The 43,556-nt window shown below is 67.5% G+C and carries 36 protein-coding genes; 29 read left to right on the top strand and 7 right to left on the bottom strand.

Annotation, left to right across the window (positions count from 1 at the left end; translation table 11 throughout):
* Positions 1-226: 226 nt before the first annotated feature.
* Complete coding sequence (locus DWQ67_RS13440) at positions 227-1,177, bottom strand: hypothetical protein (protein ID WP_147433705.1); 951 nt, start codon at positions 1,175-1,177, stop codon at positions 227-229.
* Positions 1,178-1,625: 448 nt separating this feature from the next.
* Here DWQ67_RS13440 and DWQ67_RS13435 point away from each other — a divergent pair, with 448 nt between their 5' ends.
* From DWQ67_RS13435 to DWQ67_RS13405, 7 genes are all read left to right on the top strand, one after another.
* The gene (locus DWQ67_RS13435) at positions 1,626-2,906 is read left to right on the top strand and encodes an acyl-CoA dehydrogenase family protein (RefSeq protein ID WP_121486127.1); all 1,281 of its coding nucleotides are present in this window, start codon (positions 1,626-1,628) and stop codon (positions 2,904-2,906) included.
* 354 nt (positions 2,907-3,260) lie between these two features.
* On the top strand, positions 3,261-4,391 hold the full coding sequence (locus tag DWQ67_RS13430) for an ABC transporter substrate-binding protein (protein ID WP_121486126.1): 1,131 nt from the start codon (positions 3,261-3,263) through the stop codon (positions 4,389-4,391).
* Between the two features lie 190 nt (positions 4,392-4,581).
* Entirely contained in the window at positions 4,582-5,430 is an 849-nt protein-coding gene (locus DWQ67_RS13425; RefSeq protein WP_121486125.1) for an ABC transporter permease, read from the top strand.
* Complete coding sequence (locus tag DWQ67_RS13420) at positions 5,427-6,455, top strand: ABC transporter permease (RefSeq protein ID WP_233556105.1); 1,029 nt, start codon at positions 5,427-5,429, stop codon at positions 6,453-6,455. Before DWQ67_RS13425 ends, DWQ67_RS13420 begins: the two co-directional genes overlap by 4 nt.
* On the top strand, positions 6,445-7,638 hold the full coding sequence (locus DWQ67_RS13415; RefSeq protein ID WP_121486124.1) for an ABC transporter ATP-binding protein: 1,194 nt from the start codon (positions 6,445-6,447) through the stop codon (positions 7,636-7,638). Before DWQ67_RS13420 ends, DWQ67_RS13415 begins: the two co-directional genes overlap by 11 nt.
* A 136-nt stretch (positions 7,639-7,774) precedes the next feature.
* Positions 7,775-9,421 carry an HNH endonuclease signature motif containing protein gene (locus DWQ67_RS13410; protein WP_147433704.1) on the top strand — a complete coding sequence of 549 codons (1,647 nt, stop codon included), beginning with the start codon at positions 7,775-7,777 and terminating at the stop codon, positions 9,419-9,421.
* A 79-nt stretch (positions 9,422-9,500) separates the two neighbouring features.
* Positions 9,501-10,277: a copper homeostasis protein CutC gene (locus DWQ67_RS13405; protein ID WP_121486129.1), complete on the top strand. Its 777-nt coding sequence runs from the start codon at positions 9,501-9,503 to the stop codon at positions 10,275-10,277.
* A 40-nt stretch (positions 10,278-10,317) separates the two neighbouring features.
* Here the strand turns inward: DWQ67_RS13405 and DWQ67_RS13400 are convergent, their stop codons facing one another.
* Positions 10,318-11,196, bottom strand: a complete 879-nt coding sequence (locus DWQ67_RS13400) for a trimeric intracellular cation channel family protein (protein ID WP_121486122.1) — start codon at positions 11,194-11,196, stop codon at positions 10,318-10,320.
* A 242-nt stretch (positions 11,197-11,438) separates the two neighbouring features.
* The gene (locus tag DWQ67_RS13395) at positions 11,439-12,332 is read right to left on the bottom strand and encodes a MerR family transcriptional regulator (RefSeq protein WP_121486121.1); all 894 of its coding nucleotides are present in this window, start codon (positions 12,330-12,332) and stop codon (positions 11,439-11,441) included.
* A gap of 288 nt (positions 12,333-12,620) precedes the next feature.
* Here DWQ67_RS13395 and DWQ67_RS13390 point away from each other — a divergent pair, with 288 nt between their 5' ends.
* From DWQ67_RS13390 to DWQ67_RS13340, 11 genes are all read left to right on the top strand, one after another.
* The gene (locus DWQ67_RS13390; RefSeq protein ID WP_121486120.1) at positions 12,621-13,013 is read left to right on the top strand and encodes a hypothetical protein; all 393 of its coding nucleotides are present in this window, start codon (positions 12,621-12,623) and stop codon (positions 13,011-13,013) included.
* 255 nt (positions 13,014-13,268) lie between these two features.
* Positions 13,269-14,687 (top strand): RNA polymerase sigma factor, encoded by a 1,419-nt coding sequence (locus tag DWQ67_RS13385; protein ID WP_158595463.1) that lies wholly within the window; start codon positions 13,269-13,271, stop codon positions 14,685-14,687.
* Positions 14,688-14,818: 131 nt separating this feature from the next.
* Positions 14,819-15,418, top strand: coding sequence for an alternate-type signal peptide domain-containing protein (locus tag DWQ67_RS13380; protein WP_121486118.1), 600 nt, complete (start codon positions 14,819-14,821; stop codon positions 15,416-15,418).
* 84 nt (positions 15,419-15,502) lie between these two features.
* A complete protein-coding gene (locus tag DWQ67_RS13375; RefSeq protein ID WP_121486117.1) occupies positions 15,503-16,093 on the top strand; it encodes a hypothetical protein in 591 nt (196 codons plus the stop codon).
* Between the two features lie 2 nt (positions 16,094-16,095).
* Positions 16,096-17,514 (top strand): RICIN domain-containing protein, encoded by a 1,419-nt coding sequence (locus DWQ67_RS13370; RefSeq protein ID WP_121486116.1) that lies wholly within the window; start codon positions 16,096-16,098, stop codon positions 17,512-17,514.
* 77 nt (positions 17,515-17,591) lie between these two features.
* Complete coding sequence (locus DWQ67_RS13365) at positions 17,592-18,299, top strand: hypothetical protein (RefSeq protein ID WP_121486115.1); 708 nt, start codon at positions 17,592-17,594, stop codon at positions 18,297-18,299.
* On the top strand, positions 18,296-18,928 hold the full coding sequence (locus DWQ67_RS13360) for a signal peptidase I (protein WP_121486114.1): 633 nt from the start codon (positions 18,296-18,298) through the stop codon (positions 18,926-18,928). Before DWQ67_RS13365 ends, DWQ67_RS13360 begins: the two co-directional genes overlap by 4 nt.
* Positions 18,929-18,937: 9 nt before the next feature.
* The gene (locus tag DWQ67_RS13355; protein WP_121486113.1) at positions 18,938-19,258 is read left to right on the top strand and encodes a putative quinol monooxygenase; all 321 of its coding nucleotides are present in this window, start codon (positions 18,938-18,940) and stop codon (positions 19,256-19,258) included.
* 15 nt (positions 19,259-19,273) lie between these two features.
* A complete protein-coding gene (locus DWQ67_RS14370; RefSeq protein ID WP_121486112.1) occupies positions 19,274-19,633 on the top strand; it encodes an oxygenase MpaB family protein in 360 nt (119 codons plus the stop codon).
* A gap of 933 nt (positions 19,634-20,566) precedes the next feature.
* Entirely contained in the window at positions 20,567-21,346 is a 780-nt protein-coding gene (locus tag DWQ67_RS14365) for an Imm1 family immunity protein (protein WP_121486111.1), read from the top strand.
* 348 nt (positions 21,347-21,694) lie between these two features.
* The gene (locus DWQ67_RS13340) at positions 21,695-22,108 is read left to right on the top strand and encodes an MmcQ/YjbR family DNA-binding protein (protein ID WP_121486110.1); all 414 of its coding nucleotides are present in this window, start codon (positions 21,695-21,697) and stop codon (positions 22,106-22,108) included.
* Between the two features lie 16 nt (positions 22,109-22,124).
* On the opposite strand, the gene DWQ67_RS13335 is transcribed toward DWQ67_RS13340, so the two are convergent.
* Positions 22,125-23,585 (bottom strand): amino acid permease, encoded by a 1,461-nt coding sequence (locus DWQ67_RS13335; protein WP_121486109.1) that lies wholly within the window; start codon positions 23,583-23,585, stop codon positions 22,125-22,127.
* 84 nt (positions 23,586-23,669) lie between these two features.
* Between DWQ67_RS13335 and DWQ67_RS13330 the strand changes: the two genes are divergently transcribed.
* The 4 genes from DWQ67_RS13330 to hutH all read left to right on the top strand — a co-directional run bounded on the left by DWQ67_RS13330 (position 23,670) and on the right by hutH (position 30,048).
* Positions 23,670-24,446: an IclR family transcriptional regulator gene (locus DWQ67_RS13330; protein WP_121486108.1), complete on the top strand. Its 777-nt coding sequence runs from the start codon at positions 23,670-23,672 to the stop codon at positions 24,444-24,446.
* Positions 24,447-25,391: 945 nt separating this feature from the next.
* Positions 25,392-27,152: a urocanate hydratase gene (locus tag DWQ67_RS13325; protein ID WP_121486107.1), complete on the top strand. Its 1,761-nt coding sequence runs from the start codon at positions 25,392-25,394 to the stop codon at positions 27,150-27,152.
* Positions 27,149-28,435 carry an amidohydrolase family protein gene (locus DWQ67_RS13320; RefSeq protein ID WP_121486106.1) on the top strand — a complete coding sequence of 429 codons (1,287 nt, stop codon included), beginning with the start codon at positions 27,149-27,151 and terminating at the stop codon, positions 28,433-28,435. The genes DWQ67_RS13325 and DWQ67_RS13320 overlap by 4 nt, the downstream gene beginning before the upstream one ends.
* A 65-nt stretch (positions 28,436-28,500) precedes the next feature.
* Positions 28,501-30,048, top strand: a complete 1,548-nt coding sequence (gene hutH, locus DWQ67_RS13315; RefSeq protein WP_121486105.1) for a histidine ammonia-lyase — start codon at positions 28,501-28,503, stop codon at positions 30,046-30,048.
* Between the two features lie 10 nt (positions 30,049-30,058).
* Here the strand turns inward: hutH and hutG are convergent, their stop codons facing one another.
* Positions 30,059-31,087, bottom strand: a complete 1,029-nt coding sequence (gene hutG, locus DWQ67_RS13310) for a formimidoylglutamase (RefSeq protein WP_121486104.1) — start codon at positions 31,085-31,087, stop codon at positions 30,059-30,061.
* Between the two features lie 157 nt (positions 31,088-31,244).
* Here hutG and DWQ67_RS13660 point away from each other — a divergent pair, with 157 nt between their 5' ends.
* Both DWQ67_RS13660 and DWQ67_RS13305 read left to right on the top strand, forming a co-directional pair.
* A complete protein-coding gene (locus DWQ67_RS13660; RefSeq protein ID WP_147433703.1) occupies positions 31,245-31,955 on the top strand; it encodes a hypothetical protein in 711 nt (236 codons plus the stop codon).
* Positions 31,956-32,160: 205 nt separating this feature from the next.
* The gene (locus tag DWQ67_RS13305; protein ID WP_121486103.1) at positions 32,161-33,048 is read left to right on the top strand and encodes a phosphotransferase; all 888 of its coding nucleotides are present in this window, start codon (positions 32,161-32,163) and stop codon (positions 33,046-33,048) included.
* Here the strand turns inward: DWQ67_RS13305 and DWQ67_RS13300 are convergent.
* Complete coding sequence (locus DWQ67_RS13300) at positions 33,045-33,452, bottom strand: VOC family protein (RefSeq protein WP_121486102.1); 408 nt, start codon at positions 33,450-33,452, stop codon at positions 33,045-33,047. The two genes, DWQ67_RS13305 and DWQ67_RS13300, sit on opposite strands and share 4 nt — an antisense overlap.
* Positions 33,453-33,648: 196 nt before the next feature.
* Entirely contained in the window at positions 33,649-34,722 is a 1,074-nt protein-coding gene (locus tag DWQ67_RS13295; RefSeq protein ID WP_121486101.1) for a hypothetical protein, read from the bottom strand.
* A gap of 509 nt (positions 34,723-35,231) precedes the next feature.
* Here DWQ67_RS13295 and kdpA point away from each other — a divergent pair.
* The 5 genes from kdpA (at position 35,232) to DWQ67_RS13265 (ending at position 43,335) form a co-directional block, all read left to right on the top strand.
* A complete protein-coding gene (kdpA, locus tag DWQ67_RS13285) occupies positions 35,232-36,905 on the top strand; it encodes a potassium-transporting ATPase subunit KdpA (RefSeq protein WP_407645826.1) in 1,674 nt (557 codons plus the stop codon).
* Position 36,906: 1 nt separating this feature from the next.
* On the top strand, positions 36,907-39,273 hold the full coding sequence (gene kdpB / locus DWQ67_RS13280) for a potassium-transporting ATPase subunit KdpB (protein ID WP_121486098.1): 2,367 nt from the start codon (positions 36,907-36,909) through the stop codon (positions 39,271-39,273).
* A gap of 80 nt (positions 39,274-39,353) precedes the next feature.
* Positions 39,354-39,986, top strand: coding sequence for a potassium-transporting ATPase subunit KdpC (gene kdpC, locus DWQ67_RS13275; RefSeq protein WP_121486097.1), 633 nt, complete (start codon positions 39,354-39,356; stop codon positions 39,984-39,986).
* Complete coding sequence (locus DWQ67_RS13270) at positions 39,983-42,619, top strand: ATP-binding protein (RefSeq protein WP_121486096.1); 2,637 nt, start codon at positions 39,983-39,985, stop codon at positions 42,617-42,619. Before kdpC ends, DWQ67_RS13270 begins: the two co-directional genes overlap by 4 nt.
* Entirely contained in the window at positions 42,616-43,335 is a 720-nt protein-coding gene (locus tag DWQ67_RS13265) for a response regulator (RefSeq protein ID WP_121486095.1), read from the top strand. The genes DWQ67_RS13270 and DWQ67_RS13265 overlap by 4 nt, the downstream gene beginning before the upstream one ends.
* Positions 43,336-43,556 lie beyond the last annotated feature (221 nt).

Here is a 43,556-nt window from a genome sequence, read left to right as displayed (position 1 = left end):
TGCAGGGTGTTCAGGGAGTACCCGCCGTCGTTTAGGATCGCCAGCGGATCCAGCGGATCCAGCTGTGCCAGCGCCACAGAGGTGACCACGAAGATGGCGAGCCTGAGGGCCAGCTCGCGGCGGGCCATCGGTTGCGCGGGCGCGTTACTGGTGTTGCTCATGGGAGTCTCCTGGTGCGATCAGTCGCCGGAAGACCTTTATATCATTTCCATGGATTAAAAGGAGGCTAGGCACCCGCTGACGACGCGCCGTTGGGCGCTGCTTGCGGATTTTCCGGCTTCGCGGTGCGGCCCCAGAGCCAGGCGAGGAACCCCACCAGCAGCGACGGCAGCAGGAGCAGGGCTTGCATCGGAAAGGGAAGGCTCCAGGCGAGTCCGCCGACGCTCGCGGCGGAGCCCGCTCCGCTCACGGCGAGCGCGCCCAGCGCGATGGTGCGGCCGGGGGCGCTTCCCCGTCCCAGAGTCGCGACGCCGGCCGCCAAGATCACCCAGGCCAGGATGCGTAGGAACATGCCCAGGTAGTCCGGCACCAGAGTGGCGCTGGCAGATTCTTGGAGGGTGGGGCGACCCAGCACGTCCAGCGTTGCCGCGATCTGAAAAATCACTCCGGCCACGGACACTGTCAGGGCGGCGCAGGCACCGGCGGCCCAGGGACCCATCCGGCGACGCAACGCCGGCCAGAGCACGGCAAAGACGGCGACGGCGGTGCCGAGTCCGTTGATGAAGGCCACCAACCACCCCAACGACTGGTCACCGAGCATGGTGAGCACCGCCCCCGACTCATCCCATCGGCGCGCGCCGGTGGGCAGCGCCAGCAGGCAGGCAAACACCGCGACGGCACCGATGAGCGCCAAGGCGACATAGCGGCCCCCATGAACCCGTTCGCCGGGCACCCGCAGGTTCAGCCGATACGGCACCAGCCACGCGAGCAGCGATGCCAGGAAGAGGGGCATGAGGTTGCCCACCGACCAGAAGAGCCCAAAGAGCGTGGGGCCGATGTTGGAGCCATCTGGGGAGAGCGCCTGGCTCAGAGAGAACCACACGGAGGGGAGCGCCAGCTGCGCCACGAAAAGGCCCAGGGTGTGCACCACGATGAAGAGCAGCACTCTGAGCCAGATCATCGGGTTCCGGGATGCTGTGCCCGACGCGGGGCTGGCTGTGAAGGGGGCCGAGCTCATGATTCCTCCAGGGGTGGAAGGCGACATGCCTGGTCACGCATCCTACGGTGCAATGCGCGCGGCCGGACGGTGGCGTTGGTTCCAATTCCGTTGCCCTTTTGATGCGGTGCGGAGGTGGTCACCAAGGGGCGACCCCGGCGAGGCGACGCCGCGTGGCAAAGCCGACCCGGCGGCGTCGGGCAACGCATCAAGACCTTCTGTGACGCGCCGCGCTGTACCCTCGGCGCCTTTCTGCGTCACGATGGGGGTGCGGGCCTTGGCTCGCACCCATCCAGAGCGACCGAGAGACCTGGCTCCGCGACGTCGCAGCAACCATCACCGCCTTGAGCGGGAGGGTGCTTCCGCCAGGACCGATGGAACTCACGTTCACCCTCGGTCCGGACCGCACACGCGGCTGGGCCGGCGTGCGCTCACTGTCCTTTCGTCGGTGCGACGAACCAGGAGCGGCATGAGCGTCACCCCCACACGCGGAACCCGCGGGCCTTCCCGCACCAAGCCCATCAGCTACGAGGAAGCCTCGCTGCGCTTCTCTCCCGCGCTGGCGCTCATCGCAGCCGGATCCTTGGAACGCGAGCTGCATCGCGAACTGCCCTTCGAGGCGGTGGATACCTTGGACGAACTGGGCTTTGGCGCGCTGCGCGTCCCCACTGAGTACGGCGGGGCGGGGGCCACCGTAGAGACCCTGGTGCGGATCCTGATCGACGTCGCCGAGGCGGACTCCAACGTGGCGCAGCTCTACCGATCCCACCTGGGATTTGTTGAGTCGCTGCGCTTCCAGCGGGCCGAACGCCAGGACTACTGGTACCCGCGGGTGGTCGCGGGAGAGACGGTGGGCAACGCCTCCACCGAGCGGGGCGGCAACGCGTTGGGGAGCCTGAACACGACCTTGCGGCAAGGGGGCGGCGGCTGGGAGGTCAGCGGCACCAAGTTCTACTCCACCGGCACCATCTTTAGCGATCACACCCGCGTGTCCGCGGCGCATCCGGACGGGCCAGGGCGGCGCTTTGCCGTGGTGCCCACGGACGCCGCCGGTGTCAGCATTGAGGACGACTGGGACGGCTTTGGCCAGCGGCTCACCGGCACAGGAACCACCACCTTTGACCGGGTTCGGGTGCCCCCTGAGGCGTTGTTTGAGTGCGCGGAGAACTCTCCGGAGTCCGTCCACGAGTCCGCCTTCTTCCAGTTGGTACTCCTGGCCGTCCTGGCGGGGATTGCCCGCGCGGCGCGGCGCGACGCAGTGGCGACCATCGCGGTGCGCAAGCGCACCTTCAACACCGGATCCGGGGTGCCCTTCCGAGAGGATCCGCTGATTCAGGAGGCGGTGGGGCGGCTCTCCGCCAAGGCCTTTGGTGCCGAGGCCGCGGTGCTTGCCGCCGCTCGGGCGCTGGATGAGGCGCTGGCAGCGCTGGCCCTGGCCGGAGCGGATCAGCACGACTTTCAGGGCCAGCCGCCGTATGAGCTGATCCTCGGGGAGATTGCGGTGGAGCAGGCCCAGGTGCTGGTGCCGGAGCTGGCGCTTGGCGCGGCCCAGCAGCTCTTTGAGACCGTGGGCGCCTCCGCGACAAGCACGTCAAAGGGACTGGATCGGCACTGGCGCAACGCCCAAACCATCGCCACGCACAACCCTCTGAGCTTCCGGGCGAGGTCCGTCGGGGATTTTCACTTGAATGGAACGCTTCCGGAGGCGTTGACGGCGATTGGTGACGCCGCGCCGCGGGGCCGGCGATGATTTTTTTGAGATGAATGTAGCCATGGGGTGACTGCCTTGGGCGGGGATGTTTGACCCGTCCGGCCTAGCCGAGACGCTCAGCCTCACGTTGTCATGGTTGGATAAACCGGCCATTTTGTTGGGATGTCACTGGAGTGGGTAATTCGTCGATCCTGTGGCGCTTGATAGGCCATCAAATCGGCGAAAACCCCTTGCCGAAAATCCGTTCACCTGCCCGTCACCTGGGTGAGGTCGATCCGTAGTTTTGCGGTATTAGACCAGGGGTGACGGACACGATGCGCTCGATCTCTTGAGGATCACCATCGAAGGCCCTACCCCCGGGCGGTCCCTCTTGCCGATGGAAGGAAATCCCCAGTGAAGCGTCGTTCTCTCCTTGCCACAGCCGCGGTTATCGCGCTGGCAGGTTCCCTCACCGCCTGTGGATCAGGCGATTCTGACACCGCGGGCGGCGGCTCCGGATCAACGGATGCCAAGACCGCAACCAGCGCCGAGTCCTTTGGCGGCATGGACAAGCTCGTGGAGGCCGCCAAGGCCGAAAAGGAGCTCAACGTCGTGGCGCTGCCGGACGACTGGGCCAACTACGGCGCCATCAAGAAGGGCTTCGAGGAAAAGTACGGAATCACCATCAATTCCGACATCCCCGACGCCTCCTCCGCAGAGGAAATCAAGGCCGCCAAGGACCAGGCCGGAACGGAGACTGCGCCGGACGTCTTTGACCTCGGCGCTGCGGTTGCCCTGGCCAACACCGACCAGTTTGCCGCCTACAAGGTGGCGACCTGGGGAGACATCCCGGACGCAAACAAGGAGTCCACCGGCCTCTGGGTCAACGACTACACGGGCATCATGTCCGTGGGCTACGACTCCTCCAAGGTCCCCGAGCCCAAGAAGCTGGAAGACCTGCTCGGCGCGGACTACAAGGGCAAGGTCGCCATCAACGGCGACCCGACCCAGGCCGGCGCAGCCTTCGCGGCCGTGGGCTCCATCTCCACCCTGAACGGCGGCAGCCCGGACGACTTTGGCCCCGGCATCGACTGGGTCAAGAAGCTCAAGGATGCGGGCAACTTCCTCACGGTGGACCCGACCCCGGGCACCATCGCCTCCGGCGAGACCCCGGTCGTCCTCGACTGGTCCTACAACAACGTCGCCGCGGCCGCCAAGTCCCCCAACTTCAAGACCGCGGTGTTGCCGGGCAAGGCGTACGTCTCCTTCTACAACCAGGCCGTCAACAAGGATGCCCCGCACCCCGCGGCCGCACGCCTGTGGCAGGAATACATCTTCTCCGACGAGGGTCAGAAGTTGCTGCTGGAGGGCAACGCCGTCCCCGTGCGCGTGGATGCCCTGAAGAAGTCCGGCGCCGTGGATGAGGCCGCGCTGAACAAGGCCACCTTCGGCACCACCTCCAAAGACTGGGTCTCCGCGAACGTCGAGCAGACCGACAAGGCCAACAAGCTCCTCACCGAGCGCTGGCCAGAAATCTCCAAGTGATCAGTTGAGGGCGGCGGGCCGGTTCACGGCCCGCCGCCCTCGGCTGTGCCGCGCGGCGCGCTACTGCGCGCGGCGCCGCCAAGATCACTGCCCGACGCCGTGTGGTGGGCTGCAGCACGCAACGCCACCACACGCCGTCGGGCACCTGGCATTCCCCCCACCCTCCCCGCCCCCGGAGTAGTTGAGGCTCATGAGACGAATTAGTTCGGCACTCGGCTTGATGCCGTTTGCCGTATACATCCTGTTATTCCTGGCGCTGCCCACCCTGCTGGCCGTCGCCAGCGGCTTCACGAACAAGGCCGGGCGCTTCACCCTGGAGAACTTCTCCGTCTACCAAAACCCCGTGGTGTGGCAGACATTCTGGTCCTCCACCTGGTTGAGCCTGCTCACCGCCGTGCTCGGCGCCGTCATCGGCGCGCTGGCGTGCTGGGCCCTGACCGGAGTGAAGAAAGACGGCTGGATCCGGCGAATGATGGACGCCGCCAGCTCCGTCCTGGCGCAATTCGGCGGCGTCATGCTCGCCTTCGCGTTCATGGTCAGCATCGGCATGCAGGCCTTCATCACCGTGTTCCTGCGGGACAAGATGGGCGTGGACCTCTACGCAAACGGCAACTGGCTCTACACGGTGCCCGGTCTGGTGCTGCCCTACCTGTACTTCCAGGTCCCGCTGATGATCATCACCTTCCTGCCCGCCATGGAGGGGCTGCGTCCCCAGTGGGCGGAGGCCGCGGCCACGCTGGGAGGGACCCGCAGGACCTACTGGACCAAGGTCGGGTTCCCGGTCCTGGCGCCGTCCTTCCTCGGCGCGCTACTGCTGCTGTTCGCCAACGCCTTCAGCTCCTACGCCACCGCCGCCGCCCTCATCTCCCAGGGCTCACAGATTGTGCCCCTGCAGGTGCGCGCCGCACTGATCGGCGAGACCGGGGCATCCAACGCCAACTCCGCCGGCGTCCTGGCGCTTGGCATGGTGGTGGTCATGGCGATCGTCATGGTCGTCTACTCACTGCTCATGAAGAAGGCCGCGAGGTGGCAGCGATGAGCCGCAACCTCTCCGTGGGAACCGCCCCGCGCCCCTGGCTGCGCCGCCTGATCCTGGCGCTCGTCACCGTGCTCTTCCTCTTCCCGCTCCTTGGCATGCTGGAATTCACGCTGCGGCAAACGGGCGGCGGGTACGGCCTGGAGCACTGGCAGGCGCTCTTTGACCCTGAGAACGCGCGCAAGTACCGCGCCATGTTCCGCGGGCTCGGTAACTCCTTGCTGCTGGCGCTGCTTGTCCTGGTCATTGTGTTGGTGCTGATCTTCCCCACCATCGTGCTGGTGCACCTGAAGTTCCCCCGCCTACAACGCGGCCTTGACCTGCTCACCATCCTGCCCATCGCGATCCCCGCGATCGTCATGGTGGTCGGCTTTGCGCCCGTGTACCGCTGGATCGGCAAGAACATCTCCTCCGAGACCTGGCCCCTCTTCCTGGCCTACGGCGTGCTGGTGCTGCCCTTTGCCTACCGCGCCATCGCGACGGACCTGAACGGCGTGGACGCACGGACCCTCTCCGAGGCGGCCAGGTCTCTCGGGGCCAACTGGTTCACCGTGCTGCTGCGGGTCATTGCCCCCAACGTGCGCCGCGGGCTCCTCAACGCCTCCCTGCTGACCATCGCGATTGTGCTGGGCGAATTCACCGTGTCCTCGCTGCTGAGCCGGCGCACGTTCCAGGTGGGGCTGCTCCAGCTCAACCAAACCGACCCCTTCGGGGCCGTGGCCATGTCCCTGCTCTCGCTCATCGTGATCTTTGCCCTGCTGGTGCTGGTGGGCGTGCTCACCGGCAAGCCGCGCAAGGTGCGCGGCGGTCGGGGTGCTGGCGGTGCTGGCGGCGTTGGCGGGGCTGGCGGGGCGCAGGTAGCTGTGTCGCCAGTGGCTCCCGCACTTCCCGGCGTGCCCGTTGGCGCCGCTGTTCCTGACTCCGGTCCTCATGCTGGTCCCGGTCCCGCGTCCTTGCCCGAAACTCCCCATCCCGGTGGCGCGGCCGCCGGCCCCGCTTCCCCGAAGGAGGGCCCCCATGCCCGCTGACGCCACCACCACAAACCACGCCGCCGGCGGAGTGAAGCCCACCCGCGGTGGCGACCACGCGTCGTCGGGCACTGAGGGCCTTGGCGCCGCAGTGAGCCTCGTAGAGGTCGTGAAAAAGTACGGCAGCACCACGGTGCTGCACGGCGTGACCCTTGAACTGCAGCCTGGGGAACTGGTCTGCCTGCTGGGCCCCTCCGGCTGCGGCAAAACCACCGCGCTGCGATGCCTGGCGGGGCTGGAGGAGGTGTCAGGCGGCGCCGTGCTCATCGGCGGCGAAGACGTCTCTGCCGTGCCGGTCAACAAGCGCGACATTGGCATGGTGTTCCAGGCCTACTCACTCTTTCCGCACCTGACCGTCGCCAAAAACGTGGCCTTTGGGCTGGAACGCCGCGGCGTGCCCCGCGCCGCTCGGGACACCCGCGTGGAGGACTCGCTGCGAGTCGTAGGCCTGGAGGGGTTCGAAGATCGCTTCCCGCACCAGCTCTCCGGCGGCCAGCAACAGCGCGTGGCACTGGCCCGCGCACTCGTCACCCGACCCAAGGCGCTCCTCCTCGACGAGCCGCTCTCCGCGCTGGATGCCAAGGTGCGCGTGAGGCTGCGCGAACAGATCCGCGCCATCGTCACCGAACTCGGCATCACCACCGTGTTCGTGACACACGACCAGGAGGAAGCCCTGGCCATCTCCGACCGCGTCGCCGTCATGAACGGCGGGCGCATTGAACAACTGGGCACGCCCGAAGAGCTCTACCGCAAGCCCGCGACGCCGTTCGTGGCGAACTTCGTGGGCCTCTCCAACCGGCTGCGCGGAGTGGTTCAGGCAGACGGCGTGCTGGTGCACGGCCGGGTGCTGCCCGTGGGGTCCCTCGACGGGGCCTCTGTGGGGGACGAGGTCATGGCGTTTGTGCGGCCGGAGCATGTGAGGGTGGAGCGGGTTGGTGGTGCTGGTGCCGGTTCCGGTGGCGCTGGTGGCGCGCTCGCGGGCGACGGCCACGGCATGCCGGGCACCGTGGTGTCTTCCGGGTTCCTGGGGTCGTTGCGGCGAACCGTGGTGAAGCTCGAGGTGGACGCGGCGGGAGGATCCGAGGAAATTGCGGTGCAGCACGGCGCCGATGATGACTACGAGCCCGGTGAAGCTGTGATCCTGACGGTGGCGCCGGAGCCGGTAGCACTACAGAAGGTGTGAGGGAGCCCGGCCTGTGGATGATGCGATTCTTGAGCGTGTCGTCCACAGGCCGGAGCATTTCTGGACACGGCGCCCATGAGTGCCGTCATGCTGAGGGGAGTCGCGAGGGCGGCACGAATCGGCCAGGGGGTGCACGGTGGAACGTCAAGCAAGCGGGGGCATGGACCCGGAACGCGCAGTGCCGGACCGAGTGGCGCTTGACTCCGCCCTTGCGACGACCAGGGCCGTCTTGGCCCCCGGCGCGGTGGCATGGGAGCACCTCTCGGATGAAGAACTGGCCGGTTGGCTTGGCACCATCGCGGACCTCTCGCGGGCCGTGGTGGGGCTGCAGGTGGAGATGGCCGCCGCCTTGCTTGCGCGCAGCTCAGGCCCCAGCGGGATGGTGGATTCCAGCGGACGCCCGGCCCGTGATCCCTTTGAATCATTCGACATGCGTATGGGGTTCCGCACACCCAAGGGCCAGCTCATGCAGCTCTTTGGCCTGCGCGCTTTCCAGGCTGAGACGCTCCTGAAGTTGGCCTCGGCCACCCGCGCGCTTGCCGCGGATGCCGAGCATCCTGCGCGGCCAGCAGCGCGGCCGGCCCTGGCTGCGGCGCTGCAACGCGGGGAGTTGTCCTCAGAACAGGCCTGGGTGGTGCACCAGGAATTGCCTGAGGAGGAGCCGACCGAGGCGCCCACCGGGATCTTGGCGCACAGCGAGGCGGCCCTGGTGGCGCAGGCGACGGGCGGGCGGGTGGATCTCACGCAACGCGCACCGGGCGAGCCAGAGCCGGTGTATGACAGGGACGTGTGGGGTGGGCGCCGTCTCGAGGTGCATCACTTGCGAGATCAGGCCAAGGACTGGGCCGTCGCCATGAGGCCGGAACGGGTGGAGCCGGACTATGCCACGCAGGTCCGGGCCCGCTCCCTGCGCCTCAGCCACGCCAAGGGCGGCGGATACGACATCTCAGGGTTCGCTCCCGAAACAGAGGGCGCAGCGTTGCTGAGCCTCTTGGACGCATACACCAGCCCACGCCGCCGGCCGGGAGGCCCGGAGTCTCCGGATGACGTCCAGACGGCTCCGGGGGCTCCGGTTGGCCCGGCTGCGCAGGATGAAATCAGAAGCCGGGAGCAAATCAGCTTCGACGTGCTGCACATGATTTTTGACCACCATGCACGCGGGGTGGACTCTCCCACCAACCACGGCGCCGCCCCCACACTCGTCATTACTTTGAGCGCCGAGGCGTTGGCGCGCCATCAGGCCGCCGAGCCCGCGCCCCTCGTGACGGGTGCGACGGGACCGGTGGGGCCGGCGGGGCCGGCGGGTCCGCAATGGGCCGATGCGCTCTCCGCGCTGGATGATCGCTTTGCGAGGGTCTCACGCAGTAACCGGGTGATCCCCGTGGGCGAGGCACTCACGCTGCTCTGCAATGACAACGTGCAGTACCTGGTCACAGGCGATGGCGGGGAGCCCTTGGAGTTGGGACGTAAACGCCGGCACTTCTCGCCGCATCAACGCAAGGCCCTCATCGTCCGGGACCGGCACTGCCGCGCACCGGGGTGTACGGCGCCACCGGATTGGTGCGAGGCCCACCATGTGGTGCCCTGGGCAGAGGGCGGCCCCACGGACTTGGATCACGGCATCCTCCTGTGCAATTTTCATCATCACGAGGTGCACCGAGGGCATCTGCTGGTGGAGCCGGTGCCCGTGCCCAGCGGACCGCGCGGCGGACCACCGCGAACACCGTGGCGCGTGATTTCCACGCACACCGCGGACTACGCGCCCCTCTCGTTTGCGGCATAGGGGAGTCCTCTCAGCGGAGTTCGGCTGAGAGATGTGAGGTGCTCTGGTCCGGCCAGGCCCCATCCAGGACACTGGTGTGATGACCTCCCGGAAACAGCGTGATCCCGTCCTGCTAGAAATCGCCGTGCAGGATGTTGCTGGCGCCATTGCGGCCGTGCGCAGCGGCGCGGATCGGCTGGAGCTCTGCGTCGCCCTGGCCTCAACCGGGGGCCTCACCCCATCGATCGGTTTGGTGAAAGCGGTCTGTGCGGCTGTGGCTCTTGAGGCGGCCCACGAGCCGGTGGGTGTGTGCGTTCTGGTACGGCCCAGCGAGGGCGGCTTTGTGTACGACGAGGCCGCGGTGGCCGTGATGGAAGCGGACCTCGAGGCCCTGGCAGGGATACCCGGGGTTGAAGCAGTCGTCCTGGGTGCCCTCACCCGAGCAGGCCGCGTAGATCTTGACGTGATGCGGCGGATGATGGCTGCCGCAGGCCGGCTTCCCGTCGTGTTTCACCGGGCCATCGACGTCGCGAGCTCACCCGAGGAGTTGCTGGACGCGGTGATCTCCCTGGGCTGCGTGCGGGTGTTGAGCAGTGGCGGGGCGCCGGTCTCAGGGGACGGGCTGCACGTCTTGCGCCGCATGGTGGAGGTGGCTGCCGGGCGCATCCAGATCATGGCCGGAGGAGGCCTGACACTAGAGGCGATCCCGGAGCTGGTCGCGGCGGGCGTGGACTCAATCCACCTGTCCGCGAAGGCCTTCCGTCAGGGTGACCCCGCGGGGCCAGGCGGTGGCCACACCGAGGTGATGTTTACCGATGGTGACGTGGTCGCGCTGGCCAGGGACGCGCTGCGGCTGTCCGGGCGGATGTCCCCGTGACAGGCGGGCTGCGTACTTCGCTGCGCCCCTCACCGTGCCGTCAGCCCCGACGCTGACGTGAGCCGCCGCGACCGCGGATACGCATGAGCCGCGCGGGCGTGAGCCGCTGACGTTGGGACCCTAACCGTTCCACGGCTTCGTTGTGCTCCGCAGTGCCAGGCGCCGTGGCTGCTGCTGCCTCGGTGGCCGTCGCTGCCGTCGCTGCTGTCGCGGGGCCAAGCCCTTGCTCGGCAAGGCCGCGAGGTGAGCCGCGCCGGCGCAAGAGGGTGGGGAGTCGTCGCGGCGACCAGTCCTCCAACCACTGGGCCGGGCCAGGGAGTCGCCAACCAAAACGGCGCGCCAAGACGGTGAGCACTGCCACAGAGACGATCGAGGCCCCCATGCCCCAGGTGGTCAGCCCTACGTGCCAGAAGATGGTCATCTCCGCCGCACCGATCAGAGCTCCTGTGGCGTAGAGCGTATTGCCTCCGAACACTGCCGGAATCCGGCCCACGAGCAGGTCCCGAATCATGCCGCCGCCCACGGCGGTGACCAGCCCAATGAGCATCGCCGGAAGCCACGTCAGCCCCGCGCTGAGGGCCTTGGCAGTTCCAGTGGCGGCCCAGCACCCCAAGGAGAGTGCGTCGGCAACGGTCAGGATCCTCTGAGTCCACCGCCCACGGATGGGGACAAAGTACGCAACCGCAGCGCCGGCCAGAGCAAAGACCAGGTACAGCGGGTTGGTCAGAGCCACAGGCTGCCCCACGTTGAGCAGAGTGTCGCGCAGAAGCCCGCCACCCAGGGCAGTGATGATCGCCAGGAAAACGAAGCCGACGGCGTCGAGCTTGAGGCTGCGCGCCACCACGCCACCCAGGATGGCGTTCGCGATGACGCCCGTGAGGTCAACGGTGTCGAAAACAACGCGTGGATCGAGGTTCAAGCTGACTCCTGGGCAACGGGCAACGGGCAACGGGCAACGGACGACGGGCAAAGGCCACTGATACGGATACGGCTACGGGGCTGGGTGCACTGAAGGGGTGGTGCTCTCGCGCGGGAAGCGCCCCGCCCTGCGGTCTCTGGTGGTGCGCTCGCTCGTTTCCGGCCGGCACCGCCTGGTCCTCGCAACATCATCCCCTGACCTTGGGCAAATCGCCCCCAGATGTGTTCCCCAGCGTCGCCGGCTCAGTTCTCCCCGAAGTAAGCCCGCAAGGCGGTACGAATAAATGAGGTGCCCGGCATCCCACCAAAGGTTGCTACAAACCGGTGATCGGAGACGTACAAATCGGCCAGGCCAAGCACATAGCTGCGCAGGGTCTGTTCGGCCGCCGCGATCGCCTCTGCTTCGGCAGTCGTGGCTTGAGCGCCGGCCCCCTCGGATTCCAGGGATTCTCCGGCAGCCCCGGTCTCCCCGGCACTAGCAGCGTCCCAGCTCTCCCTGGCCGCACGGGCCTCTTGTGCCGCTTGAGCGGCAGGAGTGCCCGGCACCGAGGTGAGCCATCTGATGTGGCGGGCTGCTAACGCCTGAGCTTCCTCCCCGCGCGGGTCGGCTCCCGCCGTCACCGCTTGCCCCCAGGCCTGGCTGAGCTCCGCAACCTCCCGCTGCCAATCGTGGCGTTCAGTGGAGTCCAGCCCCGCCCACCAGTTGTGGGAAGCGTGCGCGGCTGCCGGCCCCCAGCGCCGGCTTACCTCCGCCGAGTGTTGTTCGTGGTCAAATCCCTCAAACATCTCATTCATGCTGAGTCCCCTCTTTTCTCGCAGAGCAGTGATGGTTGTTTCCACTGCCCTGATTTGTGTTGCTAGTCGTAAACGTTCGGCGCGCAGCGACGCCACATGCTCAACGAGGGCCACCTCGTGATCTGTCTCCCGGTCCAGAACCGAGCGAATGCGTTCCAGGGGCAGGCCCACTTCCCGCAGGAGCAGGAGTCGTTGCAGGCGCAACAATGCGGATTCGTCGTACCTGCGCTCGCCGCCGGTGCCTGTGGAGCTGGGGTGAAGAAGGCCCAGCCGGTCGTAGTGTCTCAGCGCGCGGCTCGTGACCCCGGTGCTCCGGACCACCTCGCGCATCGGATACTCCATGTATGCCCCCTTTCGTTTGCCGGAGCCCTCGCATGGCAACCCCGCCCCCAGGCATCCCACGACCCGCCCCGGCTCGCCTCATTGCACCCGGTGAACAACAGAATATGAGTTGACCCAACGTCAACCGCAACCCCGCAGAGCCCGCCGCTCAAACCCAGCATCCTCCCACCCGTGCCACCGTCTCTACCCCAGGGCTGAGATGGCGCGGCGAGACCAACCATGACCTCCCTCCCAAACTCATCCCTTGGATGGATGAAAAGGGGAGGCCACTCGGGAAGGGTGGAAACCATGGACGCGACACTGGCAGCACAGGGCACGGCGCGGCCTCCGGCATTCGCAGCAGTACACCCGCTCGGGGCACTTTCGATCGTGATGGCGGCGGTCGCCCTGGCGGTCACTGTGGCCACAGCAGCGGCTATTGCGGGCGCAAATGTTCAGGCTCAGCTCCTTTACGGTCGCGGTCTTTTTGAGCTGCCCAGTGAGCAGTGGCCGCCCAGCGCCGGCGTGTACGTCGCGCTGGGATTGGTCAGTTGCAGCGTGGGCCTGCTGGCCCTTGGCAGCGGGTTGTACGCAGCCCTGCGCAAGGGGTGCCGCTGGGCCGGCGGCACCGCGGTGCTCGTCGCCTTGGCGATCGCGCCGCTCGCGATTGCCGTGTACTTGCTCTCTGGCGGGACGGCCTGAGCCCACGCCCCTGGGCCCACACCCTCCGAACCCACTCCTGCTGAGGCGGCCCGCCGGCCCGCGACCCCGCGGCCCGCCGGCCCGCCGGCCCGGCGCACAGGCTCCGGTGTAGCGCCCGCTCTATTCATGGCCCAGGTTGCTGGGTAAAGTTCTGTTCGATTGTTCAAGCGGATGTACCCATGCAGAGCGTGGGGTGCGCAGGGGCCACATGGGGCGGCCCGAACAGTCAGAACAAAACCGGGGGAAGAGCGAGATATGCAGCACGGCGGATTGACGGTGGCGCGCGCATCCACTGAGGCGGTCTCTGACCGGGAGTTGCTTCGCGCTGTCCGGGCGGGTGACCTTGAGGTCTTCGAGGTGCTGTGGAATCGCTATCACGGCCAGTTGTTGGGTTATGCGGCCAAGCGCCTGCCCATCCAGCAGGCTGAGGATTCGCTCAGTAGCGTCATGGAGGGCACGCTGCGCGCGCTGATTGCGGGGAAGGGCCCTGAGCAGTTTTTCCGGGCTTATGTTTTTCAGTCGCTGCGCCGCGAGATTGGTCGCCAACGCGCGGAAGCTGAGCAGAGCCAGCCCGTGGAACACGAGCAGCTGGACCTGGTGGCGCCGGTGCGCCATGAGCCGCAGCGCCTGGAAGTGGGCATGCTGGTGGAGGCCATCTTGGGCTCCTTTTCCGCGTCAGATCGGCTCCTCCTCACGCTGAACCTTGAGGAGGGGCGCCGCATCGCTGAGATTGCGAGTTCCCTGGGGCTTGCTCCAGAAAGCGCTTCTCAGCGGCTGTATCGGGCCAAGAATGAGTTCAAGTCTCGCTGGTTTGCGGCGCATCTTGATCTCGCTGATGCCCCGGAGCTCTGTCGGCTCACTCTGGCGGACGCCCCCTATGCGATGGGCCGCCGGCGCAAGCCGGGTCGGGCCAAGAAATTCTGGTCGCACGTGGATGGCTGCGCTTTCTGTGCGTCTCGCGTTCGGGAGGCGCAGGGCGCGGCGGATCGTTTGGTGGTGTTGTTCCCTGCGGCGTTTGCGGCCTTCGCTTGGGCCGAGCCCGGTGCCCTGGTTGTCCAGGCGCTCCAGCCCACGGGGCAGTCGTTAAACCCCGCAGGCTTGGCCGCGCTCTCCGACAAGGTGGCGGCCGCGCCGACGGGGGCCAAGGTGGGCGTCGGTGTGGGCGTCGTTGCGCTCGGTGTGGGCGGCAGTCTCCTGATGGGTGGTCTGCTGGCGCCGCCCCTTTCTCCGACGGCCGCGTCGCTCGCTCCGCCCTTGAGTTCGGCTCCCACGCGCGGCAACACGGCGGAGCCAGCGATTCCGAGCGTCGCCGCGCCGACTCGGTCACCGGAGCCAACAACGGACGACGCCGTGGCGTCACCGACGCGCTCTGAGGCCGGCAGCCAGTCAGCGGCCCGGACCCCGCTGGCAACCAGGTCGGTACCGGCCACCAGGCCTGCTCCGGCGACCAGGACCCCGCAGGCAAGCAAGCCGGCGCCGGTAACCACGCCATCCTCGACCCCCAAGAGCGCGGTCCCGACCGACGTCCCGGCGCCTTCTACCAGCGCGCCGGTTACCGTCCCGCCGACTCAGTCCAGCCAAGCGTCTACGCCAGCCCCGAAGCCCGCGCCGGCTCCGCCCACCGGGCGCAAGCAGTGCAGCTGGGCGGATGGCATCTCCTGCTATCACCACTAAGCTGTGCTTCCAAAAAACTGAAATATATGTCTTAATGGAGTCTTCGACCCCCCGGCAAATATCAGGACCCCGCAAGCCTCCCCCTGGCCAGCGATTCAGCCCTGCCTTGCCCCCCTGAGACAGGACCCCCCATGAAGAAGAGCACCAAGGGCGCTATTGCCGCCACCGCCGCAGTCGCGCTGCTACTGGGCACCGGCGGCTCGCTTGCGCTGTGGAACGACTCCGTGAATGTCGGCACCCCCACCACCATCACAGCCGGTGACCTGCGCCTGGCGCAGAAGACCGCCCCCACCTGGACCATCCAGCACACCTCGGGTGCGGACACGGCCGTTGCGGACATCGCAGCAGTACGGCTGGTTCCGGGCGACAAGCTGGTCTACACCGGCACGTACTCCGTGACCGCCCAGGGCCAGAATCTGGTCTTCAAGGCGGACGTGGCTGACGGTTCCATCGCCGCGGCAACCCCCGGCAAGGCGGAGGATGTGGCCCTCGCCGGTCGCATCGCCCAGACCGCGGCTTACAACATCAATGGGGCAGCCGGGCAGACTGCCACGATCAAGCACAAGAGCAACACGGCCGGCACGTATGACGTGCAGATCGCGGTGACCCTTGACTGGCCGCTTGGCGCTGCTGGCTCCCCGGCCCAGGACAACCCCGCCAAGAAGGGTGCGGTGAACCTGTCGCAGTTTGCCATCAGCGCCACCCAGGTGGACGGCACCAGCACTCCTTGATCGCCAGCGGCGGCGTCGAGCCCCTTGGCGCCGCTCATCGGGACGCGGGTTCGCCCCGCGTCCCGAGGGCTGGGAGGGAGTGAGATGTCCGGCCGACATGCCGCCAAGAAGATCAGCGGCGACCGAAAGTACCGCCAAGACCGCAGGCGTTTGAGGCGCCTCATCGTGGGCACGGCGCTCGTTGCGGCGTGCACGGTCGTGGGCATTTCCGCGGCGGGAGGGAGCTATGCGCTCCTGAACGCTGGCACGCGCCTGCCCGGCGCCACGGTCCAAGCCGGTTCCATGGACCTGCGGGTCAACGGGGCGGGTACGGCGGGCCTCGGCTCTGTCAGCCTCACTCCCGGCACGTCGCGCGCGGTGGCGTTCCAGGTCAGCAACCTGGGCGACGTTGCGGCGACGTTGGGTGCCTCGATGTCGGCAGCCAGCTCACAGGCCATCAACGACTACACCTTTGCGCGCCTCACGCCGGTGGCCTCCGCCGGGGCGTGCACCACGGGTCTGGGTGGAACGCGGGCAAAGATCGATGGCTACACGGCGGCGAACCTGGATGCTCTGGCCGCGGGCCAGAGCAAGTTCTACTGCGTCGAGTTCTCCCTTGACCCGGCCACCCCTGCCTCGCAGTCCGGCCAGGGAGTTTCCGTCACGATCAAACTCACCACCCAACAGAAGCCGTGAGCATGCCTTCCCCAACCCCCCGTCAGAGCCCCGGTTCTTGGGGACGCCGCGCCCTGAGCCGCCGTACCTTGGGCAGGCGCCGCCGCAGCCTGACCGGACTAGTTGTGGGGTTGTTGCTGGGCTCGGCGGTCTTTGGGGGCGGCACGGCATGGGCGTATTGGTCCGCGTCCGCCAACGCGACGGCGCAGGTCACCACGCCCGTCGTGAAGATCACGCAGAGTAATTTCCCCGCGATCTTCGGCAGTGACTTCATCAACACGCACTCCTCGCTCAGCAAGACGGGCTCCTTCACCATCAAGAATGAGAGCACCGCGGCCGGCACCGCCTCTCTCTCCATTTCCGCTCCGGGCGGCCTGGCGACCAAGCTCCCGCTGGTCATCTGGCCGGTGGCTGCGGCCACTGTGTGTGAGCCGACTACGCAGCCCGGCGCCGGCGCCGTGTCGGCCAACTGGTCCGCACTGAGCCTGAATCTTCCGGGAACTCTGGCCGCCAACGCGAGCCAAAAGTTCTGTGTGCGCACGGCCGTGGCCGACCGCTCCACGCTCGCGAGCACTCAAGGAACGCTGACGGCTGAGGCAACGCTGACGGCCAAGCTCGACGTCGCTGGTTGGGTTGCGACGGACACGAGCCCCACCGCGACGCAAAGGACCGCGGACATCTTTCCCGCGGCGAACGACTACCGCCCGGTGGGCGTCTCTGATTGGTTCACACTCTCCACCCGGTCCGTGAACGAGGCCGGCAGTGGACAGTGCCTCGATGTTGCCGGGTCTGCGACCGGCAACGGGACCGCCGCGCTCTCCTATAACTGCTCGCAAAATGATAATCAGGCGTGGCAAATCCGCCCGGTCTCAGGTTCCAGCCCCCAGACGGTCACGCTTCGTCCCATGCATGCGCACGGTCGCAATCTTGACGTGAGCGCCGCCGGGGCCATGAATATCCAGACGGCAAGCGCGGCGGGGACGCAGCACTGGATGGTGCAGAAGGCCACCGGTGGCACCTACCAGCTCGTGTCGGCTTCAACCGGGAAGTGCGTGCAGCTCGGCTCCCTGAACGTCGGTAACACTGTGGACTGCACGGCGGCCGGGACCAAGATCTTCCTCAACCGGCTCAAGCTCACCGCGACCAAGGTCGGTAACAGTCTGGATCTCACCCTCCCCATCAAGAACATCACCACCCCCTTGGTGGTGCAGCACCAAGCCATCTTGGGCTGGACCACAACGGAGACGCTGCACCCCGGCCCGGGCACGGCCAGCTTCACTCTGCGCAGTGGCTCCTACCTCGTCACTGTGGGCGATATCAACATGCGCATCGTCATGACCACGGGGACCAGCCCCGCCGCAGAGGACGTCGCATTCACCTTCGTGATCAACCGGTCCGGCCTCCTCGGCGGCCCGTTGAGCATGGTCTCGGGGGACGGCTGATGCCCCGCCCCCACAGCCAGCCCCGCCGTCAGCCCCGCCGTCACAGCCGCTGGCCCGCCCGGTTGGTGTGGACCTGCGTGCTGACCGCAGCCATGGGCGCCGTCATTGCGCTCGGCGGCGCCCCGGCGGCGCAGGCCACCCCGGGCAAGGGCCTGGAGGTCTCAGAGGACGGAAAGAACTTTCAGCGCGCCATCGGCACGGAGCTCTTTTCCGGTCTGGGCCGGGTGGTCCCAGGCGATTCCGGCACGGACCGCGTGTGGATTCGCAACGGCTCAGCGCAGGTGGGCAAGCTTCGCCTGGAGCTCACCGATGGCTGGACCGACTCGGCCGCCTTGGCCGGCGCCACCCGGCTGAGCATCAACGTCGATGGACGCAGCGTCAACACGTCACTTGGCGATCCCCTGGTCAAGGGCACCTGCGCCGTCGTCTCGCCGTCGCTCACCATCAAGCCGGGTCAGACCCTGCGTTTTGACGCCTCGATCGCCATCGATCGGACCCTTGGCGCGCGGGATGGTCGCGACGGCGCGCGCAAGTCGATGGGTTTCCAGGTCCGCGCCGCGGCGCTGGATGCGGCGGCAGCGCAAGACAAGACGCCGCCTTGCGGCGCAGCCATCATTCCCTGGGACCCGTCCGGCGGCACCCCGACGGCGGTCGCCTCGGGGCAGCCGGGTGGCTCTCTGGTCAACACCGGAGCCGACGTCGCGGGGTGGGTCCTGCTGGGCGGCGGACTGAGCGCTGTGGGCCTGTTGCTCGCGGCCCGGCGCCGCCGCGGGGAGCACGCATGAGCGCGGCTTCCGGCCCCGAAAGCGGCGCCGTCACCCCTCCGTCCCCGCGCCGCGGCCCGGTGGCAACGGCGTTGCGGGTCCTGGCCACCGGCGTCGTGCTGGCAGTGCTCTGCCTCGCGGTGGTGGTGGGAGCCGCGGCCATCGTGATTCCTGCCGTGACCGGCTCCACCGCTCTGACCATTCAGACCGGGTCCATGGAGCCCGCCTACCCGCCGGGCACCATGGTCGTGATCCGGCCAACGCCGCCGGAGGAACTGGCCCCGGGCGACGTCGTGACGTATCAACTGCGCAGTGGCGAGGCCGCGGTGGTGACCCACCGCATCACGCAGCAGCTGCGCGCGGCGGACGGCAAGCTGCTCTTCATCACGCAGGGTGATCACAACCCGGTGGCGGATCCGGCGCCGGTGCAGCCCGTCCAGGTGCGCGGCAAGCTGTGGTACGCGCTGCCGTGGATCGGGTGGGTTGCCACGTATGTCACCGGGCCGTGGCGCGCTGTGGTGGTGCCGGTCGCGGTGGGGGCGTTGTTCGCCTACGCGGCGTGGATGTTCGTGAGCGCTGCGCGCGACCGCCGCCGGGGCCAAGGCCGGGGCAGGCACGCCGAGGATGCCCGGCCACGCAAAAGTCCCTAAGCTGGGTGCATGATCTTCATTGTTGTGAAATACCAGGTCAAGCCAGAATCCGCGGAGAACTTCATCGACGCGACGGCAGCCTTCACCGAGGCCACGCGCGCCGAGCCCGGCAACATCTTCTTTGAGTGGTCACGATCCGTGGAGGACCCCCACGAATTTGTGCTCGTGGAGGCCTTTGCAGACGATGCGGCCGCCGACCACGTGAACTCACAGCATTTTAAGGACGGCCTGGAGAGCATGCGCCCGCTGCTGGCGCGCACGCCCCGCATCGTCTCGCGGACGGTGGAGGGCCAGGGCTGGGACCTGATGGGCGAGCTGACGATCGACTGATCGGCCAACCCACTCATGGCCTGGGACCCGCTCACCCGCCTACGCTCCAGCCTGCACGCCACCGATCGCCGCCGGGATCCGCGCCTTGCTGGTCCAGGCCCTGCACCCCGGCGCGCTGGCGGGGACACCGTCGCGACCAAACGCGCATGCGAGCACGTGCGGAAAATGCACGTCCCTGTGCTGGGGGACCACGAGGGTGCGGACGGGGCGTGCACCTATGACAGCGCCAACAGTCCGCACCGGGATCTGTGGGTGCATGGTGCGTGTGCAGATGCCTTCCTTGCCGCGCTTGAGCTCTTCTCTGGGCCGCTTCCGCTTCCGCTTCCGCTGCCCCGGCCGCGTATGTGTGGGAGTGGTCGGTGGCCGGGGACCTGATGGGCGTGCAGGATCCGCCACAGTCAAGGCAAGCGCTCGACGCCGCTGGGGGCCCTCGCTTTCGGCCGGGTATGGGCTGCTCCTTCGCGGTGTGGTGGATACGCGGCGGTGGTGGGCTCAGGCTGGGACGGGAACCCCTACGCCTACGCAGGCAACAACCCGTTAGCCTTCACCGACCCCGATGGTCTAGCACACTGCCCGAGAAAGACCTCAGAGCCTACGGCGCATCCGCTCGGAACGGCTTATCCCAGAATTGGGAATAGGCGGTAGCAGGAAAGGCAGCCGCTAAGGAGGCTATGCTGCAAACCCAACAGGGCCAGTGGTGATACGCATCATGCGTAGACTTATTCGTCGCGGAGAACAGTGTTTGGCAGAATCTGAAGCCAAAAGACTTTAAACACAGTTTGGAAGGAATCTGGCTGTTCATGCTGGTTCTAACGGAGTCGCCGGCGCTGCTGGTGGCTCGGTAGACTAGATGCGGGAAGTCGTTCAAAAAGGAGAATCATTCACCTGGTGTGGACTCGCCCCAGGAACCGTGGGTGGTGGCGAGCACAAGTGCGGGGATTGGTGGGGGCTTGCGACGGGCCACCTAAATGACACAGAAACTGATTGGAATGATCTATTGACGCGGTCGACAATCGCTGGCGTTGCAAGCACCGGTATTTCATCGATACCTAAGTTCGGCACGCCAACTAGTGGGGCGTCGACGACGCCCCTGGCGTCTCAAAGATTAGAAGTCGGCAAATACCTGAGTTCGGACGTAATGTCATTCCTTAATACGGGGGCGACGGCGGTCGGTACCAATTATGCCATTGACTATGCCATTGACGCGTGGCCGCTGAGCGGAGAAAACGATTGAGAAAATGGAGCAATAAAGAACGAGACACGTTTGACTTTGGCCATGTTTTCTATATATGCGTCACACTGTCATTTATGGTCTTTCAAGTTTTTGTAGTTATAAGCAAATCGTCCAGCTGGTCAGGGCGCGCCATCGACGCGGCATTAAGTTTAAGTACATTTCTTACGCTTACCGCTCTATTTTGGTTCCTCTTCTTTAGATTCAACCAACCGCTCGCCATGCGATTATCAATCCTGTCGGCTCTAGTCGTGATATTCGGAACAATTTCCGTACAAGACTTCTTTCCGAATCAAGGAGGGAGTCTAATATCAGCTTTCCTCATTGGAAGTGAGGCTGGGATGGCATACCGCATCAGGAAAGTGGGACCAGAGTCCGCGGGGCCATTTAGTGTGTTAGACATTGCAGACGGTGTTCTGGCGAAAGTTATCGACGAAGTCGAAATGATTCTAGAAGAGAATAAACGACAATCATTCGCGATCAAATATGGTCATTCTGTGTTGGCGGTAATGCCGACAGGAGAAAATTCGTTTATTGTCGGGAATGGCTTATTTTATCATCAGGGCGTCTATTTAACAGACGACTGGTGGGTCTTGCAAAATAGCCCTAAGGACCATGGGAGGAGGGGGTTCCTCTTCGGCCCTAAGATCCGAGCGACGGTAGGGTGCAGATTCGCTACATTTCCGCGAGATTACGCCGTCCCGGCGGACAAAGTTCGAGCCGCTACTAGGCACTTCTGCGTGCATGGACGTCGCGACCAAGATCTGAATTGGAAAGTGGATCCAGGAGTTGGAAGAGCAGTGGGTGCGGTCCTAGCGAACGAGCAAGGGGGAACTTACCTGGCTGGGTCAAAGTGATGGCTGTTACCTAGAAGCCAGTCCGAGGCCAGGCGCGTCCAGAGAGGGCTGTGCACTCTTCTGGTCTAGTTACAGCCCAGCCCGACTTGTCGCGTTTGAAGCAGGAATGAGGGCGCAAATCGACGCACATGTTTGGACCGAGGGGCTGCCGCGCCAACAGGGGGTAGGGGTCGGTGCAGGAGTTGGTGACAACTTCGGTTTAGGCTGCACGAGCCTTGGTAGTGCAGATTCTGTGGCACTTCGTCATCGAGGGTGTAGGCGGGGCGCGCCGTGATTGGTGCTTGGGTGGCCGGCGGATCCGTATGCCATGGCTGGGTCCTCGGTAGTTTGGCCCCGTACTCTGGGCCCATGGAACTCGAGGAGCTGGCGCGGATCTGCCTTGCGCTGCCGGGCGCCTACGAGGATGAGCCCTTTGGGCCCGGACACCTCGTGTATCGCATCCGGGTCCAGATGCAGCAACCGGACAAGATGTTCGCGATGTTGACCGCTAGCAAGGACGCAGGCGGGGCCACGCGTTTCAATCTCAAGTGTGACCCGGCGGATGCGGACCGCCAGCGGACCCAGTATCCGGAGATTGTTCCGGGATATCACATGAATAAGCAGCACTGGAATACGGTGCGCATCGGCGGGGACGCGCAGGCAACCCTGACCCCCACGGACCTAGCAGAACTGATCGAGGACTCCTACGACCTGGTGGTGGCCACGCTCCCACGACGCCATCAGGAACGGTTGCGCTGGAACGGACTCACGTCCGGGCGATGATCACCTTGGGTGAGTTTTACTCGGTCGCGGTGTTGTCGTGGAGCTCAGGACGGTCGCGGCCGGTCCCGTGCACCAGCGTGAAGTAGCCGACTGTGAGGATGACAAGCCACGCCACGCCGACCAGAAGCGAGCCGCGCGTGCTTTCGTGGAGGGCCAGGAGCGTCACGACTAGGAGCATGAAGCCAATGGCCAGCCAGGAGCCGACCGGCCAGAGGGGCATCTTGAATTCGGATTCAGCCCAGCCGTGCCGGGAAATTTCTCGCCGCATGGCCACGTGGGAGAGCAGGATCATGAGCCACACCCACACCGTGGCGAAGGTCGCGAGGGAGGCAATGACCGCAAAGACGTCCTCCGGCATGATCGCGTTCAGGACAGCGCCGACGCCGAGCGCCGCACACATGATGACCACGGTCATCCAGGGCACCCCTCCGCGGGACACTCTCAAGAAGACGGCCGGGGCGTGCTTTTGCTGGGCCAGCCCAAAGAGCATGCGGCCCGCGCCAAAGGTGTCCGCGTTGATGGCGGAGATGGCGGCGGTAATCACAATGACGTTGAGCAGCCCCGCGGCGGCTGGGATGCCAAGGGACGTGAAGATCTGGACGAACGGGCTGGCGTCGCCGGTGACCTGGTTCCACGGGATCAGGGACATCACGATGGCCAGCGTGGCCACGTAGAACACCAGGATGCGGGCGGGGACGGTGTTGACCGCTCGGGGGATGGCCCGCTTGGGGTCCGTGGCCTCGCCGGCGGTGATGCCCACCGTTTCTACGCCGCCAAAGGCAAAGACCACCACGGCCAGCGCCGCGAGCAGGCCCTCCGCACCCTTGGGCGCAAAGCCGCCGTGGCTCCAGAGGTTCTGCGGCCCGGTGGCGCCGCCGCCGGAGATCTGCATGCCCAGGACCATGATGACGATGCCGCCCACGATCATGGCGATGATCGCGGTGACCTTGATCAGGGAGAACCAGAACTCAAGCTCACCAAAGACCTTGACGTTGCGCGTGTTGATGGCGGCGATGAAGAGGATCACGGCCACCACCCAGATCCACCGGGGTGTGTCCGGGAACCAGAAGCCCATGTAGACGGCAAAGGCGGTGACGTCCGCCAGGGCCACCACAATCATCTCGAAGACAAAGGTCCAGCCCGTGAGGAAGCCCGCGAAGGGGCCAAGGTAGCGGGCGGCGTACTGTCCAAAGGAGCCCGGCACCGGGTGGCGCACGGCCATCTCACCCAGGGCCCGCATCACCATAAAGACCGCCGCGCCGGCAATGATGTACGCGATCAGCACCACCGGCCCGGCGGACTGAATCGCGGCGGAGGAGCCGTAGAAGAGGCCAGTGCCGATCGCGGAGCCAAGGGCAATGAATTGGATGTGGCGCATGCTCAGCCCACGCTTGAGCTCGCCGTTGGGCTGGTGTGTTGTGGAAGCCGAACCAGGGCCGGGGGTTGGGCCGGGCGCGCTGGAAAATGCGGGGCTCATCTCGAGGTGTCCTTCTAGATGCCGTGAGCGGGTGGTCAGCGAGGCAATTGCCAGCGGAGCAGTCTGGAATGCCAGAATCCTCTCATGACGTCCAAGGTTCCTGCAGCCGATCAGACGCTGCGCATTCTCCGTTGGCTTTCGGAGCGGCGCAGGCCCGTTTCGGCGACATCCATTGCCCGGGAGCTGGAATTGCCACGCTCTACGGTTTATCACCTTCTCAAGGTGATGGAGGACAACGGCTTTGTGGTGCACCTACCAGAGGAGCATCTTTTTGGCCTGGGCGTGAGCGCCTTTGAGCTCTCCAACGCATACGTGGCACAGGACCCGCTGGCCCGGCTGGCGGCGCCGGTGCTCTCCGCTCTGGTGGATGAGCTGGAGGAGAGTGCCCACCTTGCCGTGTTGGACGGGCGCGAGGTCATCTACGTGGTGGAGGAGCGCGCGCGGCACAGGCCCTCGCTCGTGACGGATGTGGGCGTGAGGATGCCAGCCCACCTCACCGCGAGTGGTCGCTCCATGCTGGCGGAGCTCACCGCCGTCCAGGTGCGCGCACTATTCCCGGATCGCAGCGCCTTGAGTTCGCGTTCGGAAATCTCCCCAGTCAGCGGCCCGCGGGAGCTCCGCGCAGAACTGGAACGCACGCGACTTCGAGGCTGGGCAGAGGAGGACGGAGACGTGACTCCTGACTTCGCCTCCGTTGCTGTGCCGGTGCACGATCACCGCGGACTGCCCGTTGCTGGCATGGCCGTGACGTATATGAGCCACCGCATGGATGCGGCGCGCAAGAAAAAGTTGGTGGAGGCTGTTCGGCGTGCGGCACGCGTGCTCTCCACCCGGCTCTACGGGGTTGGCCCCCGGAACTGATCCGACGGCCCCAGGTGAGTGGCCGGCGGGGTGGAAGGGGCACGACATGTTGCTGCATTTGATGTACCCATAGCTATGCGTCGTGGTTGCCCGGGCTATCTGAGCTACCCGGGCGATCAGGGCGTGATGTGACCAGGGGGATGAAGTGGCTGACGGCGCGGGCCCATCGTGGCCACCGTGCTCGTCTCCCGGATTGCGCACGTCGGCTGCCCATGAGGTCCGCGATGCAGCCGGACTGTCTCGCGAAGACGTGGAGAAGCTCTCCCCGGTGTCCAGAAAGCCATTGACGGCGGTGAGTGGGAGTGGAACGGCAGTGACGACATTCCAAGCTCGGGTGCCGTGAGCTCGGGCGGAGGTGGCGACATTGCGGCCGCAGATCAAGTGGGGGAGGACAACACCTACTACGTGCAGGCTATGAGACTGCGGTTCCCTCCAGGTGCAACGGGGGCTGCGGCAGACCTCGAAACAGCGAGAAAGTACTTTGAGGCGCAGGGGTGGACGGTGACGCAACTCGACGACCGAAAGGCACACACTTTGGTGTCGACAACCGGCAACGGCTTCCAGGTCGTTTATGTCGCCAGGACCAACGGCCAGTACTCGCTTTCTGTGTCCAGCGAGCTGTACTGGACTAATAGTTTTCGAGAACTTTTTCGTGCGGTGGCTCGCAGGGCAGCCCGAACATTCCCGCCCAAGAGTAAGCCGGGAGTGTTCGTCCGGTTCCCGAAGGGGAGCGATCCCGTCGTGGAGCCCTCACTGTGGTGCCGGGCTGCGGGCGCGGGCTGCGGGCACGGCAAGTCTGGCATCCCAGACACCACCCACCGATTATGCCGTGACGCAGACCCCTCAGCGTGATGCCATGGATCAACGCCGCGCACGGAGTGCCGGCAACAGTGAAGCCACAGTCATCGCCGCGGCAAAGACGCCGTCGCCGTTTGAGGAGTCCAGATGTCACTTCCCGGAGCCCGTCCCGTTAAGGCCGCCCGCGGCGTCGAACTCTCTGCCAAGTCCTGGCAGACAGAGGCGCCCATGCGCATGCTGATGAACAATCTGGATCCCGAGGTTGCCGAGCGCCCGGATGATCTGGTCGTGTACGGCGGCACCGGCCGCGCGGCCCGCTCCTGGGGCGCGTTTGATGCGATCGTGGACACCCTGAAGGACCTGGAGGACGACGAGACCCTGCTGGTGCAGTCCGGCAAGCCGGTCGGCGTCTTCCGCACCAATCAGTGGGCCCCGCGCGTGCTGATCGCCAACTCCAACCTGGTGGGGGACTGGGCTACGTGGCCGGAGTTTCGCCGCCTGGAGGCGGAGGGCCTGACCATGTACGGCCAGATGACCGCCGGCTCCTGGATCTACATCGCCACGCAGGGCATTCTGCAGGGCACCTTCGAGACGTTCGCCGCCGTGGGCAAGAAGCTGCGCGAGCAGGGCAAGACCAAGGATGACACCCTGGCGGGCACCCTCACCTTGACCGGCGGCTGCGGCGGTATGGGCGGCGCCCAGCCCCTGGCCGTGACCCTCAACGGTGGCGTCTGCCTGATCGTTGACGTGGACGAGACCCGCCTGCGCCGCCGCCAGGAGAAGCGCTACCTGGATGAGGTGGAGACGGACCTGGACGTGGCCCTGGCCAAGGTCAACGCCGCCAAGACCGAGCGCCGCGCGCTCTCCGTCGGCATCGTGGGCAACGCCGCGGAGCTCTTCCCGGAGCTGCTGCGCCGCCACCAAGCGGGGCAGGTCACGGTGGACGTCGTCACCGATCAGACCTCCGCCCACGACCCGCTCTCCTACGTCCCCACCGAGTTCACGGTGCAGTCCTGGCCGGCCGAGTCTGAGGCGGATCCGGACGGTTCCACCAAGAAGTCCCGCGAGGCCATGGCCGCGCAGGTCAAGGCCATGGTGGAGTTCCAGGACGCCGGCGCGGAGGTCTTTGACTACGGAAATTCCATCCGCGATGAGGCCCGCCAGGCCGGCTACGACCGTGCGTTCGCCTTCCCCGGCTTTGTCCCGGCCTACATCCGCCCGCTCTTCTGCGAGGGCCTTGGCCCGTTCCGCTGGGTGGCGCTCTCCGGCGACCCGGAGGACATCGCGGTCACCGACAAGGCCATCAAGGAGCTCTTCCCGGAGAACGAGCACCTGCACCGCTGGATTGACGCGGCGGGTGAGTACGTGGAGTTTGAGGGCCTGCCGGCCCGCATCTGCTGGCTGGGTTACGGCGACCGCGCCAAGGCCGGCCTGCTCTTTAACCAGCTGGTCAAGGAGGGCAAGGTCAAGGCCCCCATCGTCATTGGCCGCGATCACCTGGACTCGGGCTCCGTGGCTTCCCCCTACCGCGAGACGGAGTCCATGAAGGACGGCTCCGACGCGATTGCCGACTGGCCGCTGCTCAACGCGCTCACGGCCACCAGCTCCGGAGCCACCTGGGTCTCCATCCACCACGGCGGCGGCGTGGGCATTGGCCGCTCCATCCACGCGGGCCAGGTGGGCCTGGCGGACGGCACGGATTTGGCCGCCGCCAAGTTGGCGGCGCTGCTGACGAATGACCCGGGCATGGGCGTGATTCGCCACGTGGACGCCGGGTACGAGCGCGCCATCGAGGTGGCCAAGGAGCGTGGCGTCCGCGTCCCCATGCTGGCGGAGGCTGAGGCCAAGGCCAAGCGACTTGAGGGTGCCGAGCCGGCCGCGGTGAAGGCCGCCAAGGTTCAGGCGTGAGCCAGGGAAGCACTGGCGGGGCGGCGCGCACCCAGGCGGGGCGCGCCACCCTGCTCACCGGAATAGCTGAGCTCACCACGGTGGATGACGAGCTGGGCGTAGTGCCCGACGCCGCTGTGGTGATCCAGGACGGTGTGGTGGCCTGGGTGGGCCAAGAGTCTCAGGCCCCGGCGTGCGATGTGGTTCAGGACCTGGGCGGGCGCGCTGCGCTGCCGGGGTGGGTGGATGCCCACTCGCACCTGGTGTTTGACGGCGACCGCTCGGCGGAGTTCGAGGCACGCATGGCCGGTCAGACATATGCGGCTGGCGGCATCAAGGTGACCACCGGCGCTACCAGGGCGGCCAGCGACGAGCGCCTGCGCGCCCTGGTGGCCGCCCGCGTGGCGGACGCCGTGGCTGGCGGAACCACCTACTTGGAGACCAAAACCGGATACGGCCTCACGGTCCATGACGAGGCCCGCAGCGCCGTGATTGCCGCGGAGCTGGTGGATGAGGTCACCTTCCTTGGTGCCCACCTGGTCCCGGATGGCATGGACCCCGAGGAATACACGGACCTGGTCTGCACCACCATGCTCAGCGCCGTGGCGCCGCACGCACGGTGGGCGGATGTGTTCTGCGACAAGGGTGCGTTCACGCCGGAGCAGACCCGGCGCGTCCTGGACGCGGCCCGCGCAGCCGGGCTGGGGTTGCGCCTGCACGGCAACCAGATTGAGCCCGGCGCCGGAGTGAGTATTGCGGTGGAGTACCAGGCGGCCAGCGTGGATCACCTCAACTTCCTCTCCGAACAGGACATCGAGGCGCTGGCCGGATCGGGACGCGACGCCCAGGGAGCAAAGCGAGAGGGGTACGAGACCGTGGCCGGGGTGCTGCCCGCCTGCGACCTCTCCACGCGAGCCCCGCTGGCCCCGGCCCGCCGGCTCCTGGACGCCGGCGCCACCCTGGCCATCGCCAGCAATTGCAACCCCGGCACCTCCTACACCTCCTCCATGAACTTCTGCGTGGGCACCGCGGTGCTGCAGCAGGGGCTCTCGCTGGCGGAGGCCATCCGGGCCGCAACCGTTGGCGGGGCCCGCGCCCTGCGCGCCGACCGCGAATCCTTGGCCGCCGGAACCCGGCCCAAGGCCACCGGCCATGAGGCACCCATCGGCCGCATCGCCGTCGGGCACCGAGCGGATCTGCACGTCCTGGACGCGCCAGCGGCCATCCATCTGGCTTACCGGCCGGGCATGCCGCTCACGCACGCCGTGTGGCGTGCCGGCGTGCGCGTCGCCTCAACCCACTGACCCCCTCACCCCGAGACCCCGGACCCCAGATCCAAGACCCGGGACCCCAAGCGAAAGAAGGAACCATGAGCGTCACCCTCTCCACCCACGGCGTCACCCCTGCCGACGTTATCGCCGTGGCGCGCCACGAGGCCCCCATCCAGATTGCCCCGGAGGCGCTGGAGGCCGTGGCCGCGGTGCGCGCGCATGTGGAGCGCCTGGCGCATTCGGACACCCCCGTTTATGGGATTTCCACCGGCTTTGGCGCGCTCGCCAATAAGCACATCCCCGAGGAGCAGCGCACGCAGCTGCAGAAGTCCCTGATCCGTTCGCATGCCGCGGGCATGGGGGATCCGGTGGAGCGCGAGGTGGTGCGTGCGCTCATGTTCCTGCGCGCCAAGACCCTGGCCTCCTCCCGCACGGGCGTGCGCCCGGTGGTGCTGCAGACCATGGTGGGCCTGCTCAACGCCGGCATCACCCCGCTGGTGCGCGAATACGGCTCGCTGGGTTGCTCCGGGGACCTGGCGCCGCTCTCGCACTGCGCGCTAGTGCTCATGGGTGAGGGCGAGGCCACGGATCGCGACGGCGTGCTGCGCCCCGTGCCGGAGTTGTTTGCGGAGGCCGGACTGACCCCGGTCACGCTGGAGGAGAAGGAGGGCCTGGCCCTCATCAACGGCACGGATGGCATGCTGGGCCAGCTCCTCATGGCCATCGCCGACCTGGATGAATTGCTCAGCGTCGCGGATCTCACGGGTTCCATGAGCGTGGAGGCGCTGCTTGGCACCGACCAGGCCTTCCGCCCGGCCCTGCACCTGCCGCTGCGACCGCACCCGGGCCAGGCCACCAGCGCGGATGACATGTTCCGCGTGCTGGCCGGCTCCGCCATTGTGGCCAGCCACCGCGAGGGCGACTCGCGCGTGCAGGACGCCTACTCGCTGCGCTGCTCCCCGCAGGTCACGGGCGGCGCCCGGGACACTGTGGATCACGCCCGCCTGGTGGCCTCGCGCGAGCTGGCCGCGGCCATCGATAACCCGGTGGTGCTGGAGGATGGCACCGTCACCTCCAACGGCAACTTCCACGGGGCTCCTGTGGCGTACGTGCTGGATTTCCTGGCGATCGTCACCGCGGACCTGGCCTCCCTCGCGGAGCGGCGCACGGATCGCATGCTCGACGTCGCTCGGTCGGCTGGGTTGCCTCCGTTCCTGGCGGACGACGCTGGCGTGGACTCGGGCCTCATGATTGCCCAGTACACGCAGGCCGGCTTGGTCTCGGAGAACAAGCGCCTGGCGGTCCCCGCCTCGGTGGATTCCATTCCGTCCTCCGCCATGCAGGAGGATCACGTGTCCATGGGCTGGCACGCAGCCCGCAAGTTGCGCAAGAGCGTTGATAACCTGCGCCGCGTCCTGGCGGTGGAGCTGGTGGCCTCCGCCCGCGGCATCGAGCTGCGCGCGCCACTGACGCCGTCCCCGGCCACCGGCGCCGTGATCACCGAGCTGCGCAAGACCGCAGAGGGCCCGGGCCCGGACCGCTACCTGGCGCCGGACCTGCTGGCGGCAGAGGCGGCCATCGCCTCCGGCGCCATCCTGGCCGCCGCGGAGTCCGTGGTGGGCAAGCTGGGCCGCACCGAGGCCTGAGCCGCCGGAGCTACACGCCGCGGGGAGCGCGCCTGGTCACCACATCGTGGATCAGGCGCGCCGCCGAGCGGGCGGTGCGCCCGTCCACGTCGAACTCGGGGTTGAGTTCCACCACGTCCAGAAGGGCCAGCTTGCCGGACTGGGCGGCGGCCAGCGCCGCCGCGCGGATCACGTCATATGGCACGCCGTAGCCTGCCGGGGCGCTGACGCCGGGGGCCACCGCGGCGGGGAGCACGTCCAGATCGATGGTCAGATAGGCCACGTCCACGTCCTCCAGGAAGCCCTCTACGAAGGCCACCACCGCGTCCTTGTCCGCTCCCTGGCACTCCTCGTCCGTCAGGTAACGCACGCCAAGGCGGTGCGCGGTGTCGAAGAGGGTGCGGGTGTTGTTCGGTTCGCTGATCCCGACCACGGCGTAGTGAAACTCGCGTCCCGCCGCCTCCTGCGCCTCGGCAATCTGCAGGAACGGCGTGCCGGAGCTGGGGCGCGAGGCCAGTCGCAGGTCAAAGTGGGCGTCAAGGTTGAGGATGCCCAGGCGGGGAGACCCCTCCAGCACCCCGGACTGGGCCAGCCCAAGGTAGGAGCCAAAGGCGGTCTCATGCCCGCCGCCCAACACGGTGACAAAGCGCCCGGCGCCCAGCTGCTCGGCGATGGCGGCGCCGATGTCCGCCTGCCCGTCCTCCAGCTCGTCGCCGCTCACGCGGATGTCGCCCGCGTCCAGCACGCCGCCCAACTCGGAGGGATACGCCAGGGAGGAGAGCGCCTTGCGCAAGGCGTCCGGCCCCTTCGCGGCGCCGACGCGTCCCATATTCCTGGCCACGCCGGCGTCCGAGGCAAAGCCGAGCAGCGTGGTGGAGAGCTGAGCCTGGGCTGCCGCCGGGTCCGCCTCCGCACCTCCCTGCTGTGCCGCTCCCGCCTGCTCCGTCCCCAACTTCACGGCCTGATGCCAACGCCGGTGCTCCGCGCCGTCGCCGTCGGTGCGGCCCTCCCAGGTGAAAGCGGAGGGGTGGGGCGTGGCAGGGCGGCGCGAGGAGCTCATGGCCCTATCCAAGCCGGAAGCGGCGGTGGACGCCAGGGCGGACGGCGGTCGGGGTCCGGGATCCCGGACCCCGTGTCGGTGTCTGGTCCGCGGCCGCTGAGGCCGCTCGAAGGGGTTCCGACGGACTCAGGTCCGTGGCCAGCGGAGTGGATTGAGCATGGCTGTGGTTGGCTGCGGCGAGAGTCGAGGGAAGGCGGAGTCAGGAAATACGCAAGGCATTGAATTTAGGGATGCAGGGGGGCTAGCATCTGCTGATGTGAAAAAACTATCCTTGGAGCAAGAATTTGAGCTCATGAGAAAGCGATATGGAGAGATGCAAAAGTTGATGTCGAGCGTCCAGGCCGTCGTTGACACAAAAGATTGGGAATGGAACGGCGGCGATGTTCTGCCGCGGCCGGGGTCGTATGATCTGGGCGGCGGGGGCGCTAGTGAGGATGTTCGGGCGCAGTACGGTCGCTCCTACTATATTAGCGCCTCCAGGCTTCGTTTCCCTGTGGGAGGCTGGGGTGAGGCTGAAGATCTAGAACCTCTGCAGAAATACTTTGACGACCAAGGGTGGAAGTCGGCTCAGGAACACAAGTCTGCATCGAGAACTCTCATGGCGAACACGGTAACTGGCTTTAGAATTGAATACATGGTGCAAGCTAGCGGTCAGTACGCATTGAAGATATCCAGCGAATTATTCTGGACGAATGATTATGATAGCCTATTTGATTCTGTCGCACTCAGGGATAAGCCAAGGCCTCCATCTAAGAGCAAGCCGGGTGTATTTGTTCGGTTCCCTGAGTGGAGCGATCCAGCGCTCAGTCAAGAAGAGTGGCACGAACGTCGCGAGCGCGAGCGAGAGGCAGCGGAGAACGGCGGGTGAACGGCCGTGGGATGTCAGATCGCACGAGCGGCAAGAGCGTCGTGAGACCGATGGTTGATGGGGCGGCTGGGAAGAGAACGGTAGTACCGATCTGCCAAAGTCGGGAGCGGTCGACCCCGGCGGCGGCAATGAAACCACAGCTGCATCTGGCACCTTCCAGTCACCACCCCGCTGAGTTGGCCCACCCGTGCGGCAGGATGGGCGCATGTCTCAACACTCGCTCCAGCCGGACGCCGCGTTGGACTGGGCCTTCGCTCTCCTGACGCGACAAGTTTCCGGCCACGGCGCCCCCGGCACGGGCTGGGAACGCGAACGGGAGTGGTCCCGCGTGCGCCGCCTTGACCTGCCCGATGGCGGCCGCGTTTGGCTCAAGGAACTTCCGCCGGGGCTGCGCGCGGAGGTCAGCATCGTGGCTCGGCTGGGCCACCTCAACGACTCGTCGGCCCTCACTGCGCTGGCCACCGACGCGGAGCGCGGCTGGTTGCTGCTGCCGGACGGCGGCCCCACCCTGCAAGACCAGGCGGGAGAGGGCGGGGGCGAGACCCCGCCGACCGTCTGGAGCGCGGCCTTGAGTGAGTACGGGAGGCTGCAACGCGCCGTCGAGCCGCTGGTTCCCGCCCTCCTGGCAGACGGCGTCCCGGATCTGCGCACCGCGCGGCTGCCGGATCTGGCGCGGGAACTGGTGTCCCGGCATGCCCCGGAGCTGGCCGGCCTGCTGCCGCGGTGGCGCGAGGACGCCGCGGTCTTGGACGCCACCGGGATCCCGCCTAGCCTGCACCACGACGACCTGCACCCCGGCAACGTTTTTGCGCGCGGCAACGTGCCCTTCGATTGGGGTGACGCCAGCGTGGCGCACCCGTGGCTCAGCCTCGCGGTGGCGGTGCAGGGGCCAGCCGCGGCGGGCGCGCAGGCAAGCTATGTTCGGGGATGGCACCTGCCCGACGGCGTTGACGCGGCTCGGGCGGTCGGCGCCGCCCGCCGCTTGGGGTGCGTTGCGCGCGCGGCCACCTGGGCGCGGGTGGAGGCGACGGTGGGCCTGCCGGAGCGCTTTGCGGATGCCGTGCCCGAGTGGCTGGAGCGCGGGGCCGACTAGCTGGCGGGCACGTTCTCCGGCTTCATCTGGATGAGCTGGATGAGGTTGCCGCAGCCGTCGTTCAACACGGCGATCAGCGCGGTGCCGATGTCCATGGTGTCCTGCGTGAACTCCACGCCAAGGGCCCTTAGCCGCTCCACCTCCGCGGAAAGGTCGGTCACAGCGAACTGGGCCAGCGGGATGCCATCAGCCATGAGGGCGTCCCGGTACGGCTTCACTGCGGGGTGGCCGGCGGGCTCCAGGAGCAACTCGGGGCCGTCCGGGTCCTCCGGGGAGACCACGGTGATCCAGAAGTCGCCGCCGAGCGGGATGTCGTGTTTCTTCACGAATCCGAGCTTCTCGGTGTAAAAATCCAGCGCCGCACGCTGATCGTCCACGAACACTGACATCATGCCGAGCTTCATTGGTGACTCCTGAGGTAGATGCAAGGGAGGGCGGCGCAACGGGTGCCGAGGGCCATCGGGTGGCCCCTGGCGTCGCACCACTCCAAGGTTTGCGCATCAATCTGTACAAAGTCCATCCCAACGGGGACTGCATCCGCGCACATCGAGGCGCAAAGCAGCCCCGCGCCCGCTCCGCACCAGCCCCGCTCACCGGCGGCTAGACCCACCCCAGCGCGAGCAAACGCGGCCCCACTACGGTGCGAACCCAGGCGCGGGCCGCGGCATCGCTGAGGTGTGAGCCCCCGCGGTCCGCCAGCGAGGGGGCAAGGTTCCCCAGCCGTTGCTGACGAAGGTCCTCGGCGGTTGGCCTCACGCCCACCGCCTCCCACACCTCGGGCGAGCCAAGCCACCCGGCCACGTCCAGGAACCGCGAGCCCAGCTCCCGCCTGCCCCACGCATTCACCGCGTCGATGTTGGCCCGCACCGCCCCTGACGGGTCCCGGCCGGTATTGGAGAAGAAGCCCTGCCGCAGGAACCAGGGGTTTTTGGGCACCAACCAGGCGTGCTGTTCCCGCCACCCTGTCACGATCTGCGCGGCACTCACGCCGGGCACGGTGACGGAGTTCTTGCCGCCGCCCAGGAACAATGCCACGTCCGCGCGATGCGCCGGGGAGGCGGTGGGAAAGAAGCGAACGGCGCGGCCAACTCGCGTCTGCGCGCCGCCGTCGAGCCGGTCAAAACGCACCGCGCGGCGCGAGCTGTCCCAGCCAATCGAGCCCGTCACCGCGCTGCCAGCCCCCGAGCCGCCCTCCAGCATGCCCTCGTAGCTGGCGGACGCTCGGGTGAGCAGCGGGGCGGCCGTGCCCCACACGCGAGCGGGCCCGGCCGGGACGGTGTCCGCCGGAAACGTGAGGCGCTCCGGCGCCAGCCCCATGCGGGCCGAGATCTGCGCGTCCGTCTCCCCGGCCTTGGCATCCAGGTACAGCGCCGCGCCGTGCCTGGCCGCCAGCGCGGCCACGTGCGGGCCGGCAAATTCGGCCGTGGAGGAGCCGATGAGCCACCACTGCGCGCCGTTGCTGCGCAGGGGGCGGACGCCGGTGGCGGGGTCCCAGGCCACGTCGGCGTAGCGCGGGAAGGCTTCCACTAGGTCGGGGTCCGTCAGCGCGGTCAGCCTGGCGGGATGGGGCGCCGCGGAGGGCTCGGCAAAGGGAGAGAACCCGGCGAGCGCGGCGGTCATGGCCCCCGCGCCGGCCAGCACCGACCGTCGTTTGACACCCCCGTTGCTCACCATGACTCATCCCACCACGCCCCGGGGTGGCCCACACCCTCCGCCGGGCGTCAGTTGTGTTGCGGTTGTGCCGACGGGACGCGGGGCGGTCGCCGGGCACCACGCGCAGGCACCATGCACTGCTCGACGCCGTGGGCGTGCGTGATGAGCGTGAGGAAAGGGCGCGGGGGCGTGAGGACTTCGTGAGGGTGAGGGGTGGGAGGGCGCTGCGGGGGTTGGGATGGGGGAGTACCGCGGCACAACGGCCCTGTGTGGGGCCGGATCCGCCGCGGTTTTCACCCCCCTGGGGGCTGTGGCCCCCTGACTCGCGCTGTATGAGGAGAGAACTCCCGTGGATCTGATCGTCGTCGCCGTTGTGGTGACGCTCTTTGTTGCCCTCGCGGCCCTGGCCAAGGCGGTGGAGCGGCTGTGATGGTGCTCAGCTTGATTGCCCTTGGTTTGGGTCTTGCTACCGCCGTCTACCTTGTGGTGGCGCTGGTGTCCCCGGAGCGTTTCGAATGAGCGACGTGGGATTGAACGTGCTGTGGGCTGTGGCGGCCCTGGCCGTGGTGATCCTGATTCTCGCCGCAGTGCACCGCCCCCTGGGCGCCTACATGGCCTGGGTATACACCGGCCCCAAGAACTGGCGCGTTGAGCGCGGGATCTACAAGCTCAGTGGGGTTAGCGCGGACGCCGAACAGACCTGGCGCACCTACCTGCGTTCGGTGCTGATCTTCTCCGCAGGCGGTCTGCTGCTGGTCTACGCGCTGCAGCGCATGCAGCCGTTCCTCCCCGCCTCCCTTGGCCTGCCCGCGGTTGAGGAGGGGTTGGCGTTTAACACCGCCGCCTCCTTTGTGGGCAATACCAACTGGCAGTCCTATTCTCCGGAGCAGACCCTGGGCCTCACGGTGCAGATGGCCGGCCTCGCGGTGCAGAACTTCCTCTCCGCCGCAGTGGGCCTGGCCGTGGCGATTGCCTTGGTTCGTGGTTTGGCCAGCAAGGGCTCCGGCACCATTGGTAACGCCTGGGTGGATATCACCCGCGGCACGGTGCGCCTGTTGCTGCCGATCGCGGCCGTGGGTGCCCTGCTCCTGGTCGTGGCGGGTGTGGTGCAGAACCTGGCCTCGCCTGAGGCCGTCTCTACGGTGACCGGCACCGTGCAGAACATTCCCGGCGGCCCGGTGGCCAGCCAGGAGGCCATCAAGATGTTGGGCACCAACGGCGGTGGCTTCTTCAACGCCAACTCCGCCCACCCCTTTGAGAACCCCAATCCGTTTTCCAGCCTGGTGCAGATCCTCCTGGTGCTGATCATCCCGTTCTCGCTGCCGCGCACCTTTGGCCTCATGGTGGGTTCCCCCCGCCAGGGCCGGGCCATCCTGGTGGTCATGGCGGGCCTGTTCATCACCTCCTATGCGCTGCTCACCTGGGCGGAGCTGGCCGCCAACGGCGCGGCTCCGGAAGCGGCGGGCGGCGCCATGGAGGGCAAGGAGCAGCGCTTCGGCATCATTGGCTCCACGCTCTTCGCGACCACCACCACGGGCACGTCCACGGGTGCGGTGAACTCCATGCATGACTCGTACACGGCGCTGGGTGGTGCCCTCCCCATGCTGAACATGATGTTGGGAGAGGTGGCACCTGGTGGTGTGGGCTCCGGCCTCTACGGCATGCTCATCCTCGCGATCGTTGCGGTGTTTGTGGCCGGGCTCCTGGTGGGACGCACCCCCGAGTACCTCGGCAAGCGCATTGGCCGCCACGAGATCACGCTGGCGAGCCTGTACCTCCTGGTGACACCCACGCTGGTGCTCACCGGGACCGCCCTGAGCTTTGGTATTCCTGCGCTGCGAGAGTCCATCACCGGAACCTCGTTGCTCAATGACGGAAACCACGGCCTGAGCGAGGTGCTGTACGCCTTTACCTCCGCCGCCAACAACAACGGCAGCGCGTTTGCCGGCCTCACGGCCAACACTCCCTGGCTGAACTGGGCGCTGGGCCTCGCGATCCTCTTGGGACGCTTCCTGCCCATCCTCTTGGTCCTGGCATTGGCAGGGAAGCTGGCCGCACAGCGACCCATCCCCGCCACCGCCGGAACCCTGCCCACTCACCGCCCCCTCTTCCAAGGCATGCTCGCCGGCGTCACGTTGCTCTTCACAGCCCTGACGTACTTCCCGGTGCTGGCCCTGGGTCCGCTTGCGGAAGGAACCATCTGACATGTCGATCAAGACCGAACACCCCATAGCAACCCCTCCAGCCAACAACCCCTCCGGTTCAGGCGCGGCACACGGCGGCGCCGGGGATCCCGACGCCTCGCAGAACCAGCCCCAGGACACCGGCGCCACCCCCAGCGGTGCCAAGACCCCCAGCGCCCTGAGCGGCCGGGCCCTGTTGAAGGCCCTGCCACTGGCCCTGCGCAAGCTGAACCCCGTGGCCATGATCCGGCGGCCAGTCCTCTTTGTGGTGGAGCTCGGCGCGGCGCTGCTCACGGTGCTGGCGCTCGCCGAGCCCTTCCTTGGCGCACAGGAGACCGCCACGCCCACGCCGGCCGGTTTCACGTGGGCCATCGCGATCTGGTTGTGGCTCACCGTCCTCTTCGGTTCCCTCGCGGAAGCGGTGGCGGAGGGCCGCGGTAAGGCCCAGGCAGACACGCTGCGTAAGACGCGCAGCGAGACCCCGGCGCGCGTCGTCGAGCAGGGCAAGCCCACCACCCAGGCCAAGCCCACCGCCCAGGGCGGCTCCACCGCAAGCGGCTCGGATGCGGGCAACCGCGCCGGCGCCTGGGACCCGGCCTCAGACCCGGCCGCCCTGCGCGCCACGGTCACCAAACGCGCCTCCTCGGCGCTGGTGGCCGGCGATGTGGTCGTCGTGGAGGCCGGCGAATTGATCCCGGGCGACGGCGACGTGATTCACGGCGTGGCCAGCGTGGACGAGTCCGCGATTACGGGCGAATCCGCTCCGGTGGTGCGTGAGTCCGGCGGCGATCGCAGCTCCGTCACCGGCGGCACGCGCGTGCTTTCTGACCGGTTGCTTGTACGCATCACCTCCACCCCCGGCCAGACCTTCGTGGATCGCATGATCGCGCTGGTGGAGGGTGCCTCACGGCGCAAGACCCCCAATGAGGTGGCCCTGGACGTGCTGCTGGCCACGCTGACGCTGGTCTTCTTGGTGGTCACGCTGACGCTGAACCCGATTGCCTCCGCGGTGGCGCCTCCCGTGAGTCTCGCGGTGCTGGTTGCACTGCTGGTCTGCCTGATTCCCACCACCATTTCCGCGCTGCTCTCCGCGATCGGCATCGCCGGCATGGACCGCCTGGTGCGCCGCAACGTGCTGGCGCTGTCCGGCCGTGCAGTGGAGGCCGCTGGCGACGTTTCCACGTTGCTGCTGGATAAGACCGGCACCATCACCTACGGCAATCGCCGCGCGGTTGCGGTGATTCCGGCGGCCGGTGTGGACCAGGAGAGCGCTTGGTCGGCTGCGGTGGAGGCCTCCGCAGCGGACACCACGCCGGAGGGGCGCTCGGTTCTTGACCTGGCGCGCACAGAGGCTGGTGCGCCGAGCGCGCTTGCCGACGCCGCGGCGTCGGGCACAGAGGCGTCGGGCGCAGGGGCGTCGGACGGCACGCCCGTGGCGTTCAGTGCCACGACGCGCATGTCCGGCGTGGACCGCGCCGATGGCTCGTCCCTGCGCAAGGGCGCCGCCTCAGCGGTGCTCGCCTGGCTTGACGCGGCGGGGCAGTCCCCGGACGCGCGGACCCACTCAGCGCTCGACGACGCTGTGGGCACCATCGCTGCCAGCGGTGGCACACCCCTGGTGGTCGCCGAGCTGACCGCGGCGGGTGGCGGCCGGGTCCTGGCCGTGATCCACCTGAAGGATGTGGTCAAGGAGGGCCTGCCAGAGAAGTTTGCGCAGCTGCGCGCCATGGGAATCCGCACCGTCATGATCACCGGTGATAACCAGGTCACGGCCCGCGCCATCGCGGCGGAGGCCGGCGTGGATGACGTGCTCGCGGAGGCCACTCCGGAGGACAAGTTGGCGCTGATTAAGGCGGAGCAGAGCGGCGGCCGCATGGTCGCCATGACTGGGGATGGCACCAACGACGCCCCGGCGCTGGCCCAGGCGGATGTGGGCGTGGCCATGAACACCGGCACGTCCGCGGCCAAGGAGGCCGGGAACATGGTGGACCTGGACTCTGACCCGGCCAAGCTCATCGACATCGTGGCGATCGGTAAGCAGCTGCTCATCACGCGCGGTGCGCTCACCACCTTCTCCATCGCCAACGACTTGGCCAAGTACTTCGCCATTGTTCCGGCCATGTTCATGGGGGTGTTCCCGCAGCTCGCGGCACTGAATGTGATGAGCCTGTCCTCCCCGGCGTCCGCGGTGCTCTCCGCCGTGATCTTTAACGCCGTGGTGATTCTTGCGCTGATTCCGCTCTCGCTGCGCGGTGTGAAGTACCGGGCAGTGTCCGCGTCCAAGCTCTTGGGCCGCAACCTGTTGATCTATGGGCTGGGCGGTGTGGTGGCTCCCTTCGTGGGGATCAAGCTCATTGACCTGCTTGTCAGCCTGATCCCCGGCTTCTAGGGCCGTTTCTTGGCCGCGACCGGGGCCCGTTGCTGGGCCCCGGTCACCCACCCCACTTTTTTGAGAAGGACACCTGAAGAATGAATATCCAACGCGGCGCCTTGCGCCAACTCGGCACCGGTGTGCGGTTGCTGATCTTCATGACCGTGCTGCTTGGCGTGGTCTACCCCTTGGCCATCACCGGGATCGGCAGTGTGGTGGCCCCGGCGCAGGCCGCCGGCTCCCGCGTCACCGACCAGCAGGGCAAGGTGGTGGGCTCGGAGCTGATTGGCCAGAACTTCCTCACCGCCAACGGCGACCCGGACCCGCTCTACTTCCAGCCCCGCCCGTCCGCGGCGGGGGATGGCTATGACTCCATGAGCTCCGGTGGCTCCAACCTTGGCCCGGAGAGCACCGACCTGGTGGCGGCCATCCAGGAGCGCCGCGCCCAGGTGGCGGCCTTCAACAAGGTGGCGGCGGATCAGGTCCCCACGGACGCCGTCACCGCGTCCGCCTCCGGCCTGGATCCGGACATCTCCGTGGAGTACGCGCGCCTGCAGTCAGACCGGGTCGCGAGCCAGCGCGGCCTGGACAAGGGCAGCGTGGCGGAGCTCGTCACGCGTAGCATTCAGCACACCGGCCCTTGGCTTCCCGGACAGGACCGCGTGAACGTGCTGCGCCTGAATCTGGAGCTGGCCAAACTCGACTCCGGGACGGAGGGAAACGGGGCATGAGTCCAGCTCGCCTGAGGGTCTACCTAGGCGCGGCTCCCGGCGTGGGCAAAACCTTTGCCATGTTGGAGCAGGCGCAGGAGTGGGCTGCCCAAGGGCGAGACGTGGCGGTGGGGCTGGTGGAGACACACGGCCGCGCCGCCACGGCGGCGTTGGTGAGCGGGCTGGAAGTGATCCCGCGCCGCGCCAGCCGGCATCGCGGCGTCGAGCTCCAAGAAATGGACGTGGACGCCATCCTGGCCCGGCACCCAGAGGTGGTGCTCGTGGACGAGTTGGCGCATTCAAACGCGCCCGGCTCCGCGCACGCCAAGCGTTGGCAGGACGTGCGCCAGATCCTGGACGCCGGGATTGACGTGCTTTCCACGGTCAACGTGCAGCACCTGGAGTCCCTCAGCGATGTGGTCGCCGCGATCACGGGCGTGCGCCAGCAGGAGACGGTGCCAGATGATGTGGTGCGCGGCGCGGAGCGGGTGGAGCTGGTGGACCTTGACCCGTCCGCGCTGCGCGAGCGCCTCAGCGCCGGGCACGTGTACCCGGCCGAGCGTGTGGACGCGGCGCTGGCGCATTACTTCCGCCTGGGGAACCTGACGGGGTTGCGCGAGTTGGCGCTGTTGTGGATGGCCGACGGCGTTGACGCGGCTCTGCGCGACTACCGCCGCGATCACGGGATCGGGAAACTCTGGGCCACGCGTGAGCGCGTGGTCGTCTCCCTCACGGGAGGCCCGGAGGGGCAGACGCTGCTGCGGCGCGGCGCCCGCATCGCCGCGCGCACTGCCGGCGGTGAGCTGCTCGCGGTGTACGTCAACACGCAAGACGGCTCCGCGCGCAGCCAGCCCACCGAACTGGCCAGCCAGCGGGAGCTGCTGGAGCGCCTGGGTGGCAGCTATCACGAGGTGCGCGGGGACGATGTTCCGGCGGCGCTAGTGGAGTTTGCCCGCGGGGCGGACGCGACGCAGCTGGTGCTGGGTGCCAGCAGGCGCGGGCGCTGGCGAGCGGCGCTGACCGGGCCCGGGATCGGTGCCACCGTGGTGCGCGAGGCCGGGGACATCGACGTGCACCTGGTCAATCACGCGGCGGCCGCCGGGCTGCGCAGCTCCGTGCACTTCCCCAAGTCCGGGGTGCTGAGCCGGCGGCGCATGCTCGCGGGCTTTGGGTTGGCCGCCCTGGGCGGGCCGCTGCTGACCTGGGGCATGAGTTTTTTGCAGGGCGACGAGGCACTGGTGGCCCACGCGCTCATCTACCAACTGTTGGTGGTGGCCGTGGCCATGGTGGGTGGCTGGTGGCCTGCACTGCTGACCGCGGTCCTCTCTGGCATCTCGCTGGACTTCTTCTTTGTGGCCCCCATCTCCACGGTGTCCATCGCGGCGCCCATCCACGCGCTGGCACTGGCGCTGTATGTGGTCAACGGGCTGCTCGTCTCCGGTGTGGTGGACCGCGCGGCGCGGCGTGCCAGGGTGGCGCGGCGTGCCGCCGCAGAGTCGGAGCTGCTGGCGTACGTGGCCGCAGGGGCGGTGGAGGGCGACGCCGCCGTCCCCGGCATCCTGGGGCGCACTCGCGAGGCGCTGGGGGCAGACGGCGTGGCGCTGGAGAGCCTGGACGGCGCGGCGTGCGTGGTGGCGGACGGAGCCAGCTCCTCAGAAGGCTCCTCAGGCGGCTCCCCAGAAGGTGCGAGTGGTTCGGGTGGTTCGGGTGGTTCGAGCGCGGCGCGCGATCGTGTGCCAGAGGACGCGGCGCGCGAACGCGTGCCACAGAGCGCGGCCAGCGAGCCGGTGGGAACGCAGGGCGCCCTGCGTGTCTGGGGCGTGAGCCTCTCCGCCGCGGATCAACGGCTACTGCATGCCGTGGCCGGGCAACTCGCCGCGTCCCTGGAGAACACCCAACTGCAAAAGGCGGCCCTGGATACCCGGGTCGTCGCGGAGGCGGACCGGGTGCGCACGGCGCTCCTGAACGCCGTCGGGCATGATCTGCGCCGGCCGCTCGCGGCCGCCGTGACCTCGCTTGGCGCGTTGCGCCTGCCCACGGTGAGGCTGTCCAAGGAGGACCGCGCCGAGTTGTTGGAGACGGCGTCTGAGGCGTTGGAGACGCTGACGGATTTGGTGACCAATCTGCTGGACGTCTCGCGGTTGCAGGCCGGAGCACTGGGCGTAGTGGCCGAGCCAACCGAGCCGGCGGACGTGGCGCTCGCCGCGCTAGATGAGCTGGGGCTTGGCCCGGCGGAGGTGCGCTTGGTGTGGCCGGAGGACTCGGTGCAGGTACGCGCGGATCCGGTGCTGTTGCAGCGGGTGCTGGTCAACCTGCTGGCCAACGCGCTGCGGTATCAGCCGGAGGGCGAGCCGGTGCGTCTGGGGCTCAGCCGCTTTGGCGACGAGGTGGAGTTGCGCGTGGTGGACACCGGGCCGGGGATCGAAGAGGAACGCCGCGCCCGCATGTTTGAGCCGTTCCAGCGGCTGGGAGACACGGATAATTCGACGGGGCTTGGTCTGGGCCTGGCCGTGGCGCGCGGATTCACGCAGGGCATGGGCGGCACGCTCGCGGCCGAGGACACCCCCGGCGGCGGGCTGACGATGGTCGTGACGCTGCCGTCGGTGACGGCACATCAGGCACCCGCACAGGCGGGGGAGGAGACACGGGCATGAAGGTCTTGATAGCGGACGACGACGCGCAGATGGTGCGTGCCCTTGGCCTCCTTTTGCGCGCCAGGGGGGATGAGGTGATCGCGGCCCGGGACGGCGCCGAGGCGCTAGCGGCCGCCACCACCAAGCACCCGGACGTGTGCCTGGTGGACCTAGGCATGCCGCGCATGTCCGGGTTTGAGGTGATCGAGGGTGTGCGTGCCTTCAGCCAGGTCCCCATCATGGTGATCTCCGGGCGCACGGATTCCTCTGACAAGGTCCGTGCCCTGGACGCCGGCGCGGATGACTACGTGACCAAGCCCTTTGCCGTGGACGAGTTGCTGGCGCGGTTGCGCGCCCTGGCTCGGCGCTCCCGTGCCGCGGGCGGCGATCACGCGGAGGCGCCGGCGCCGGAGGCCGTGGTGCGCTTTGGGTCGGTGAGTGTGGATCTGGCCTCGCACGTAGTGGAGCGAGGGCAGGACACGGTGCGGCTCACGCCCACGGAGTGGAAGTTCCTTGAGGTGCTGGTGCACAACGCCGGCCGGCTGGTGACGCGCCAGATGCTGTACCGGGAGATGTGGGGCACGGATGACATCCAGGACACCGGGTACCTGCGCCTCTACATCTCTCAACTGCGCCGCAAGTTGGAGGCGGACCCTGCCCACCCCGTGCATCTTTTGACGGAGCAGGGCATGGGGTACCGGCTGGTGCTGGGGGAGCCCGGGCTCAGCCGCGAGTGAGCCAGCTCTCAGCAGCTTCTTAGGGGCCGCAGAGGACGTCCGAGGGGCCGGCTGGGGTGCCGAGAGCGCCGTTCCGCCCGAGTTCACGCGGATGTTGCCCGGGTGGGGGCGGTGGGTGTGCCCGATTTGGTGTGGGGGTGGTTTGGGGTGTATTGTTTTCTCTTGTCGCCGCAACGAGTTCTGGTTGTTTCAGAGGGTGTTGGGGGGCGTAGTTTTCCTGG

Source organism: Galactobacter caseinivorans, from assembly GCF_003640665.1.
Classification (GTDB): Bacteria; Actinomycetota; Actinomycetes; order Actinomycetales; family Micrococcaceae; genus Galactobacter; species Galactobacter caseinivorans.
This window is presented reverse-complemented; position numbering and strand designations above follow the sequence as displayed.

Bases quoted from the DNA above. Each gene is read 5' to 3' on its own strand.
- DWQ67_RS13335 (WP_121486109.1), bottom strand. From the start codon at position 23,585: ATGAGCCCCGCATTTTCCAGCGCGCCCGGCCCAACCCCCGGCCCTGGT.
- DWQ67_RS13415 (WP_121486124.1), top strand. From the start codon at position 6,445: ATGCCCGCTGACGCCACCACCACAAACCACGCCGCCGGCGGAGTGAAG.
- kdpC (WP_121486097.1), top strand. From the start codon at position 39,354: ATGAATATCCAACGCGGCGCCTTGCGCCAACTCGGCACCGGTGTGCGG.
- DWQ67_RS13425 (WP_121486125.1), top strand. From the start codon at position 4,582: ATGAGACGAATTAGTTCGGCACTCGGCTTGATGCCGTTTGCCGTATAC.
- hutG (WP_121486104.1), bottom strand. From the start codon at position 31,087: ATGAGCTCCTCGCGCCGCCCTGCCACGCCCCACCCCTCCGCTTTCACC.
- DWQ67_RS13270 (WP_121486096.1), top strand. From the start codon at position 39,983: ATGAGTCCAGCTCGCCTGAGGGTCTACCTAGGCGCGGCTCCCGGCGTG.
- DWQ67_RS13370 (WP_121486116.1), top strand. From the start codon at position 16,096: ATGCCTTCCCCAACCCCCCGTCAGAGCCCCGGTTCTTGGGGACGCCGC.
- DWQ67_RS13300 (WP_121486102.1), bottom strand. From the start codon at position 33,452: ATGAAGCTCGGCATGATGTCAGTGTTCGTGGACGATCAGCGTGCGGCG.
- DWQ67_RS13330 (WP_121486108.1), top strand. From the start codon at position 23,670: ATGACGTCCAAGGTTCCTGCAGCCGATCAGACGCTGCGCATTCTCCGT.
- DWQ67_RS13295 (WP_121486101.1), bottom strand. From the start codon at position 34,722: ATGGTGAGCAACGGGGGTGTCAAACGACGGTCGGTGCTGGCCGGCGCG.
- DWQ67_RS13390 (WP_121486120.1), top strand. From the start codon at position 12,621: ATGGACGCGACACTGGCAGCACAGGGCACGGCGCGGCCTCCGGCATTC.
- kdpB (WP_121486098.1), top strand. From the start codon at position 36,907: ATGTCGATCAAGACCGAACACCCCATAGCAACCCCTCCAGCCAACAAC.
- DWQ67_RS13385 (WP_158595463.1), top strand. From the start codon at position 13,269: ATGCAGCACGGCGGATTGACGGTGGCGCGCGCATCCACTGAGGCGGTC.
- DWQ67_RS13405 (WP_121486129.1), top strand. From the start codon at position 9,501: ATGACCTCCCGGAAACAGCGTGATCCCGTCCTGCTAGAAATCGCCGTG.
- DWQ67_RS13325 (WP_121486107.1), top strand. From the start codon at position 25,392: ATGTCACTTCCCGGAGCCCGTCCCGTTAAGGCCGCCCGCGGCGTCGAA.
- DWQ67_RS13375 (WP_121486117.1), top strand. From the start codon at position 15,503: ATGTCCGGCCGACATGCCGCCAAGAAGATCAGCGGCGACCGAAAGTAC.
- DWQ67_RS14370 (WP_121486112.1), top strand. From the start codon at position 19,274: ATGGCCTGGGACCCGCTCACCCGCCTACGCTCCAGCCTGCACGCCACC.
- DWQ67_RS13265 (WP_121486095.1), top strand. From the start codon at position 42,616: ATGAAGGTCTTGATAGCGGACGACGACGCGCAGATGGTGCGTGCCCTT.
- DWQ67_RS13360 (WP_121486114.1), top strand. From the start codon at position 18,296: ATGAGCGCGGCTTCCGGCCCCGAAAGCGGCGCCGTCACCCCTCCGTCC.
- DWQ67_RS13435 (WP_121486127.1), top strand. From the start codon at position 1,626: ATGAGCGTCACCCCCACACGCGGAACCCGCGGGCCTTCCCGCACCAAG.
- DWQ67_RS13440 (WP_147433705.1), bottom strand. From the start codon at position 1,177: ATGAGCTCGGCCCCCTTCACAGCCAGCCCCGCGTCGGGCACAGCATCC.
- DWQ67_RS13660 (WP_147433703.1), top strand. From the start codon at position 31,245: ATGGCTGTGGTTGGCTGCGGCGAGAGTCGAGGGAAGGCGGAGTCAGGA.
- DWQ67_RS13340 (WP_121486110.1), top strand. From the start codon at position 21,695: ATGGAACTCGAGGAGCTGGCGCGGATCTGCCTTGCGCTGCCGGGCGCC.
- DWQ67_RS13380 (WP_121486118.1), top strand. From the start codon at position 14,819: ATGAAGAAGAGCACCAAGGGCGCTATTGCCGCCACCGCCGCAGTCGCG.
- hutH (WP_121486105.1), top strand. From the start codon at position 28,501: ATGAGCGTCACCCTCTCCACCCACGGCGTCACCCCTGCCGACGTTATC.
- DWQ67_RS14365 (WP_121486111.1), top strand. From the start codon at position 20,567: ATGGTCTTTCAAGTTTTTGTAGTTATAAGCAAATCGTCCAGCTGGTCA.
- DWQ67_RS13305 (WP_121486103.1), top strand. From the start codon at position 32,161: ATGTCTCAACACTCGCTCCAGCCGGACGCCGCGTTGGACTGGGCCTTC.
- DWQ67_RS13420 (WP_233556105.1), top strand. From the start codon at position 5,427: ATGAGCCGCAACCTCTCCGTGGGAACCGCCCCGCGCCCCTGGCTGCGC.
- DWQ67_RS13355 (WP_121486113.1), top strand. From the start codon at position 18,938: ATGATCTTCATTGTTGTGAAATACCAGGTCAAGCCAGAATCCGCGGAG.
- DWQ67_RS13395 (WP_121486121.1), bottom strand. From the start codon at position 12,332: ATGGAGTATCCGATGCGCGAGGTGGTCCGGAGCACCGGGGTCACGAGC.